The organism is Synechococcus sp. Nb3U1 (assembly GCF_021533835.1).
Taxonomy (GTDB): Bacteria; Cyanobacteriota; Cyanobacteriia; order Thermostichales; family Thermostichaceae; genus Thermostichus.
The window spans coordinates 938,108-995,778 of the sequence record NZ_JAKFYQ010000001.1 but is presented as its reverse complement, the minus strand read 5'-3'; the positions used below and the strand labels follow the sequence as shown (position 1 = coordinate 995,778).

51 protein-coding genes, 2 tRNA genes and 1 pseudogene (2 of these 54 running past the window's edge) are annotated in these 57,671 nt (G+C 55.0%); 26 read left to right on the top strand and 28 right to left on the bottom strand.

The window, feature by feature from the left end; all coding sequences use genetic code 11:
• From L1047_RS04535 to L1047_RS04520, 4 genes are all read left to right on the top strand, one after another.
• Nucleotides 1-585 carry the 3' portion of a response regulator gene (locus L1047_RS04535; RefSeq protein WP_235277648.1) on the top strand. 18 nt of this gene lie to the left of the window's left edge, so 585 of the gene's 603 nt are visible here — the last part of the coding sequence; its start codon lies beyond the left edge, outside the window; the stop codon is at nt 583-585.
• Between the two features lie 225 nt (nt 586-810).
• The gene (locus L1047_RS04530) at nt 811-1,191 is read left to right on the top strand and encodes a hypothetical protein (protein WP_235277647.1); all 381 of its coding nucleotides are present in this window, start codon (nt 811-813) and stop codon (nt 1,189-1,191) included.
• A 53-nt stretch (nt 1,192-1,244) separates the two neighbouring features.
• Entirely contained in the window at nt 1,245-2,513 is a 1,269-nt protein-coding gene (locus L1047_RS04525) for a D-alanyl-D-alanine carboxypeptidase (RefSeq protein ID WP_235277646.1), read from the top strand.
• A gap of 282 nt (nt 2,514-2,795) precedes the next feature.
• Nucleotides 2,796-3,764, top strand: coding sequence for a tyrosine-type recombinase/integrase (locus L1047_RS04520; RefSeq protein WP_235277645.1), 969 nt, complete (start codon nt 2,796-2,798; stop codon nt 3,762-3,764).
• Nucleotides 3,765-3,979: 215 nt separating this feature from the next.
• On the opposite strand, the gene L1047_RS04515 is transcribed toward L1047_RS04520, so the two are convergent.
• The 3 genes from L1047_RS04515 to lysA form a co-directional block, all read right to left on the bottom strand.
• Nucleotides 3,980-4,726 carry an isoprenyl transferase gene (locus L1047_RS04515; protein WP_235277644.1) on the bottom strand — a complete coding sequence of 249 codons (747 nt, stop codon included), beginning with the start codon at nt 4,724-4,726 and terminating at the stop codon, nt 3,980-3,982.
• Nucleotides 4,727-4,731: 5 nt separating this feature from the next.
• Nucleotides 4,732-5,652 carry a diadenylate cyclase CdaA gene (gene cdaA, locus L1047_RS04510; protein ID WP_235277642.1) on the bottom strand — a complete coding sequence of 307 codons (921 nt, stop codon included), beginning with the start codon at nt 5,650-5,652 and terminating at the stop codon, nt 4,732-4,734.
• A 158-nt stretch (nt 5,653-5,810) separates the two neighbouring features.
• Nucleotides 5,811-7,190: a diaminopimelate decarboxylase gene (gene lysA, locus L1047_RS04505; protein WP_235277640.1), complete on the bottom strand. Its 1,380-nt coding sequence runs from the start codon at nt 7,188-7,190 to the stop codon at nt 5,811-5,813.
• A 151-nt stretch (nt 7,191-7,341) separates the two neighbouring features.
• Between lysA and L1047_RS04500 the strand changes: the two genes are divergently transcribed.
• The 6 genes from L1047_RS04500 (at nt 7,342) to L1047_RS04475 (ending at nt 9,972) form a co-directional block, all read left to right on the top strand.
• A tRNA-Tyr gene (locus L1047_RS04500) sits at nt 7,342-7,427 on the top strand.
• Between the two features lie 8 nt (nt 7,428-7,435).
• Nucleotides 7,436-7,507: transfer RNA gene (locus L1047_RS04495), tRNA-Thr, on the top strand.
• A gap of 76 nt (nt 7,508-7,583) precedes the next feature.
• Nucleotides 7,584-8,273, top strand: coding sequence for a hypothetical protein (locus L1047_RS04490; protein ID WP_235277638.1), 690 nt, complete (start codon nt 7,584-7,586; stop codon nt 8,271-8,273).
• 79 nt (nt 8,274-8,352) lie between these two features.
• Nucleotides 8,353-8,808, top strand: coding sequence for an FKBP-type peptidyl-prolyl cis-trans isomerase (locus L1047_RS04485; RefSeq protein ID WP_235277636.1), 456 nt, complete (start codon nt 8,353-8,355; stop codon nt 8,806-8,808).
• A gap of 116 nt (nt 8,809-8,924) precedes the next feature.
• Nucleotides 8,925-9,506: a 5-formyltetrahydrofolate cyclo-ligase gene (locus L1047_RS04480; protein WP_235277634.1), complete on the top strand. Its 582-nt coding sequence runs from the start codon at nt 8,925-8,927 to the stop codon at nt 9,504-9,506.
• Nucleotides 9,507-9,537: 31 nt separating this feature from the next.
• On the top strand, nt 9,538-9,972 hold the full coding sequence (locus L1047_RS04475) for an FxLYD domain-containing protein (RefSeq protein WP_235277632.1): 435 nt from the start codon (nt 9,538-9,540) through the stop codon (nt 9,970-9,972).
• Nucleotides 9,973-10,034: 62 nt separating this feature from the next.
• On the opposite strand, the gene L1047_RS04470 is transcribed toward L1047_RS04475, so the two are convergent.
• Nucleotides 10,035-11,306: an amidohydrolase family protein gene (locus tag L1047_RS04470; protein WP_235277630.1), complete on the bottom strand. Its 1,272-nt coding sequence runs from the start codon at nt 11,304-11,306 to the stop codon at nt 10,035-10,037.
• 85 nt (nt 11,307-11,391) lie between these two features.
• Nucleotides 11,392-14,172 (bottom strand): molybdopterin-dependent oxidoreductase, encoded by a 2,781-nt coding sequence (locus tag L1047_RS04465; protein ID WP_235277629.1) that lies wholly within the window; start codon nt 14,170-14,172, stop codon nt 11,392-11,394.
• Nucleotides 14,173-14,488: 316 nt separating this feature from the next.
• Between L1047_RS04465 and L1047_RS04460 the strand changes: the two genes are divergently transcribed.
• Nucleotides 14,489-14,986, top strand: coding sequence for an Hsp20/alpha crystallin family protein (locus L1047_RS04460; protein ID WP_235277628.1), 498 nt, complete (start codon nt 14,489-14,491; stop codon nt 14,984-14,986).
• A gap of 137 nt (nt 14,987-15,123) precedes the next feature.
• Here the strand turns inward: L1047_RS04460 and L1047_RS04455 are convergent, their stop codons facing one another.
• Together L1047_RS04455 and L1047_RS04450 are read right to left on the bottom strand one after the other, a co-directional pair.
• Nucleotides 15,124-16,512, bottom strand: a complete 1,389-nt coding sequence (locus L1047_RS04455; protein WP_235277627.1) for an FAD-binding oxidoreductase — start codon at nt 16,510-16,512, stop codon at nt 15,124-15,126.
• Between the two features lie 83 nt (nt 16,513-16,595).
• Nucleotides 16,596-17,051, bottom strand: a complete 456-nt coding sequence (locus tag L1047_RS04450) for a type IV pilin protein (RefSeq protein WP_235277626.1) — start codon at nt 17,049-17,051, stop codon at nt 16,596-16,598.
• 876 nt (nt 17,052-17,927) lie between these two features.
• Here L1047_RS04450 and L1047_RS04445 point away from each other — a divergent pair.
• The 3 genes from L1047_RS04445 to phnE all read left to right on the top strand — a co-directional run bounded on the left by L1047_RS04445 (nt 17,928) and on the right by phnE (nt 20,420).
• Entirely contained in the window at nt 17,928-18,791 is an 864-nt protein-coding gene (locus L1047_RS04445; protein WP_235277625.1) for a phosphate/phosphite/phosphonate ABC transporter substrate-binding protein, read from the top strand.
• Between the two features lie 61 nt (nt 18,792-18,852).
• Entirely contained in the window at nt 18,853-19,626 is a 774-nt protein-coding gene (phnC, locus tag L1047_RS04440; protein ID WP_235277624.1) for a phosphonate ABC transporter ATP-binding protein, read from the top strand.
• The gene (phnE, locus tag L1047_RS04435) at nt 19,626-20,420 is read left to right on the top strand and encodes a phosphonate ABC transporter, permease protein PhnE (protein ID WP_235277623.1); all 795 of its coding nucleotides are present in this window, start codon (nt 19,626-19,628) and stop codon (nt 20,418-20,420) included. Before phnC ends, phnE begins: the two co-directional genes overlap by 1 nt.
• A gap of 31 nt (nt 20,421-20,451) precedes the next feature.
• Here the strand turns inward: phnE and ispE are convergent, their stop codons facing one another.
• The 9 genes from ispE to L1047_RS04390 form a co-directional block, all read right to left on the bottom strand.
• On the bottom strand, nt 20,452-21,387 hold the full coding sequence (gene ispE, locus L1047_RS04430; protein ID WP_235277622.1) for a 4-(cytidine 5'-diphospho)-2-C-methyl-D-erythritol kinase: 936 nt from the start codon (nt 21,385-21,387) through the stop codon (nt 20,452-20,454).
• Nucleotides 21,388-21,551: 164 nt separating this feature from the next.
• Nucleotides 21,552-22,004, bottom strand: a complete 453-nt coding sequence (locus L1047_RS04425; protein ID WP_235277621.1) for a hypothetical protein — start codon at nt 22,002-22,004, stop codon at nt 21,552-21,554.
• A gap of 115 nt (nt 22,005-22,119) precedes the next feature.
• A complete protein-coding gene (locus tag L1047_RS04420; RefSeq protein ID WP_235277620.1) occupies nt 22,120-24,156 on the bottom strand; it encodes an FHA domain-containing protein in 2,037 nt (678 codons plus the stop codon).
• Nucleotides 24,157-24,232: 76 nt separating this feature from the next.
• A complete protein-coding gene (locus L1047_RS04415) occupies nt 24,233-25,048 on the bottom strand; it encodes an FHA domain-containing protein (protein ID WP_235277619.1) in 816 nt (271 codons plus the stop codon).
• A gap of 234 nt (nt 25,049-25,282) precedes the next feature.
• On the bottom strand, nt 25,283-26,479 hold the full coding sequence (locus L1047_RS04410; RefSeq protein ID WP_235277618.1) for a cupin domain-containing protein: 1,197 nt from the start codon (nt 26,477-26,479) through the stop codon (nt 25,283-25,285).
• 4 nt (nt 26,480-26,483) lie between these two features.
• On the bottom strand, nt 26,484-27,938 hold the full coding sequence (locus tag L1047_RS04405) for an MBL fold metallo-hydrolase (protein WP_235277616.1): 1,455 nt from the start codon (nt 27,936-27,938) through the stop codon (nt 26,484-26,486).
• 56 nt (nt 27,939-27,994) lie between these two features.
• The gene (locus L1047_RS04400; protein ID WP_235277614.1) at nt 27,995-29,107 is read right to left on the bottom strand and encodes a quinone oxidoreductase family protein; all 1,113 of its coding nucleotides are present in this window, start codon (nt 29,105-29,107) and stop codon (nt 27,995-27,997) included.
• The gene (locus L1047_RS04395) at nt 29,104-30,969 is read right to left on the bottom strand and encodes a hypothetical protein (protein ID WP_235277612.1); all 1,866 of its coding nucleotides are present in this window, start codon (nt 30,967-30,969) and stop codon (nt 29,104-29,106) included. The genes L1047_RS04400 and L1047_RS04395 overlap by 4 nt, the downstream gene beginning before the upstream one ends.
• A 45-nt stretch (nt 30,970-31,014) precedes the next feature.
• Complete coding sequence (locus L1047_RS04390; RefSeq protein ID WP_235277611.1) at nt 31,015-32,871, bottom strand: 2OG-Fe(II) oxygenase; 1,857 nt, start codon at nt 32,869-32,871, stop codon at nt 31,015-31,017.
• 493 nt (nt 32,872-33,364) lie between these two features.
• Between L1047_RS04390 and L1047_RS04385 the strand changes: the two genes are divergently transcribed.
• Nucleotides 33,365-34,432, top strand: a complete 1,068-nt coding sequence (locus tag L1047_RS04385) for a VOC family protein (protein WP_235277609.1) — start codon at nt 33,365-33,367, stop codon at nt 34,430-34,432.
• A 44-nt stretch (nt 34,433-34,476) separates the two neighbouring features.
• Here the strand turns inward: L1047_RS04385 and L1047_RS04380 are convergent, their stop codons facing one another.
• Together L1047_RS04380 and L1047_RS04375 are read right to left on the bottom strand one after the other, a co-directional pair.
• Complete coding sequence (locus L1047_RS04380) at nt 34,477-34,842, bottom strand: response regulator (RefSeq protein WP_235277608.1); 366 nt, start codon at nt 34,840-34,842, stop codon at nt 34,477-34,479.
• Nucleotides 34,843-35,084: 242 nt separating this feature from the next.
• Nucleotides 35,085-36,017 carry an NAD(P)H-dependent glycerol-3-phosphate dehydrogenase gene (locus tag L1047_RS04375; RefSeq protein ID WP_235278860.1) on the bottom strand — a complete coding sequence of 311 codons (933 nt, stop codon included), beginning with the start codon at nt 36,015-36,017 and terminating at the stop codon, nt 35,085-35,087.
• A 125-nt stretch (nt 36,018-36,142) separates the two neighbouring features.
• Between L1047_RS04375 and L1047_RS04370 the strand changes: the two genes are divergently transcribed.
• Together L1047_RS04370 and gcvH are read left to right on the top strand one after the other, a co-directional pair.
• A complete protein-coding gene (locus L1047_RS04370; protein ID WP_328286027.1) occupies nt 36,143-37,072 on the top strand; it encodes an alpha/beta fold hydrolase in 930 nt (309 codons plus the stop codon).
• 74 nt (nt 37,073-37,146) lie between these two features.
• Complete coding sequence (gene gcvH, locus L1047_RS04365; RefSeq protein WP_235277607.1) at nt 37,147-37,536, top strand: glycine cleavage system protein GcvH; 390 nt, start codon at nt 37,147-37,149, stop codon at nt 37,534-37,536.
• Between the two features lie 15 nt (nt 37,537-37,551).
• Here gcvH and L1047_RS04360 read toward each other — a convergent pair whose 3' ends face one another.
• The 5 genes from L1047_RS04360 to L1047_RS04340 form a co-directional block, all read right to left on the bottom strand.
• A complete protein-coding gene (locus L1047_RS04360; protein WP_235277606.1) occupies nt 37,552-38,958 on the bottom strand; it encodes an FAD-binding oxidoreductase in 1,407 nt (468 codons plus the stop codon).
• A gap of 86 nt (nt 38,959-39,044) precedes the next feature.
• Complete coding sequence (locus L1047_RS04355) at nt 39,045-40,370, bottom strand: UbiH/UbiF/VisC/COQ6 family ubiquinone biosynthesis hydroxylase (protein ID WP_235277605.1); 1,326 nt, start codon at nt 40,368-40,370, stop codon at nt 39,045-39,047.
• An 87-nt stretch (nt 40,371-40,457) separates the two neighbouring features.
• On the bottom strand, nt 40,458-41,309 hold the full coding sequence (gene ylqF / locus L1047_RS04350; protein WP_235277604.1) for a ribosome biogenesis GTPase YlqF: 852 nt from the start codon (nt 41,307-41,309) through the stop codon (nt 40,458-40,460).
• A gap of 177 nt (nt 41,310-41,486) precedes the next feature.
• Nucleotides 41,487-42,485 carry a heme o synthase gene (locus L1047_RS04345; RefSeq protein ID WP_235277603.1) on the bottom strand — a complete coding sequence of 333 codons (999 nt, stop codon included), beginning with the start codon at nt 42,483-42,485 and terminating at the stop codon, nt 41,487-41,489.
• A gap of 5 nt (nt 42,486-42,490) precedes the next feature.
• On the bottom strand, nt 42,491-43,402 hold the full coding sequence (locus L1047_RS04340; protein ID WP_235278858.1) for a COX15/CtaA family protein: 912 nt from the start codon (nt 43,400-43,402) through the stop codon (nt 42,491-42,493).
• Between the two features lie 511 nt (nt 43,403-43,913).
• On the opposite strand from L1047_RS04340, the gene L1047_RS04335 reads away from it, so the two are divergent.
• The 3 genes from L1047_RS04335 (at nt 43,914) to L1047_RS04325 (ending at nt 47,336) form a co-directional block, all read left to right on the top strand.
• On the top strand, nt 43,914-44,879 hold the full coding sequence (locus L1047_RS04335; RefSeq protein ID WP_235277601.1) for a cytochrome c oxidase subunit II: 966 nt from the start codon (nt 43,914-43,916) through the stop codon (nt 44,877-44,879).
• Between the two features lie 84 nt (nt 44,880-44,963).
• Nucleotides 44,964-46,670, top strand: a complete 1,707-nt coding sequence (ctaD, locus tag L1047_RS04330; RefSeq protein ID WP_443081678.1) for a cytochrome c oxidase subunit I — start codon at nt 44,964-44,966, stop codon at nt 46,668-46,670.
• Nucleotides 46,671-46,724: 54 nt separating this feature from the next.
• Entirely contained in the window at nt 46,725-47,336 is a 612-nt protein-coding gene (locus L1047_RS04325; protein ID WP_235277599.1) for a cytochrome c oxidase subunit 3, read from the top strand.
• Here L1047_RS04325 and L1047_RS04320 read toward each other — a convergent pair.
• A pseudogene (locus L1047_RS04320) lies at nt 47,333-47,524 on the bottom strand (hypothetical protein); the annotation flags it as partial. The gene L1047_RS04325 and the pseudogene L1047_RS04320 sit on opposite strands and share 4 nt — an antisense overlap.
• Nucleotides 47,525-47,572: 48 nt before the next feature.
• Nucleotides 47,573-47,701, bottom strand: coding sequence for a hypothetical protein (locus tag L1047_RS16485; protein ID WP_268836133.1), 129 nt, complete (start codon nt 47,699-47,701; stop codon nt 47,573-47,575).
• A gap of 354 nt (nt 47,702-48,055) precedes the next feature.
• On the opposite strand from L1047_RS16485, the gene L1047_RS04315 reads away from it, so the two are divergent.
• From L1047_RS04315 to L1047_RS04295, 5 genes are all read left to right on the top strand, one after another.
• Nucleotides 48,056-49,297, top strand: a complete 1,242-nt coding sequence (locus L1047_RS04315) for a hybrid sensor histidine kinase/response regulator (protein WP_235277598.1) — start codon at nt 48,056-48,058, stop codon at nt 49,295-49,297.
• A 282-nt stretch (nt 49,298-49,579) separates the two neighbouring features.
• A complete protein-coding gene (locus tag L1047_RS04310) occupies nt 49,580-49,918 on the top strand; it encodes a hypothetical protein (RefSeq protein WP_235277597.1) in 339 nt (112 codons plus the stop codon).
• Nucleotides 49,919-49,971: 53 nt separating this feature from the next.
• On the top strand, nt 49,972-50,313 hold the full coding sequence (locus tag L1047_RS04305) for a histidine triad nucleotide-binding protein (protein WP_235277595.1): 342 nt from the start codon (nt 49,972-49,974) through the stop codon (nt 50,311-50,313).
• Nucleotides 50,314-50,400: 87 nt separating this feature from the next.
• Complete coding sequence (locus L1047_RS04300) at nt 50,401-51,051, top strand: precorrin-8X methylmutase (protein ID WP_235277593.1); 651 nt, start codon at nt 50,401-50,403, stop codon at nt 51,049-51,051.
• A gap of 286 nt (nt 51,052-51,337) precedes the next feature.
• Complete coding sequence (locus tag L1047_RS04295) at nt 51,338-51,769, top strand: hypothetical protein (RefSeq protein ID WP_235277592.1); 432 nt, start codon at nt 51,338-51,340, stop codon at nt 51,767-51,769.
• A gap of 50 nt (nt 51,770-51,819) precedes the next feature.
• On the opposite strand, the gene L1047_RS04290 is transcribed toward L1047_RS04295, so the two are convergent.
• From L1047_RS04290 to L1047_RS04280, 3 genes are all read right to left on the bottom strand, one after another.
• On the bottom strand, nt 51,820-53,556 hold the full coding sequence (locus tag L1047_RS04290) for a diflavin flavoprotein (protein ID WP_235277591.1): 1,737 nt from the start codon (nt 53,554-53,556) through the stop codon (nt 51,820-51,822).
• Nucleotides 53,557-53,651: 95 nt separating this feature from the next.
• Nucleotides 53,652-55,403 carry a GTPase HflX gene (gene hflX, locus L1047_RS04285; RefSeq protein WP_235277590.1) on the bottom strand — a complete coding sequence of 584 codons (1,752 nt, stop codon included), beginning with the start codon at nt 55,401-55,403 and terminating at the stop codon, nt 53,652-53,654.
• Between the two features lie 100 nt (nt 55,404-55,503).
• The gene (locus tag L1047_RS04280; RefSeq protein ID WP_235277589.1) at nt 55,504-56,358 is read right to left on the bottom strand and encodes a pentapeptide repeat-containing protein; all 855 of its coding nucleotides are present in this window, start codon (nt 56,356-56,358) and stop codon (nt 55,504-55,506) included.
• Between the two features lie 518 nt (nt 56,359-56,876).
• On the opposite strand from L1047_RS04280, the gene L1047_RS04275 reads away from it, so the two are divergent.
• Nucleotides 56,877-57,671, top strand: partial view of a glycoside hydrolase 100 family protein gene (locus tag L1047_RS04275; RefSeq protein ID WP_235277588.1) — the 5' portion only. 726 nt of this gene lie beyond the right edge of the window; the window shows 795 of its 1,521 coding nt (coding positions 1-795); the start codon lies at nt 56,877-56,879; the stop codon falls past the right edge of the window.

Here is a 57,671-nt window from a genome sequence, read left to right as displayed (position 1 = left end):
GTGGCTCAGGGTCAGTCTCTACAGGTGCAACTGTGGAAGTTGGTGCTGGAGTCTCAACGGCACTCAGTACTGCTGACTTCCCCGCACATGAATCTGTTGGAGGTGGCCAAGGTTCAGCCTTTGGATCTGATGGTGGTGGATATGACGACGGGGTTATTTAACCCTTATGCTTTTTGCCGGGATTGCCACAGCCAGTTGCCCGATACCCCTGTCATTTTGACCCACCATGCTCGTCGCCACATTGAGCCAGCAGAACGACGGTGGGCAATTTATCAAGGGGCGGCAGAAGTCATTCCGGGTTTGGCGGCAGCAAGCGACATTCTCGATTCGCTGGATCGCATATATAAAGCAGCGAAGTGGTCTTTGCCCATCGATACGGATGCTCTCTACACGGTACTAGAACAAGCGGGGTTGATGCCTGGGGAGCCGAATCCTGTACCTTCTCCTACTGCACCCCCGCAGACGGCTATTCAAACACCCACTGCTCCACCGCAATCGGTAAAGTCGGAAGAACCCACAGAGGCCAAATCTTCTGCTCCTCAAGTGAAATATCGTCTGATGTACCGGGGTCGGCCCGTCAATTGAGGTGGATACTTTTAATAGGTTTTGATGTAATGGACTTTCAGTGGATAGGGTGTGCAGCATGGGTGCGGTAAACCGGATCCCTGGCGAGTGGGGGATAAGCTAGCCTACAGATGGTAATGGTGTATCGGATTGTTTCTGGGTGAGGCTGGGCTAACATACTCAGGGAAAGACTTGAAATATCCTGGCAGCATGGGTGTGCGTAGATTCTGAGGAAGGGAAGTCAAGATGCGGTTTGATCAGCCCAAGACCTATTCCATCTCCCTGAACGGTTGGGGGTTCTGGCTGGGATCCCTGGCGGGAGCGGCTTTGTTAACTAGCTTAGGCTTGGGTTGGTTGGTGACTGGCTTGGTGGCTTTGCTACTGTTGTTGTTGTCTTTGCCCATTTTGGTTCTGCTGGCTTTTCGTTGGTGGGCACGTCGCTGGATTACAACGGATCACTGCCCGGTGTGCGGGTCAGAGTCTCAAGCGGTGGAAGGTACTCGTTTTCTTTGCCCAGATTGTGGAGAGCCCCTGTTTGTGGCGGATGGACATTTTTACCGGCAAACACCGCCAGGAACCATCGAAGTGGAACCTTTGGAAGATAGCGGCTGGGAATTGACGAGTTAGTCAGGGATCCCTGGCCTAGGTCTGGTAAGACACAATTTTTTGAGGCTACTCCGGTGAATCGGCATAGGTGGGGCTGGCTCAACAGGCGGCTTATTTCGGTGTGGGTAGGACTATGCGCGGCTGGGATCCTTTTGGGTCTGTTTTGGAGTTTGCCTGCCTCTCATGCGGCTGCGCCGGGAGCCCTGCAACCTCAGGTGGAGCGCTACCTAGCTCAGTTGGCTCAGCGAGGGTTTCCCCAAACGGCGCAGGGGGTTTGGCTACAGACAGGCGACCAGGTATTGGCTCAACATCAAGGATCTATCCCCTTACCGGCGGCTTCCTTAACCAAGGTGGCGACGACACTGGCCAGTTTGTATCAACTGGGCCCGGAACATCGTTTTGTCACTCTTTTTGGCACCTCTGGCTCTGTGGAGAATGGCGTGTTGCAGGGGGATTTGTGGGTGCTGGGGGGTGAGGATCCCCTGTTTGTGTGGGAAGAAGCGATTGCAGTTGGAAATGTGCTCAATGCCCAAGGGATCGGTCAGGTCACAGGGGATCTAGTGATTGCTGGGCGATTTTACATGAACTTTTTCCCGCAAGCGGAACGTTCTGGAGCCTTGTTGCGGCAGGGATTGAATGGGCAGCGTTGGTCGGCAGAGGCAGAGGCTCAATTTCAAACTTTACCGCCCGGCACCCCCAGACCTGAGGTAGATATTTTGGGTTCGGTTCGGTTCGTAGACGGGATCCCAAGCGGATGGCAAGCACTGGTCAGGCATGAATCTGCGCCGCTACTCCATGTGCTCAAGCTGATGAACCTCTACAGCAATAACTTGATGGCGGATATGCTGGCGGATGCAGTGGGGGGTGCAGAACGGGTAGCACAAATAAGTCGGTCGTTGACAGGGATCCCGGCTGAAGAGTTGCAACTGATCAATGGCTCGGGGTTAGGGGTTGAGAACCGTATTTCTCCACATGGAAATGTAGCTTTGTTTCGGGCCATCCAATCTTTGTTGCAAGAGAAACATTTATCTTTGGCCGATGTCTTTGCGATCGTGGGGCAGGATGTAGGGGTACTAGAGCGGCGACTTTTGCCTGCAATTTTAATTGCCAAATCCGGGACATTGAATGCGGTGAGTACACTGGCCGGTGTGTTGCCGACCGAACAGGGGGACATTTGGTTTGCCTTGATGAATGGGGGCACCGATTTGGTGGGTTTTCGCACACAGCAGGGCCAATTTTTAAGCCAGCTTCAGGATCAACAGGGATCCCCAAGTGCTTTACCTGCGCGGTGGATCCCTAAACAAGTGGCAACTCAGTCACAAACAGAATGGATAGGGGAATAGGTGGGCTCTCCCGGGATCGTGCCCGAAGCGCCCGAAACAGAGTGGAGTAAACACATTACCCAAAGGGTTGCTGTCGCGCTAGCGTTGCGTAGCCACATGGACACCCTGATGGGAAGGCGAGGCTATGAGATCCTTGCCCTGTCAGACTTTTCCCTGAACAAGCCAAAGGCATGGTTAGGACAAGAGGTATACTTTATACTTTCCTGAATGGATGAGAATACAGCCTTTTCCGACTTCACACAGGCCCTTGAACTAGGCAAGATGGGGTATCTCGGAGGTTTCATGATGAAGGATCCAACATCAGCTCCAGATCAGCCCCTGCACCCCAGCCTCAGCCAGTTGGTGGCCCAGTTTTTGCAGGAGCGAGAGCGAGATTTGGCCCAAGCTAGTCGCCGCACCTACCGCATTGCTCTGGAACAATTTGCCAAAATCTGCCCCGTCCCTTTGGCGCAGATTCAGCCTGTACATGTCCAGACCTTTTTGAATGGGTTGAAGGGCCGCCCGTTTCAGAGCCGTTCCGGACAGTGGATCCACCCGCCTGCTTCTCCTGCTACCTACAACCTGAAGCGGCTGGCGTTGCAACAGTTTTTCGAATGGGCCAACGGACGCGGCTATTTCCAGAATCCTCCGCCCACCCAGGCCATTCGCGCGGCTCGCCTACCTACCCGCCTACCCCGAGATTTGGATCGATTGCTGCTGCAACGGGTGTTAGAACGTGCCCAAGGCCATTCGCTGCGTTATGCAGCCTTGATCCGCCTGATGCTAGAGTGCGGATTGCGAGCCCAGGAACTGCTGGATCTGACCATCCAAGACTTTCAGATTAGCCCCGAGGGATCCCTGTTGGAGGTGCGATGCGGGAAAGGCAGTAAACCCCGGGCCGTGGCAGTAGGGGATCCCCTGTCTGAACTATTGCAAAACTACCTGAACCTGGAACGGGGCCTGTATGCGCCAACGGATCCCTTGTTTATTTCTCAATCTCGCTGCTTGGCCTACCAGGGCAAACCCCTCACCTACGATGGCCTGCGCCACATTGTTCTAAAGCTTACAGAACCCGAACCAGGCCAGCAAACCCCCCACCAATTTCGCCACAGCTTTGCCACCTTGCTTTTGGATCGCGGTGTAGCCCCAGAACACATTCAGCACCTACTCGGCCATACCACGGCGGCTATGACCATGCGCTACACCCAGAGGGCCAACCTGCGGGCGGCCATCGCCCGTTCCCGCGAAGTGTTGGATCAAGGATTGGTTTAGGGATAGGGATCCCTCGCCTCTTCAACCCCCGCTCGGCAGGGATCTGCTCCAGTTGTCCGGAGGGCAAGCGTTGTTGCAGTTCGGATCCCTATTGTCTTTCTTGGCCCCACCGTTCCACCTTGCACCAAGGATTAGAAGCCAGTTTGATTCGGCAAAAAACGATCAATGCCTTTCAATGCCTTGGGCTAAGTTTGGGGTGGGGGATTCCCTGGGATCTATTTACCAAACCGCCGCTGCCGAGACTGATAGCTGAGCAAGGCATCGTGAAAGGCAGCGCGGTCAAAATCGGGCCAGAGGATTGGGGTAAAGTACTGCTCGGTGTAGGCCATCTGCCAGAGCAGGAAGTTGCTAATGCGCATTTCACCGCTGGTGCGAATCAACAGATCAGGATCCGAAAGGCCAGTGGTGTAAAGAAATTGGGAAAACAGAGCTTCATCGATCTGATCCGGTTGCAACAGCCCTTGCTGAACCAACGTGGCAATAGAACGGCAGGCTTGGAGGATCTCCTGTCTACCGCCGTAGTTGAGGGCCACCGTCAGACAAATGCCCTTATTGTGGCGAGTGCTCTCCACGGCGTGCAAAATGGTGTCTTGCAAGGACGTGGGTAATGCCGACAACTGTCCGGCAAACTGAATACGCACCCCCTGCTGCACCATTTCCTGTAATTCTCGCCAAAGCACCTGCTCGAACAAGGTCATGAGAAAATCCACCTCTTCATGGGCACGGCCCCAGTTTTCGGTGGAAAAAGCGTAAGCCGTTAAAGCAGGGATCCCCCAATCATCGCAGCAGCGCAGCAACTCCTTCAGGGCCGACACCCCTCGCTGATGACCGATGCTGCGGGGTAATCCTCGCTTTTGTGCCCAACGCCCATTACCATCCATGACCACCGCCACATGGTGAGGCAGCAACTGGCGATCCAGATCGGCGGGCAACTGTAGAAGATGGGCAGATGAAAGGGTCATGCGGATTATTCTTTGGGAAGGGTTTTTTCGGGTTTGCGAGGCAACTTGACCAGATCCCGTAGGGATCCCCGCCAGCGTTTTAGTCCATTGTGAAACCAGGGATGTGCCCACAATCCTTGCAACGGTAACTCCCGTTTGGTATCGCGGCTACCCCGCAATCGTTTTGCCAGCAGCTCCTGCAATTTGGTACTGGCCAGGGGGCGTTCTAGACGTCCTCCTTCTGCTAGAGAGATGGATCCTGTCTCCTCTGAGACCACAATACACAAGCAATTGGTTTGCTCTGTGATCCCCATCGCTGCACGGTGCCGTGTTCCCAACTGCCGGGAGGCCACCCGCTCCGACACGGGTAGGATCACCCCCGCCATTCGGATCCGATTCTGATAGATGACCACTGCCCCATCGTGGAGCGAGGTTGTGGTTTGAAAAATGGTCTGCAAAATCTCCCGCGATACCCGCGCCTGGAGTAGCACCCCTTTGTCGATAAATACCCGGGAATCAATCGGTTGATCCGGCTCAATCACAATCAATGCTCCCGTCCGGTTTTGAGAGAGTTCCCGCACCGCCTGCACCACTTCCTCCAGCAAGTCCTCCTCGGGTTCGTCCTCATAGTCTCCCGCGTTGCCTGGCCACTCAATGCGGATCGCCTTGGCCAACTGCTCCAAAAGCCGCCGGAACTCCGGTTGAAACAGCACTCCCATCGCCACAGCTGTGCCAACTAACAACCGATCCAAGATCAGATTGACCAGCGGCAGAGAGGTGGTGACCAGAAATAACACCAACAACAGGATAAATCCCCGTACCAGCACCCCAGCACGGCTTTCACGGGTGTAATAGAGAGCCAGCGCCAACAACAAGACTGCTAGGGCCCAGTCTAAGAGGCTGAGAAAGTTAAATTGCTGTAGCCAAGCCCATATGGCCGCCAGCATGGCGAAAAACCCCGTTCACGCTCCTCTCATTGCGGAACCTCTGCCTGCCCCATCCCAGAACCTTCAGACCTGCGGCCCCCTGACCAGCCTACCACTCACCCCCACCAGACTCACGCCCCCTCGGCCCTTAGACGCTCAATTGCGGCCCTCCTTTCCCTTCAGCGCAGCAACCGCTCCGGCAGAAGGTCTTGACGGATGAGATCTGCATACGTTTCCCGTTGCAGAATCAGTTGCGCCTGTCCTTCATGCACCAATACTGCCGCCGCGCGAGGAAAGCGGTTGTAATTGGAGGCCATGCTGTAGTTGTAGGCCCCTGTCGCCAACACCACTAATACCTCTCCTGCCACCGGATGGGGTAACAGAATATCCTTCAACAGCAAATCCCCTGATTCGCAATGCTTACCCGCCACGGTTACAGGTTGGGTAGGCTCAGCTTCCGGTCGATTGGCCAGTAGCGCCGTGTAGCGGGCTTGATAGGTAATGGGGCGCGGGTTGTCGGACATACCGCCGTCGATGGTGATGTAGGTGCGTCCTTCCGGTAGGTCATCGCTGGCCGGGATCCCTTTTTGGCCGCCTAAAGTGTAGGCGGTAACAGCAGCTGGCCCAATCAGAGAACGCCCCGGCTCACAGAGCAACTTGGGCAGAGGGATCCCGGCCAATCCAAACCCCTGTTGAACGGCAGTAGCCACAGTTTCCACCCAGGCAGGAATCGAGGGGGGATCATCCGACTCCACATAGCGGATCCCGAGGCCTCCACCCACATTCAGTTCTTGTAACGGCAACCCTTTGTTCAGCCCTTGCCGCCAGATTTGGGCCAATACCCCCACTAGATCCCGATGACCCTGCAGATCAAAAATTTGGGATCCGATATGGGCGTGGAGCCCGACACAACGTAACTGGGGATGCTGGCCTAAGAACTCGAATACCTGGGGCAGTTGAAACTGCCCAATGCCAAACTTGCTGTCGGTTTGTCCGGTGCGGATATATTCGTGGGTATGCACGTCGATGCCTGGGTTGATCCGCAGTAGCAACCGAGCCGGCTGGTCTGGAGTAGCCAGGGCTGCTAGTTGCTCCAGCTCAAACAAACTATCCGCAACCAAGGTGCAGCCCACCTCAAGGGCCATTTTCAGTTCATCCACCGACTTGGCATTGCCATGCAAGTAGAGATCTTCCCCCTTGGATCCCGCTTGCAGGGCTGTGTACATCTCCCCACCAGAGGCTACATCCAACCCTAGCCCTTCCTGCAAAGCCAACGCACAAATCGCCAAACAATTCCAGGCTTTCGTGGCATACAAAACCTGGGATCCGCCCCTATAGCACTGGGCCAGGGTATCTCGGTAAAGCTGACAGGCCCGCCGCAGCGTCCATTCGTCCAAAATATACAGAGGGGATCCGAACTGTTGCACCAACTCCACCACATCACACCCCCCGATTTCCAGATGTCCCTGATTGTTGGTACGGCTAGTCAAGGGGCCTAAAGACTGATTGGGAGAGACCAATGGGGCCGTTTGGGTGGAGCTGTCGAGGGTAGAAACCATAGGAGGGAAACGAAGACTGCCTTTCACCATATCAAGTTTCTCTGGCCAGTTTCTCTGGGGGGATGACCAGACTTGAAAAAAGAGGGGTTTTACCCAATCAGCTCTCGATCAGTTCCAACACTTTCTGCTAACATGGGAAGCCTGCATGAATGGGTCGATGCCCGAGGGGTTAAAGGGGGCGGACTGTAAATCCGCTGGCTTACGCCTACGTTGGTTCAAATCCAACTCGGCCCACCATTCCAGTTGCCCACGTGGCTCAGTGGTAGAGCACCCCCTTGGTAAGGGGGAGGTCACGAGTTCAATCCTCGTCGTGGGCTTACAAGCTTAAATACAGGCTGAAGGAGCTGGGATCCTATACTGGATTAAAGAAGCCCTGTGGATGGATGCGTGCTGATGCTGACCCCGCCCGGAATGATGTTGCCCTTGATCCCGCTGGAGATCTTGCTCTCCACTAAGGGATTGATGTTTTTGTTGCTCTCGGCTTACGGCGGGGCGATGTGGACTTTTTTAAGTGGAGCACCCCGGGTACACACGATCATCGTGCCGGATCTGGAGCAGGCCAGGGGCTTTTACGAGAAGGTGCTGAAGTTGCCGGAGGCAGAACTGCCGCTGCAATACTATTATGGCTACGAGCAGAGCATGGTGAGTTCCAGTCTGGGATCTGTCTATTTTCCAGGGGATATTGGTCTTAGCCCTCGCTTCGATTCCAGGTCTCGCCCGACGACCACTCCTCCCCAGGTGGATATGCCTGGCCTTTGGTATCAACTCTCCGACAATGCACAATTGCATGTGATCCCGGGGGTTACGGAGACCTCTACCTCTACGCCTGCGGCTTCTGCTACTGCCTATGGTGCTTATGGAAGCAGCTCCTACGGCAAGGGATACTCTGGTTCTTCCTCTACTGCTACAGGCGGCGGAGTGCGCTATCGTCACACTAGCCATGAGCGGGAATCATTGAAAGCTCTCTTGAAGCGGATCAACAAGCAAGGGATCCGCAACAGCGTTCGTTCCGAGAAGCCATTTGTGTTTTGGGTGCGGGATGAACAGGGACAGATCATCGAATTTGCTGAGATGAAGGGTTAATGGGCCGACGGGATCCCTTAGGATCCTATGGAGATACCCATACAACTGGAAAATCACTGGGGCTTTGGGGTGCTGTTTTATGAAACGGATGCTGGTATTGGTGTTGGGCTTGCTGCTGTTGTTGGGATGGGGCAACCCGGTTATGGCCTTTTCGCGGGCCCAGGATAATCCAGTTGTGAACGTGCAGTCGAGCGATTTCATCACAACCGATTCGGGGTTGCAATACTACGACATCACCCAAGGCAGTGGGCCTTCCCCTGAGCCGGGACAAACCGTGGTGGTGAACTACGTGGGCAAACTACAGGATGGCACGGTGTTCGATAGCTCCTACCAACGCAATCAGCCCTTCGCCTTCACCTATGGAGTGGGCCAAGTGATCCCCGGTTGGGAAGAAGGTCTGGCCACCATGCAGGTGGGGGGCAAACGTCAGTTGCGTATTCCGCCCGAGTTGGCCTATGGCAGCCGTGGGGCTGGTGGGGTGATCCCACCCAATGCCACCCTCGATTTTGAAGTGGAACTCCTGGGCATTCAGTAGACTGGGTAGCTCCCAGTAGATCGATCAAATCGATCAAGTAGATCATCAGCTAGGATCAATAGATAGAAATAGCTAGATAGAGCTAGCGGGACTGGGCAGGGATCCCTTCTTTGGCCGTGCAATCCAAGCTTCCAATCGAGCATCCGGTTTTGGAGAAAACCCAGCTCAGACAGCACTTTCGCCAAGTTCGTCACGGGCTAGATAGGATCCTGCTTAGCGAGCAAATTTGTGCTCATTTAGCCCATAACCCGCGCCTTCTGGCCGCGAAAACAATCCTCGCTTATGTGGCTTTTGGCTCGGAGGTGAATTTGGGATCCCTCTTTGAAGCGTTACCGGAGAAGCACTGGGGGATCCCCCGATGTTTGCCGCAGCGGCAGATGCAGTGGCACCGCTACAGACCCGAAGCGCTAGTTCGTAATCACTTTGGTCTACCCGAACCTGCCCCTAGCAGTGAAGTGCTCGATCCTGATGCTGCCGATCTGATTCTTGTGCCGGCGCTCGCCTGTGACCTGTTGGGAGGGCGGTTGGGTTACGGTGGGGGCTATTACGACCGCTTTTTGCAGAACCGGCTCACCCCGAAGTGGGGCATTGTGCCGCAAGCCTGTCTGCTGGGGGATCCCTTGCCCCAAGATGACTGGGATCAACGCCTAGACGGGATCCAAACCGAGAACGGATTTTACTGGACAGGGATCCCCTAGACTAGGGAGGGTGGGCATTCAAGGAAAAACGATGAGCCAATTTTGGAACCGGGCCAAACAGGTAATGCTCGGCTGCTGTACTGTACTAGCCTTTTTGCTGATGGGTTTTGGGGCGACTTCTCTGCAACTGAAGAATCTCCACATTACCCCCTGCCCTGATACCGCCGAATATTCGAATATGGTCACCAGCACCGCCAACCCGATGGCGGCCAAGTGTTTATTCATCGAAGGCACGGTGGTGAACCGTTCCAAAAATACCTTGGTTAATGCCGATGTCTTCGGTCGTCTTTACGATGCCAACGGCAACGATGTCATGCCCGAACGTACCCGTTTGGGAGCCATCGAAGAAGTGCCTCCCGGCGAAACCCCCTTCTCGATTCGGATTTCGGTGCCGGTGACCAACCCGCTGCCCTTGACGATGGAGCAATTCAAAGCCAGTGGCTTTAGTGGTACAGTACGACGTTGAGTCTTTGGGTTAGGTTCTGCTGGAGCACTGTAGATATGGCAGGGTTATCCTGGCGGGGATCCCTAGCGGCGGGTGAAGTCCACTTCGGTAGGGCGACCGGGCAAATTGAGCTGACTGACTACGGGCGGGGTTTGGGCAATCAGTTGGCCGCGCCGGAACACGTACAAACAGGCCGGTTTGAGGCGAAGGGCTTCCACGGGATCCGCTGCCTGCAGCACTACGAAGTCCGCATGACAGCCCGGTTCTAAACCATACCCCTCCAGACCGAGAATGCGAGCAGGATTTTCAGTGATGGCCAAAAAGCATTGGCGCATCTGCTCATAGCCAGTGAGTTGGGCGGCATGGATCCCCATGTGGGCCACTTCCAGCATGTTGCCGCTCCCAAGGGGATACCAGGGATCCATCACACAATCATGGCCAAAGGCCACCGTTAGCCCTGCCGTCATCAGTTCCGGCACCCGCGTGAGGCCCCGCCGCTTCGGGTAGGTATCGTGGCGACCTTGGATCACCATGTTGATCAGCGGGTTGGAGATCACCCCCAGCTCCGCCTCCGCCATGAGCGGGATCAACTTGCTGACGTAGTAGTTGTCCATCGAGTGCATAGAGGTGAGATGGGATCCGGCCACCCGTCCCTGCAAGCCCAGCCGCTGGGTTTCGTAGGCCAAGGTTTCCACATGGCGCGATAGCGGATCATCCGTCTCATCACAGTGCAGATCCACCCGCAGGCCCCGCTCAGCAGCGATCTCACATAAGGCGCGCACCGAAGCCGACCCATCCGCCATCGTCCGCTCAAAATGGGGGATCCCGCCCACCACATCCACCCCTAAGTCGAGGGCTTTCTCCAGCAGATCCACAGCGCCCGGCGAGCGATAGTAACCATCCTGCGGAAAAGCCACCAACTGCAAATCCAGGTAAGGGGCAACTTTGTGTTTGACCTCCAATAGAGCCCGCACCGCCAATAGGCTGGGATCACACACATCCACATGGGTGCGAATTGCCAGAATGCCCCGTGCCACCGCCCAGTCGCAATAGACCAAGGCTCTTTCCATCACCGCCTCTGGAGTGAGCAGCGGTTTTAACTCTCCCCAGAGGGCGATCCCTTCTAGCAGGGTGCCCGATTGGTTTACCCGTGGGATCCCGTAGCTGAGGGTGGCATCCATATGGAAGTGGGCATCCACAAACGGGGGCGATACCAACCGACCGCTGACATCGATCTCCTGTGGGGCGGTAGCTTGTAGGTTCGCTTCCAGGGCAACGATCCGGCCTGCTTCAATGGCAATATCCAACCCCTTGCGGCCATCCGGCAAATTGGCCCGGCGCAAAATCAGATCCATAAATCCTCCTACGGAGCACACTGTCAAGGAGCACACGATCGAGATCCCTCCCCAGACCACTCTCCACAGCATCATAGGATCCCTCTCAGGGCTTGTCCTGTTCTCCCAGCGCAGACCAAACCCGTTCCGGGGTAAGGGGCAGTTGGCGAAAACGGATCCCCGTGGCCTGAAAGACGGCGTTGGCGATGGCCGGGGCGGTGCAGTTGGTGGTGATTTCCCCCACTCCTTTGGCGCCAAAAGGGCCATAGGGATCCGCCTGTTGAATCAGGTGAACTTCCATCGGGGGCACATCCTTGGCAGTGGGGATGCGGTAGTAGCGAAAGCCAGGGTTGAGGATCTGGCCCTGTTCGTCTTGAATCAAGGCTTCAGAAAGGGCGTAGCCGATGCCCATGGCAGTACCACCCGTGACTTGCCCATGACAGATGCGCGGGTTAATCGCCGTACCCAGGTCAATGGCCTGCACAGTTTTGAGCAGCTCAATCTGCCCAGTTTCCCTATCCACCGCCACTTCTACCCCTGCTACTGCAAAAGTGAGGGAAGATTCATCGGCAGCATGGTGCAGTTCTACTTCAATCGGAGCCGGTGTGCCTTGGGCCAACTCCTGCAGGGTCAGGGATCCCTGGGGGGTGGAAAAAATCCCCTCAGCAAAGCTCACTTGGCCAGGATCCGTCTGTAACCTTTGGGCAGCAGCCTGGATCAGCTTATCCCGCAGGACTTGGGCGGCCCGTTGACTGGCTTGGCCGGAAATGAACAGAGTAGCAGAGGCATAGGATCCGGCATCAAAAGGGGTTTGCCCGGTATCAGCGGCGATCAGATCGATCTGAGTCAACGGGATCCCCAACACTTGGGCAGCAATTTGGCGCAGGGTGGTATCGGATCCGGTGCCTACATCCACAGCGCCGCTAAGCATCAGGATCCGGCCCGTCGGCTGCAAACTCAGCTTAATGCCAGCGATGTGAATCTTGGAAAGGCCACTCCCCTGCATGGAAAGGGCAATGCCCCGGCCATAATGACGGGATCCCTCGCGAGCAGGTAGAGGTGTAGAAAAAGCGGTTTGGATTTTCTCAAAGCACTCCTTAAGCCCATAGCTGCCAATCAGGTTGAAGTGGGAGTCCTTCAGGTCAGCCTCCTGCTGATCCCGATAGCCCAAGGTCAAAGCATCTCCAGGGCGAATCACATTTTTTAGGCGCAACTCGATTGGATTCAATTCCAACTTGTGGGCGATCTCATCCATCTGGGATTCCATGGCGAAGGTGCCCTGGGTGGCCCCATAACCTCGAAAGGCCCCCCCCGGCATGGAGTTGGTATAGACGGCAAAGCCTTCAAAACGTTTGTGGGGGCAGCGGTACAGCCCCAGGGGCACATAGCCCGCCAGAAACACCACCGTTTGGCTGTGGTTGCCATAGGCTCCGGCATTGCCATAGGTGGTGATCTCCTGGGCCGTTAGCGTTCCATCTGCTTTCACACCGGTTTTGACGCGGATCTGCATGGCATGGCGGCTATTGGTGGTGGTGAATTCCTCAAGGCGAGTGAGTTCCCATTGCACCGGGCGGCCTGTCTTTAGGGTGGCTAGGGCACAGAGGGGTTCGGTGAGAATTTCCTGTTTGTTGCCGAAGCCACCACCAATTTTGCCCTTGATCACCCGGATCCGCTGGCGGGGGATCCCGCAAATTTCGGAGAGCACCCGCTGGCAATGAAAAGGAACCTGGGTGCTGGAGCGCACCACCAATTGCTCAAAGGATTCCCCCCCTTCTGGGTGAACTGGCTCCAGCCAACTGGTGCTGACATGGGGCTCTAGATGAGCGTGCTGCACGGCAGGCAGGTGATAGGTATTCTCCAAGATCAGATCCGCTGCGGCAAACCCCTGTTCGGGATCCCCCGTTTGCAAGCAAACATAACCAGCTAAGTTGCGGCTGGCATCGTAAATTTGCCGGGCCTCTGGTTCGTCGTGAATGCAAGGGGATCCCGGTTGCATCGCTGCTAGGGGATCCAGCACATGGGGCAAGATTTCATACTCCACCTGGATCAACTGGCAGGCTTGCTCGGCAATCGCCACCGATTCGGCCACCACTGCCGCCACCGCATCGCCGACAAAGCGTACTTTCTCATCCAGCACAAAGCGATCCAACGGATCCGGCACCGGCTCAGCATGTCCGGCGGTACTGTAGATCTGGCGAGGAACATCCTTGTGGGTGAGAACAGCCACCACACCGGGCAAGGCTTGGGCTTGGGTGGTGTCTATGGCTCGGATGCGGGCATGGGCATGGGGAGAGCGCAGCACCCGTAAATGCAGCAACCCGGCAGGGGTGAAATCGCTCGTATAGGCCGCTTGACCGGAGACAATCTCGGGGCCATCCTGCTTGGGAACATTGCGCCCTACACTCTCTAAATCGGATTCGGGAAGATCAGCCGGGATCCCTTGAATGCTCTCCAGAATCGCTTGGTAACCGGTGCAGCGACAGAGATTCCCCCGCAACAGATCCCGCAACTGCGCCTCAGACGGGATCCTTTGTTCACAGAGCTTGCGGGCACTCAGGATCATCCCCGGCGTACAAAAGCCGCACTGAAACCCTTGCCCCGCCAAAAACCGGGCCTGCATCGGATCCCATTCCCCGTCCTTGGCCAACCCTTCGATGGTGGTGATCCGCTGGCCATTCAAACGGGCCGCCGGATAGAGGCAACTGTGGATGGGATCCCCCTCCAGCAGCACAGTGCAAGCCCCGCAATCCCCCGACTCACAGGCGCGGTGTACCCCCATCCATCCCAGCCCCCGCAACAGACTGAGCAAGCTGGATCCGGGCAAAATCGATTGGCAATAGGATTGGCCGTTAACTTGAAGGTGAATCGAAACAGGGGTGGAGTGCATGGTGGAGAAGGAGGGGCAAAAAGCCTGTGAGTGAAGAGTGAATTAACGGGGTCAATTTGGGTTTTATTCAGTTTTATTCATCTTTGCGGATCCCATTTCCACATCTACGACATTCCGTTCAGCTGCCAATGTTTTCGATGAACATTTGAGTAGGTGATGGGATCCTCCCCTCGCCGGATCGGTTTGCCCTCCCTACTCATCAGGGACTTTTTTCCACGATCAAAACAGGTTTTTCCTGGATCTGGATGCGGGCCAACATCTTTCTCCCCCACCTAGATCCTCATCACCATTCACCACAGCTACCCTAGGAGCCACCATGGCACACCTTCATTTCACCCCCATTCTCGAAATGGGATCCCTGCAACGAGATCTCAACCGCCTGCTGGAATGGCCCACCGTTCACGCCAGCGGGCCGGAGGCTTTGCGCCCCAGCGCCACTGTTCCCACTGCCCCTCTGCAAGTTTGGGAAAGTGCCGAAGCCTACACGATTCATCTGCTGATCCCCGGCGCGGATCGGGAAAGCTTCAATATCGAAGCAGCCCCCCATCAGCTCTTGATCAGCGGCGAGATCAAACTGAGCGGCCCTGCAGGTGCCGAACTGCGTTACCAAGAGGTAGAAGCCAAGCCTTTTCAGCGCAGCCTGAAGCTGGCCCGTCGTATCCAGCCGGAAAAAGTATCTGCTATCTACAATGATGGCATCCTCAGCCTCACCCTGCCCAAGGCGGAAACGGCACGCGTGGTCAAGGTGCAACTGGGTACCCCAGGGGAAGCCCCTGAACCCGAAACGCTATCGGTCGAAGGCCAGTCTGCCTGATGGCACTGCGCACCTTGCTCCGCAAGGTCGTTCATTTTTGAGGAGTTCGGGGAGCTATCAGTCCCGCGCTGTCAAGCTTGCCGCTGGCGGCAAGTCCTAGAGTCTTAGCCTACTGTAGGCATAGTGTCGGGAAGATGTCACGCCTTCCAGCCGGTTACCTCCAGCTCCAAGCCAGCTTTGCTAGCAGAATCCTTGGGGCTGGCGGTGCTCAGTTTGCCCGGGTTGAGCAGGTTGTAGGGATCCATGCGCTGCTTAAAAGCTTGCTCTTCGGGATCCACGGTTTTGAAGCCACTTTCTTCAATCAAGTAGGTATGGCTGTTGCGCACATGTACCCCCTCCGCCTCCATATCCCGAATTACCTGGATCATGTGTTCATTGCTGACGAAGTTAAAGATCGGGGATCCCTGCGCCATCACCCCCCGGCCATCCATGCGCTTCATTTCTAGGCAAAGGGGCCCCAGGCTTTGAAAACGCCGCCAAACCCGTTCAATCGAACCGATTAAGTCATGGGGTGGGAAAAGCCCCAGCGCATAGGACAGAGCAATGCCGGCTTTGATCGCATAGAGGCCCGTGTGACCCCAGGTGTACTCGTAGAGGGGGCCAAACTCTCCCAAGCCAGCCGCTTTGCAGTAGGTGATCTGCCCACGGTGATCCTCTGCCAGCCAGCGCAGTGCCTCTTCATTTTCTGCGGCCACCAGGGTCAATACTGTGGTGCGATGGGCGAGAATATAGGCTGCCAACGGTTTGAAATAGCTGGGCACCGGCCATTCACAGAGGGAAATCACCTTTTTGGCAATACCATCCGCCTGCCCTAAGGCCACAGCAAACCGTGCCCCATCCATAAAGTCTTCAAAGCAGAGAATGACCTCCAACCACTCCTGCGCCGGGGCAAGGGGCAGTTCCACCTCCAGGATGATGCCGTTGGTACCGTAGGCATGGTGAACCCAGTTGACTTGGCGGCCACGAATCTCGTGGATCTGGGGCTCTTCCTCCACACTTAACACCTTCAAGCCGAGAATGTTGCCGGGATCCCGCAAAATACCGTAGGTGACAGCCCCAATCCCGGCATGGCCGCCCCCCACAAACCCACCAACGGTAGCGGTACGTAAGGTGGAAGGATGAATGCGCAACTCTCCTCCCGCTGCTTTGGCCGCGGTATCCAAAGATTCCAAAATGGCTCCGGCCTCCGCCCGCACCCGCCGTCCTTTCACCCACAACACCCGCTTGAGGGCGGTCATATCCAGGATGACCCCGCCAAACAATGGGATCGCCTGACCAAAATTGCCGGTTCCGGCCCCACGGGGAAGTAGGGGGATCCGATGGCGAGCACAGGCAGCCACCACCCGGATCACCTCTGCTTGGCTGCGGGGGGTGACGACCACTTCCGCCGATTTACCCTGCAAATCTTGTTTGAGGATGGGGCTAAAACTCAGGGTCATATCACGACTTTTGGCCCGCACTTGGCTGAGGTTGGTTGAGTACGGGATCCCTTCTAGGTCGCCCAGTAGTGCAGTGATATCGTGCATGAATCCGGGATCCTCTTGAACAGACAAGGCCTATTCTTTCCTGATGAGGATCTACGGACTGGTATTCGTTAATACCAACTGGCCTATTGGTAGGTGTTGCAGGAGTTGCGCAGGTCGTAGCCCGAGAGCAAAACTTCTTGGCGGCGATCCCCAAGACCGATGTCACAGCGCAAGGGATCCCCAGTACTGACCACATAAACACGTGCCTCGGTCATCCAACGAATACCCGTCAGGTTGAGATTGGGAGGAACCACTTGGGGAGGGTGATAATTAGGGGCCTGCCAGGGATCTTGCAAATAGCGATCCCCATGAATGCCACCGAATTCAATATCGGTGTAGTCAGATGGATAGACCGTAAAATCCATACGGTAAATTTCTGACCCGCGGCTAATCGCGGTCAAAGCCGTTTGAGCTTCGGCAACTTTGGAGCGACGAATGTGGGTGAGTAGGCTGGGAATGGCTACGGCACTGAGGATGCCAACGATGACGATCACCACCAATAGCTCAATTAAAGTCATGCCCCGAGAGTTCACAACCATTTGCAGGAGGAGCACTCTCTTGAAGCGTAATTCATAAAATAAAGTTTTTTCCATGACTGGATCAGCTCCCAATACCAGACAGAACCTGCTCAATCCCCTCTACGGCTTAGAGTACCCCCTCAAGAATCTCAAACTATCAGCCAAACTGCGTAAATGGGTCAGCTCAGAATGGATTTTGCCAGAGGGGCAAGTTCGGAGGTCAGTGCGTGAGAAGGGCAAAGCGATTTGAATTCAAAAAGAAATCAAGATGGTTCATGGAGAACTTTTCGTTTTCACTCCCGGTTGCGGCAATGCGGATAGCAAAAAACCACAGTTTTTTTCAGAGCTCCGCAGAGCGGGACGGAGTCCTTTATCTACTACAGCTCATGCAAGCTAATCTCCTCTCCAACAGAGATTTTGATCTGCCCTGGAATCTCTCTTCTGTAAGATCGGGAAAAACTACAGGGCACATCAAAAAGTCCAGGTCTTAAAGACCTGATCAGGTCTTATTGAGAATGGCAATGATAGAACGGGGATTCTAGCCTTAATCTGGCTTGTAACAAGGCAATTAGAAGTGCCCCATAGGTGTTTGATGGAGGTGGAAACTCCACTCAGATTCCCCTCCCAGCACCCTTGAGATCCACTTCCTGGATCCCTGTCTGAGTCCTTGTCTGCTGAGTGATCTTTTGGGCTTTCTCACCGTTAAGGACTGGGTGGGAACAAGTGGGAAGCCCCAGGCGACTATAGGGTGGCGGCAGAATCTGCCGGATGTGTTGGGGAACACACGGGTTTTGAGCGGTTCTCGTTTACCCTTTTGGATGGGTGTGATATACCTGCTGGGGCCGCTGAGCTGACGATTCCTCAACCCTCGTTCACCCCTCAATAGGAGTAACAACTGTGATCAAGCAAGCTCTTTCCTACGGTCTCGGCCTGAGTCTTATCCTGGCCAGTAGCCAAGCCTTTGCTCAATCAACTCCGGATAAGTTGGTACTGGGCATGGTGCCTTCCCGTGAGGCCGAAAGGATTGTCGATAGCCTCGATCCATTTGCCGAATTGCTGAGCGAAAAGATCGGGATCCCGGTGGAAACCTTCGTATCTACAGACTACACCGGCTTGGTGGAAGCAGTGGGTACCAACCGAGTCGATATTGGTCTGTTCGGCCCTGCGGCTCTGGTGGAAGCAGTGGATCGCTATGGTGCCAAAGTAATCCTGGCCTCAGTGCGGCGGGGATCCACCACTTATCGTTCTCAGTTCAACATTCCCTGTGGCGGCGAGATTGATAGCTTTGATGACTTGAAGGGCAAAACCATTGCCTTTGTCGATCCGAGTTCTGCCTCGGGCTACCAGTTTCCCTTCGTGTTTTTAAGGGATGAGCACAACATCGATGCCAATGTGGATATGAAGCCGATCTTCGTAGGTGCTCACGATGCCTCTGTCTTGGCAGTTTACAACGGCGATGTGGATGTGTCGGCGTCTTTTGAGGATGCTCGTACCACCATCGCCAACGATCACCCCGATGTGAACGAGAAGGTGTGTGTGTTGGGCTACACCTCTGATATTCCCAACGATGGTACGGTGGTGCGCGCTGGCTTGCCGGAGGGTCTGTCTGAGCAGATCGCCACGGCGATGATCGAGATTGCTGAGACGGAAGAGGGCAAAAAACTAACGGAAGCTCTGTTCAACGTGACTGGCTTTGCTCCCATCGACTCCTCTGCTTACGACATTGTGCGGGAAGTCTCCCGTACCTTCCGCCGCAATTAAGAGTACCCTCAAAGGGATCCTCACGGGGATCCCGACTGTTTCCTAGCCCTTCCCTAGCAGTATGATCAGCTTCGATGGCGTAGAAGTGACCTATCCGAATGGGTATCAAGCTCTCAAGGGAATCAGCCTTGATATTCCAAAAGGGCAATTTGTGGTCATCGTCGGCCTGTCGGGGGCGGGCAAATCTACTCTGATTCGCACCATCAACAACCTAGTGGTGCCCTCCAAAGGGGAAGTGCGGGTGGGGGGCCGCTCCATCACGCGAGCGCGGGGGGCCGAGCTGCGCAAAATGCGGGCTGGGATCGGCATGATCTTCCAAACCTACAACTTGGTGAAACGCACCACGGTGCTGCGCAATGTGTTGTCGGGGCGGTTGGGTAGCGCCAATCCTCTGGCCAGTTTGCTGGGGATCTTTTCCAAGTCGGATCTGCTCATGGCCCATGCCTGTTTGCAGCGGGTGGGGATCCCGGAAAAAGCCTATGTGCGGGCAGATGCGCTCTCGGGAGGGCAACAACAACGGGTGGGGATTGCCCGTGCCCTGGCCCAGCAGCCACAGGTGATGCTGGCAGATGAACCCGTGGCCAGCTTGGATCCACCGACAGCCAATGCCGTCATGGCAGATCTGAAGCGGATTACCCGTGAAGATGGCATTACAACGCTGGTGAATTTACACTTCATCGACATGGCCCGCGACTATGCCGATCGGATCATCGGGATGCGGGCGGGGGAGGTGGTGTTCGATGGTACGCCCGCCGAAGCGAGCGATCAAGTCTTCACCGAGATCTATGGCCGCTCTATTGACAAGGAAAAAGATTTACTAGGGCAGGCCATCTGATGACGGGATCCCCTCCAACCCTACCCCAACCCCCATTGTTGCCCCGCCTGATTGGCATTGGATCCTGGACGATTTTTCTGGCTTTGTTTTTGGTTTCTGCCCATTTCACCAACTTCTCCCTACAGACACTGGCTCAAGGGATCCCAGACTTTTTCGCCTTTTTTGGCAAGATGTGGCCCCTCGATTGGCGGGCTCTGCCGGAAATTTGGCAACCGCTTTTGGAGACGCTACAAATCGCCTATTTGGGGACTTTATTCGGTGGGATCCTGGCCATTCCTTTCATTTTTCTGGGATCCCGAAATACGACTGCAAATCCAGTGGTGATGTGGGGGGTAAGAGGCTTTTTAACCTTGGTGCGCAGTGTGCCGGATTTACTCTATGCCGCCATTTGCGTCGGGATCCTCTCCTTTGGGCCGTTGCCGGGGGTGGTGGCGATCGTCATTTTTACCGCTTCGGTACTGGCCAAGCTGGGTAGCGAAACCGTCGAAGCCATCGATCCTGGCCCTTTGGAGGCTTTGCAAGCGGTGGGTGCTGGGCGCATTCAGCAGATCATCTACGGTGTGGTGCCGCAAATTGCCGCCACCATGGCCTCTTACGTACTGTACATTTTCGAGATCAACGTGCGGGCCTCCACCGTTCTGGGGTTTGTGGGTGCGGGTGGCATCGGTCAACTGCTGCGCACCTACCTGAGTTTTTTCGACTACCGCGGCACTGCTGTCTTGATTTTGATCGTATTTGGGGTGGTGCTGCTGATCGATGCGGTCTCCAGCTATGCCCGTTCCAAATTGATCTAGATTGATCTAGCCCATGGATCTGGCCCACGCTCTAGCTGAGGCTAAGGCTTTGGGGATCCGGCTCCAGGAGGATGCCGGTGGGAGCTGATTGAGTCACCCAAAAATCCACATCCTGAAACTGTCGCCGCAAGGTGTCCCGCGTTTGAGAGGCTTGTTCCAAGCTGGGCATGATCCCAAAGACTGTTGGCCCTGATCCGGACATCAGGGATCCAAGGGCCCCCGCTGAGCGCAGGGCACTTCGTAATTCCCCCACAAGGGTATATGTGGCCAGCACAGGTTTTTCTAGGTCATTGCGCAAACTGTTCGCCAAAGCTTGCGGATCCTGACGGTCAAAGGCCACCAACACCTGGGGCAGGCTAGAAACCGTGTCATAGGGCTGAGAACCCGAGGTGCTATCCTCTTGCAGTGACCGGAAGGCCTGGTAGGCCCAGGCGGTGGAAACTCCCAAATGTCTGGGTTTGGCCAGCAACAAAGGGATCCCCTCCCAATCCGCCAGCGGTTCTAGAATTTCTCCTCGCCCGGTGGCCAGTTGGGTTCCCCCCTGCACACAAAAGGGAATATCGGATCCCAGCCGAGAGGCTAAGCTCTGCAAATCTCCCACCGTTAGGCCCAATCCCCACAGTTGGTTCATCCCCACCAACACCGCCGCCGCATTGGCCGAGCCGCCAGCTAAGCCGGCTGCCACCGGAATGTGCTTTTCGATGTGAATCTCGACCCCAGCCGAGGAGTGGCATTCTTTTTGCAACAGCTCAGCCGCTTTGTAGGCAAGGTTGTTGACATCTGTCGGTACTTCGGGGTGATCACACCTGAGGTGGATCCCGTGATGGCGGCGTTTCAACTGCACCCGATCCGCCAGGTGAATGCTCTGCAGCACCATCGCTACCTCTGAATACCCATCCGGACGGGATCCAAGAATTTCCAGGTAGAGATTGATTTTGGCGCGAGCAATCAGAGTACAGGCTTGCATGGGGTGAGGCACCGCGCAGGTAAGGGGTTTGGGATTAACGAGTCATCGCTCCCCTCAGCCTGCATACATCAACTCAGACACAGACTTGTCCATGGAGCAATTCCAGCCTGATTCTAACGGCAATGGATCCCCTGCTGACGGGATCCCCTTTTCACCTGCCGAGCCTAGCCACGGGAATACGGCCATTTGCCCAACCACTCCCCACCCCGAAACCGCCAACGGGGAAACAAAATGCGCATCACCACCCAAGCACTGAGATAGATGCAAACCCAGACCACACTGTAATGGAAAATGAAATCCCCCAGATAAAACCGTTGAGTTGGAATATAGGGCAGGCCCATGAATGTGAGCACAGTACCCAAAAACAAGCCTTCCCAAATGCCAGCCAAAAGCTGGAGGATCCCCGGCCAATCGTGATCCCACATCCACCCCAGCAGGTAGTTGTAAACCACATCCCAAATGCAGCCGAACAGACCCACGTAGAGCAGCACCCAAAAATAGATAAAGCTGCCTCCGTGTCCAGTTAGCCCGAAATAGAAGGGTAAAGTCACCAAAACCCCAACAGTGGATAACAGAAAAACACGGGTTTGCCAACGGCCAATTAGAGTTGGAGTCATGTCTCCCTCCATCGATAGGCTTCAAGGTTCCAATCCATAGCACCTATAGGATAAAACCTATAGAATAAAAATTGAACAGGATCCAGAAATCCAGGAAATAGAAGAATAAATAGAATTAAGAAGGGCTAATGTTCAAAGCCCATTTGCACCATTGCCACAGGGATCCAATTCCCTCCAAGGTTTTCATGCCCGGTGCTCGTACCCGCACCAAATGCTCTGCCGAACGATGAGCACAGTATTGCAAGCCCAAAAAGGTATCCACCGGCGCGTAGGGGCCACCCAAGGTAATAATCCCGGCAGCATACATCCGCCCATCCCGATTGCGCATTTCCACCAGCTCAAAATCATTAGAGACGTGCAGTCGCCCGTGGGGGTTGAGGGGCAGATTGTAGCGAGTGATCAGATCGTTTAGCAGAGGATTGGTCATGGGATCCGAAACCAAACCGGTGCAGTCGATGACAAAATCCGCCTCAACTTTCATTTGCGTGTTGTTGTGGGTACCCTGAATGTAGGTGATCGGCTTGCCCTTATCGCTGAGCACCACCGATTCCACCTTGCCAAACACGATCGAATACCAACCCTCCCGTAACCCTTGCCGAACCGTCCGCCGCCATTTGCGTCGACTGGCCGTTGTAGTGCCCCCCCACACTTCTAGCAACTCCCGTCGCTCCAGCGGGGTAGCAGCCTCCAACTTGGCGCGCAGATCTCCCCCCCAAGTGCCCTTGGGCCAGTTGTAGGGTTGAAACTCCCAATGGTTATCCACCGCCCGTTTGGCCCGTCCAAAGCGATTGCCGCTTTTTGGGGAACGACTCAAGTGCACCACCGAGATGCGAGGGTTAATTTTACGAGCCTCATAGATCCGATCCATCACCTGTGAGGCGACGATACCAAACCCCCGAATCAAAATGGTACCGCCATGTTTTTCCAGATATTCGTAGATGTGCGGATGAGGTTCGTAGCCGTGCACCACCGATTTGAGATCCCCTGTTTGTTCTCGAAACTCTTGTAGGTCATTGAGCAACTTGATGGCAGGATAGCCAGTTGCCAAATGTAAGTACTTGGCCACCATAAAACGGTGATCCGTATGGCCAGGTCGGGTTGCGGAATAGGCCACCACATATCGACCATCTTCGGTTTTGCGGATGGCGCGAATATGGCCGTAGCGCAGCATTTGATCCCAGCTAATTCGGGCCGCTTCTCGATCCATGGAGGCAAAAACATCCCCAGCCCGTGGTGTATAGGTGTCGGCCAAGAGGGGCTCGCTAAAGACCTGCCACAAAAAGCCCAAAGCCTCCAAAACACGACCCGAAAAAAAGGAACGCCAAGCGTCCCGCAGGGCATAACCCGGCCAACCCCAAATGTTGTCAGGACAGGAATCCGACCCAGAACGAATGCGTTTCCAACGGGGAATTTGGCAATTGTTCAGCAGCCGATCGTACCGTTCGTAGGGTTTTTTGGCGATGCTAATCACCCGAATCTGTTCCGGTTTGACCCCGTGAATGCGAAGGGTATCTACCCACACGAAGCTACCCATGCCGCCACCTAAGGCTAGGTACTCCACCTCTTCTACAGGCAATCCTGTGGCTTGAAGCGCACTGAGGGAAATTTGCTCCGCCTGAAAGAGATGTGGGGGTGGAAACTCACCAGCAGAACGGGAATCGGCGGGCTGCTCTGGGGCAAAAACAATTGTGGAGGGCGGGGGAATTTCGATGTTGGTGCGGGTGTTTGGGTGAATCAGATCCGTTGGCGGTTCTAGCAAGAGAGTACGAGTTCCTCGGTGGGCACTGGTTAAGAGTGTCACGCCGGGATCCTCATCCTCAGATGGCACCAAACTGACGGTGATGCTGTAGGGGCCAAACTGCACCACTTCTCCCCCTTTGAGCACCTGGCGTGCCTGCCGGATTTTTTCGCCGTTGATGCGGCTGCCGTTGGCACTGCGATCTTCGTAGATCACCTGTCCATCTTCGCTACGATAGATGAGGGCGTGGTAGCGAGAAATTTCTTGACTGGTGAATACAGCTCGGGATACTTCTTTCCCCTGCCATTCACTGGGCAATTGGGTGAGATCCCGCCCGAAAGCAAAAGGTAATGGAAAGATCGGTTCCTGTTGTTCCTCTGTAATGGGATCTTCCCAGCTCAGTTGAATTTGCATCCTTCTACTCCCGATTCAAAGTTTTACATTTTCTCTTGACCGAAGGAATTCCTGGCTCAACCGAAACTTTTTGTCTTTACTTGGAGCGATTTGGGGGATCTGAGGCATCAGAAATGTCGTTACCATCGGGATCCCGATATTTTTTCGATTTTTCCAGTAATTTCTGGAAGAAGTCGGCTTTTAGAATCGAGTTCACTTGCTTTTCCCGTTTGCTCTCGTCGATTTGAATATCCAGTCGGGAAATGAGTGGAGATCCCTGCTGCGGGGGTAAAGCACTGGGGGTGGATTCAACCTTGGGTTTTACCTGTGAAGCCGGAGTTTTTGGGGCTTTGGCAGGTTCTGGAGGGGGGATCACCAACGAGGCGCTCAATACCAAATGTCCACAGTAGGGGCAATTTTGGCCCTGATATTCCGGCGGTAGGTAGTGCGGGTTTTGCAGACGGCTACACTTGACTTTGAGGGCATCTAAAGAGCCTCGGCTCAGGGTAACACCCCGATCTTTTATCACCGCTTCTATAGATTTCACCTTTAAAACCATACGGCCTAGCTGGATTTGGCTGTCGGGTGCAATGGAAAGTTCTTCTTGGATCACTTTTTGGCCATTCACCCAAATTGGATTGGGTTGCTTGGGTGGCAGACGATCTCGAGTTAGGTTGCGGATGTGAAAACTCAAACTTTTGGGATCAAAATAAAGTCCGGCATGGACGCCAGAAACAGAGCGAGCCTGGTCATTGAGCACCACATCACAATTGGGATCCCGTCCGATGGTGACCAGTTGGGACATATCGGAAGAGAGAGTTTGCGAGCGGCGCTGAGGGTGCTCCGCAGCCTGTGTAGCCGGATCGGCTTCTGTCCATTCCAACGTCAGTTGATACACGATTTCGTCCTCCATGCTTGATTGCCCCCGCGCCCTGTTCTCAGCCCCAGTCTATCGGATGACCTGTTCGGGAGAGGAGAAGGTATCTTTTTTGTCAATGTTGTCATTGACCTTTTGGCTGAACTCAATTTACGGGCTTGGAAAACGATTTGCTTTGATCCGGATCACCAGAAGTGAGTTTTAATGATCACCGCTGTGTCTTTATGGCTTGAGATTGAACCTGCGTACAGATTTTGTATTGGCTAAACCTTAAACCGAGGAGTCCGCATGGACACGCAGCAACCCACCCCGAATCAGTCGCTGAACCAGAGTGATCTTGGCCTCATCTGAGAGGGATTCGGGTAGATCTGAGACTTGGAATGGGCTGATGGCGGCAGCTATGTACTGGAAAGCGGGTTCCAAATGGGCTTGCCCCTTGATGGTGTTACCAGGGAACTGAATGGAGACCGAAAACCCTTGCGAGAGAATGCGACAGGGCATGCCCACTCGTTTGGCTACCCAGGTGTCGATCTGTACCTGATCCAAGTGGGGAATGAGGGCGAAATGGTGATCCGGTTGGACGATGGCCTGACGAATAAATTGATCCATCAGCAGCGATAGCCCCGCTTCTACATCGGTTTGAAGAGCCAGCCGCTGACAGAGTTCCCGAAAGTGTTCCTCCAATTGATCGGGGGGCAGCCGGAAAAACCCTGGCGGCAAGGCCTTCCGTAAAGATTCCTCCTGTAAACTCAGGGCCGTCAAAGCGGAGGTGAGTAAATCCAGCCACTGAAAGGGATAAACCCCTAGGGTGAGATGTAGGGATGGCTGGGTCTGGGTTTCTGCCTCGTGGACAAATCCACGCGGAATGTAGAGCAGATCTCCTGCTTGTAGGTACACCTCCTTGAGGGGGGATCCCAACCGCTCAGAAGGAATGACCGGTTGAAAACTGTTAAGGAGCGGCACAGGCTGCGGGGGTGGATACAGGTACCATTGCTTGGATCCCTCCACTTGAAGGACAAACACGTCATGGGTATCGTAGTGAGGGAAAAGCGCCTTCGATCCCTGCGGTGAAAAATATAAGTTCGCAACAATGCGATGGCATAGAAATGCTTGTAGGTTGCAACAGAATAAGGCTAAAGAAGCATTAAATTGTTGCAAGCCATTGATAATAACGGTGTAACCTTCTGTGAATACTTTATAGATTTGATTGAGATGGATCTCACCTGTGGGCTTAAGATATCGCTCCGGCAAGAGTTCCTGCTGCTCACGAACCACTTTGATTTCAGGGGGCTTAACCCGAGAAAAACGTAGGATATCTTCTAAGGCCCCAACCGAGAATAAATGCTGAAAATAGCCGGGATCCCGTCCAGAAACCCACAGCGGTCGCCGCTCCCAATGATCGTTGAGAAAGGTTTCTAAAGGGATCGGATCAAGGAGATAGTCGAGAGAGGGTTTGTTGCTAGCCATAGGTTCACCCCGCTACTTTTTTCTTGCGTACTCTGATCAAAGATTTGCCCAAACTCATCATGTAGCTATCATCACTGCTTTCAGAGTGGGTCGCTTTTACAAAATCTGGGGATTGTAAAATTCGATCTAGATCTTGGTGGATATTGTTTTCGGCAACATAAGCGCTCGATAACTTCAGGCTCAAGGGATCCAACAATATCGCCGCATCTGGCTTGAGAGTGCCCATAGGATGCACTCGATAAACCTTGTTAAAGGTGCGATATTCTCCACTACAGGTGACATAATCCCAATCGCGGATGCGGTGCAGCAAACTGTAGAACATTGAAGCCGTGATAAAGACGAAAAAATTGGCCAATGGATTGCGCCCAGATTGAATCTGAATCGGTTCTTGCCCAAAGTTGATGAACCAGTACTGTGGCCCTGAGGGAAACTGCACTTGTAACTGATAGATCACCTGCCAACGCCACATGTCGCTGAACAAGATCGTTTGTTGGATTTGCAGGAAGGCTGGCCATTCCTGTTCGATTTCTTGACGAATTTCTTGCAGCATTAAAGATTCGTCGTAGCCCTCTGGGTTGGGATCCCGCCAATCGAATCCCGCCAGTACCGGCGCAAAATCCAGGAGGTAGCGGTCATCGACTAAGGTGCGGGCGAAGGGACAGGCTTGAGGGTGGTGAGTAGCTTGGCCAGCTTCTAACTCAACAAGATCCCCAGGGTTCATTTCGATTATTTGAGTCTTGGGTAAAACCTGAGCCAAGTCGTAACACAAGCGCTCACGGGTGGTCGGAAACACCGTCTGATTTTGCCAAGCCGAACTGCCGATATACTTAAAGCCCTGTGCCCCTGGGGCAAAAGTTTTGGGATGGATCAGATCATAAATGCTGAGCAATTGACCGTACAGTTCTGTTGGAAATGTTAAAGGCTTGTTGTATTGCTGATCCCCCTCCATGCTGATGTGCCAGGTGCCGAGCATAAAATCGATGGAGGGATAGGTTTCCAACACTTTGCGAATGGTGGGCGGAGCAAACAAAGTATCAACGGTATTCCAGAAAACCCCAGAGGGATCCGAAACAAGCAGCCCAAATTCGGGCACTCGCACTTCCGAACGCGTCGTCAATAAAGTGGTTTTACCCAATACAACCTTTGAGAAATCTTGTAGAGCATAGATTTTTGAATATCCCATCTGTCGGAGGCAGTTGCGCAGGAGTTTGTCGGGGGGGATCAACACATCCACATGCTTGGGTAGGTAGGCCAGCGAGCGCAGATCAAAGTGATCCAGATGACGATGGGAAATCACCAAAACATCATATTCCGGGATTCGATCCACATCGATCTCGCGGGTGGGGCAACTGGCATTCAACCCCTCACAAAAGGGATCCCACAGCACCGGATCCATGAGCATGCGACAATCGGCAGCCTCAATAAATAGGGTGGCGTGTCCAAGTAGATGAATATGCATTCCCAAGAATCCTCACGTGAAAAGCCCATGAATAGCAAACCAGTTTGGTAAAAACGTTAGGAATAGGTCAAAACCACTTTCCCAAACCGATCAGAACTGCAGTAGGTTCGCTCAAAAAAGGAAGCCGCCTGATCTTCTGTAAACACAGAGTCCACCACCACCTTCAGCCGTGCCGATGCATAGTCTTGCAAAGCTCGTTCCAGATCCTCCACCAGGCCGATGCAGTTGCCGATGAGGGAATAGTTATTGAGCATCACATGTGTCAGGATCTCTCGACAGGACAGGCCAGAGTATTCAAAATCGCGCCCCAGCAGGTTCAAGTATTGGTCGTAGAAACCGCAGGTAATGTAACGCCCCCAGGCCGCCATGAGCGGTACCACCTTGCCCATGTAGAGATCAAAATAGGGATCAATCACGGCATCAAACCCACCGATAGTTTGGCTAAAGTTCCTGATCTCTTCCCAGGAGTTGACATCCGATCCGGGTAAAACCAACACCTGCTCGACTCCTAACGCCTGAATCTGTTCGGCAAATCGATCTGAGGTGGTGAGGGCGAAAACCCGCACCGGATGTAGCTGTAGGGCATTGATGGCAAAAAGCGAGGTATTGGAACGGGCTGCCGTCACCAACACTTTTGCCCCGGGAGATAATTGCAAGCGCCGGATCATGCTGTAGGTGGTTTGCGCCCCAATGCTGAAGGCGGCGGCTACAGCGTCGGACATCATGTCTGGGATCCGGATCAGCTTGGCCCGATGCAGCACCCGATATTCTTTGGAACCCCGGTTGGTGGGGATCCCTGGTGGCAAACCCGGTACACCCGAATCGGGGTAGCTGTTGTTGCCGATCACCCGATCCCCCGGTCGCAGATCCATCACTGCGGATCCCACCTCGATCACCTCCGCCACAAACTCCGAGCCAATCGAGGCAAAACGAGAAGGGGGCGATTGCAGCGTATGCATGAGCAACAGTGCTTTGTCCCGGTAGTTGCAGGAAAAAGCGCGCACCCGAATCAAGACGGAGTGGACTTCTGCCTGAGGGTCAAATTTCGGGGGATCCGAGTGAATCAACCCACAATACACGGTCACCCCTTCGACCGTGAGTTCCTGAACATAGCTGGGGGGCTGGATCAGCGCTTGGACATTGCGGCCACAGATGGCGATGGTTTTCATAGGGCTCCGTCCCGCTGACGCGATAAGTGGGCTCCTGAAGCAACCAATCCCAGTCGTGCTGAGCTAACATAGGGGGGCAGAGCACAGCGGGCGATGTATTCGGTTGGATCGGCGCAGCGATAGCGGGGATGGGGATCTGCAGGAGTTGAGGGATCCATCCGTTCACCGTCGGTGGGCTGGGCAAGAGCCAAGACGGCCAGAGCAGTGCCGATCATACGATGTTGATCCCAGTACAGGGAAATGCCGTGGTACTCATCGGCTACGGAGCGCACCAATTTCAGGGCGGGAGAGTCCCCCTTGGCCGGGATCCGATTCAACAGCAGGCGATAGGGCAAAGGCGGTGACTCCTGGGGATCCAACCGCAAACTGGAGTAGAAGGGTGCGGAAACGGGCCAGTAACCCTGTGGGTTCATCCAATCCACCAAGCGCAGCTGAGCCATGCGTACCCGCCGATCCCGCACTCCCAAGGCCGTCAAGCTGAGGATCCCTAGAGCCGTGGAGAGAGCTGGATCAAAGGTGCCAAAGCTGTAGTCCGGTTGCTGGCTAGCCAACAATTCTGCCTGCAATTGCTCCCGTAACAGAGCAGCTTCTGGGGTCGGATCCTCTGCCAGAGCCAGAGCCAAGGCCCAGTCCACTAGATACGGGTTGGCAAAATACAGCCCTGAGCGCTCCCCAAAATGGGTCTGCAAATAGGAAAGAGAAGTGTTCTCAAGATCCCACTGCCGTTGCCAAGCCCGTACCAAACAGGTGGTAGCAAAATCCGCCTGACACCAATGGCGACAATCCTCTTCCAGCAACATTTGATGCTGCTTCGCAGCTTGTGTAAGCGTATCCTGTTCGCGGCTGGATCTCCACTGTTGCGGAACATAGCCCCCATCCGGGTCGGCAAATCGCTCTAGGGCCTCTGCTCCAGCCCGATCCGAATAGCCCAACATCACCAAGGCTGAATCGGTGGCCGTAATCAAGCGACCGGAATGAAACGCCCACAGATCCTCCTTGCGCCGCTCTTGTAAATGAGCTTGCAAAGGGCCGGAAAACTCGGGATTGGTTGTCTTCAGGGCACGTAGCAAGAAACCCAGGGGCACCAAATCCCCATAATCAAAAGGACGATCCGGCAAAGGGGGCTGGCAACGCATTGACAAAGGCACTTCCGGCTGTTGCACCACCCGCACAGCCAATGCCTGCACTGCCTGGGATCCCTGTCGTTGTCCCCAACCCATGCGACGAGTCGTAGCCTCCAACAAACCGGCTTCCAAAATCGGATCAATCTGCCCATGTTGTAAGAAAAACTGGTTGCAATGGGTGGTGCGCTCGAAGTGGGAGAGGATGCCGGTGTGGATGTGGACGGGCAGGCGATTACGGAAATGGGCCACATAGCCCTTGGGATGGGGATCCCCACCCAGATACTCTACCCCCACCGCTCGCAGCAGCTCGTAATGCTCTTGGCTGGGGGCTTGGTCAAAAATGGCCTGAGCTTGGCCCACCCCTTGTGCAAGCCGCAGGTGCAGCAGCACCGGGGCATAAGGGAGCTGTTCTCCCAGACCGAGGCAATCGGCTTCATCGACAGGCACCCAGGCCAGCCGCTCGGCAAACTGCTCCCCCAGACTCAGCGGGATCCCAGACAGGGAAGTCGGCGCACCGGTTTCAGCTTCCCGTAATGGCCCGACGGCTTGAGGGGCCAGGAGCCTCCCTTCGCTGCTGAGGATGACATGACTAAAGGGATCCAAATCCAGATCTTCCGGCAGAAAGTACATGGCCCGCACCACCTCATCGGAAGCCAGTTGCCGCACCGCTGCGAGGTCAAAGAGCACCATCCATTCCAGATCGGCAGGCAGTTGGCGGAGGATTTGGCTGATTTGCATCGGATCCCTCAAAAGTGGTGAAACAGGCTACAAACTCAAACGAACCTAGCGGTAAACCCAGCCATTAAAGGTAAAGCGACTGTCGGCAAAGACTCGGGAGGGGCAGCGAACGCGACGTACCTCATGCCAAAGCTGGCTGGGAAAAAAGACAATGCTGTTGTGGCGAGGTTGGATAGGGGTGTAGAGATGTGGCTGGAGCAAGGTTAAACCTCTATCCGCGCCCACTTTGGCAGCGGCCCCGGGATAGACCCGCAGTTCCCCTCCCAAGAAAGGCTGCGGTTGCCGGGAAAAATAGTAGACAAAAGTAAGGGTACGGCGGGCCGTGACTTCGCTGCCATTGTCGTTGTGCAACTTAAAGTAGTGGCCGTGATTGTGGGCGGTGAGTTGTACTTCGATGTGGGCAGGCTCAAAGAGATCCATCCCCAATTCCGCCAAGGCTTGGGGCAAAGCGGCTCGTACCGCCTGCCGGATCTGGTTTTCCACTTTGGGCTGAATCGTTTCCAAAACCCAAGAGAAGCGGTAGTTGCGATCCTCTTGAGACTGTTCGTCTTCAGTGCCGTAGGTTTGGCCTTGGCTGGGTTCAAAAGCTGCCTCTTGCTCCAGGCTGTAGGTCAAAAGCTGCTCTGCTTCGGTCGCCGAGAAAAAATTATAAATTTGGAAAGGGGGCGTGAATCCAGGGGTTGGGGAAGCCGGTTGCCGTTCGCCTTTAGAAGTAGCTTTAGAAGTAGAAAGTATTGCCTGGGATCCTTGGCTCGTAAGGGTTTTGCGGGCAGCACTGAGGTTGAGAACCTGCTGACTGACAGCCAAGTAAGCTTTGGCCTCCAGGACTTGTTCCCCTCGGTAGACCACCTTGATGTGGTGCAAACCGCGATAAAACACGCTCTCACAATCGGGCCCCAACAATTGGGATAACTTTTGTAAAGGGTGCGGCCACGTTTCAGGATAGTGGCGTTCTCGTACATAGCCGGGATAACGCAGCAGTGCCTCTCGTTTCTGGGGGAGACAGAGACCTAGGGCCACCAAACTGTCCAGAAAATGGCTCCAACGGGGATCCCGCGCCGGTTGGCCAATTAAGTAGCACTCTAAGCCCAGCTTTGGCCCAATGGATCCCTCCACGTCCAAATCCAGGTCAATCCGATCGACTGTTGGCTCCAGTTGATTTAGCAACTGCTCTAAGCCCGCCAAAGATCCGGGCCAACCGATGGTATCCAGATAAGTGAGGATTTGATCGGGGTCAATATCGCGTATACACAGGCGTACCCAATCGTTGCGGCGAGCCAACATCAACCCGACCTGAAATACATAGGCCCCAATGGGCAGAGCTTGTAGACAGCGCAACACCGTCGCTTGCACGGAGGTGGGCAGAGCTTCTCCTCGGAGTAGGGTCAGGGGTTCGTTAAGGAGCCAATGGTGAATTTCGTCCCCCTCGACGGGGTTCCCGTAAATGGGCAACGAGCCGATAAAACAGCTGGGCAAAGGCGTGGAAACAGGCCCCGACCGCTCCACATCAAACTCCAGCCATATGTTGTGAACCCGCTCTGACAAGAGGGATCCCGCTGACTGCCAATGTTGACCCAATTGATGGATCCGCTGCCAAATCGGCTCCGATTGCAACAGGCTGGCCCCATACTCTGCGGAAGCCAAGGTATTACGGCCCGCTTCTTTAGCATCCAGACAGATCAGAAAATCTCCCGCTGCCTCAGGGATCCCCAACCGACATTCAAAGCCAAAAAAGTTGGTCAAAGAAGCAGGGAGCAATTGGGCGATCGCTTGGATCCCTTGCCAAGACTCTGCATCCAATAGTTCAACCGGAACTGAAGGCTGAATCACCTGCAAATGTTCGCTGAGGGGATATCGCGGCCGGCGATCTGCCTTAACTACAGGGATGCTGGTGCTGACCATAAACGCTCCTGACCTCTTTTTCCCCACTCAGCCCTACGGCTTTTCTCGATATCCATCTCCAGATCCTGTTCAGGGAAGGCGAAATCCGTGCGGAGCTGGGATCCCTGCACCCCCTCTACGGGGGACGAGCGAATGAGCTGGCATCAGCTCAGACTCATGGCCGGAAGGAAGAGAGTCATAACCGTGCATTGACTGGCAGTAGATCTAACATGGCGAGTGCGGGTTTTTCTCAATCTCTTTGTTTGAATTAACAAATTCTTGAGGTAGGAGTGTGTCAACCCTAACTATGGTTCTTTCTGGCACGAAAGGATCTCAGGGGGTATAAGGTCTCAGGGCCTTTCCTGGATCTTTTTGTATCCCTGCCCTTTTCAGCAGGGATACAGCTGTTGCGGCGGTTTCCCGGAACAATGCTTGTGTTCCTCTCTCCCATTGCAAGCCTATCCTGAGGAAGAGAAGGCAACTGTGCCTAGTGGAGAGATCAGGTGTGGCGGCGATGAACCAATCCGTAAGTGGGATCCAAGGGATCCATCACCTGCACTTTTATCTCTGGGATCTGCCCTACTGGCGGGAGCAGTTTTGTCGGGTTTGGGGGTTTCAAATTGAGCGACAAGCCCCCCACACGCTTGATCTGTGCCAGGGATCAATTCGCTTACGCCTTTCTCAGCCTGCCCATGTTGGGGATGAGGTGGATCGCTATTTGCAGCAGCATTCTCCCGGCATTGTGGATGTGGCCTTGGCGATGGATAGGCAGGATGGGGCAGACTTGGCGGAGCTTCTGCGCGGACGGGGTGCAGCGCTAGATTGGAGCACGGACGAAACAGAAAGTCCCTCACCGGGTTTGTGTCTGCTCACTCCCTATGGAATCAGGCATTCTTTGATCCCAGGGTCAGTTCCAGCCCATCCGCATCCCTCGCGGTTGTTTTCCCACCTCGATCATGTGGTGTTGAATGTCGAGCAGGGATCCCTGCAGGCGGCGGCAGATTGGTACAGTCAGGTGCTGGGCTGGGAGCGCCTTTACCGTTACAGCGTTGGCACCGATCACTCCGGGTTAGAAAGTTGGGTGGTAGGAGATCCGCAAGTCGGGATCCAGTTGGCCATCAATGAGCCTACGTCCGCGACCTCGCAAATTCAAGAATTTTTGGATGCTTATCCAGGCCCCGGCATACAACATGTAGCGCTACATAGCCCTGATATTCTCCGTAGTTTGCGTCAGCTACGTCAGGGTGGGGTGGAATTTTTGCGGGTGCCCGAAGGATATTACTCGATGCTCCAAGGGGAGCTGTACCCCGATTTGCAGGAGATTACCGGGATCCATTGGCCAGATTTGCAAGAACAGGGGATCCTACTGGATTCTACGTTGCCTGCTGCTGATCCTCACTCTGCGCCGCTGTTGCTGCAAACCTTCACCCAACCTTTGTTTGAAAAGCCAACTTTTTTCTTTGAGATCATCCAACGGCTGGGGGGAGCCACCGGATTTGGCGAAGGCAATTTTCAGGCTCTGTTTGAAGCCCTAGAACAGCAACAACTACAGCGGCAGCAACAAACGCTTGCCCCACACTGATCTCAGCTAGATGTGCTCAGAGTCCTTAAGGCTAAACCAAAAGACTAAACCAAATGAGCCGCAATGGTTCCCAACAAATGAGTTTGTTCAATCGGCTTCGTTAGGTAAGCACTAGAACCCAGGCGCAGTCCCTGTTCGATGTCTTCGCAGCTGGTTTTGGAGGAGAGAAACACAAAAGGAATGTGGGCAGTGGCCCGATCCCGCCTCAGGGCATCGAGTACCCCATAGCCGTTCAGCTTGGGCATCACCACATCGCACAACACCAGATCAGGTAGCAGAGAGCGCACCAAGCTCAATCCTTCTTCGCCATCGGTGGCAGCAATGGTATCGTATCCGGCCCGTCGCAACAGCTTTTGCAGATAGGTGCGGATCGGCTGTTCGTCTTCGATCACCAAAATTCGTTTAGACATAAGCAGAAGGTGAACTACCCCTTGCAAAAAAACAAAATGGAACTCGCGGTCAGGCCGTCTACACAGCTCTTTTAACCCTGCTAAAGCAAGGGATCCAAGCCGATAGTGAAAGTATAGGGAAATCTCTGGGGTGGAAACCTCCGCCAAATTGCTCACTTGCGGGATCCCACGAGTCGCGAATGCGCGGAATCTACTCGCATACCCGTGCATCTACGGATGAGTACGTCACTCTATTCCGAACTCTATTCCGATTTAAGTTGCCGTTCCATGAGTCGGGCCAGGGCGGCTGGGGGGGTAGTCTGCCCCTGCAACAACAACTGCACCTCTTGGGTGATGGGCACCGGGATCCCGTGCTGGGCGGCAATCTTCAGCAAAACGGGGGTGGTGTGGATCCCTTCGGCGGTACCCTCGATATCGGCCAACACCTGCCCTAGGGGTTTCCCTTGCCCCAACCCGTGACCAACGCGGTAGTTGCGGCTGAGGGGGCTATGACAGGTGGCCAGCAAATCTCCCAACCCCGAGAGGCCATTAAAGGTTTCGGGCCGTGCCCCCAACCGGGATCCCACCCGGATCATCTCCGCCAACCCCCGAGTTACCAGGGCCGAGCGAGCATTGGTACCCAGCTGCAGCCCATCACATACCCCCACAGCAATGGCAATCACATTTTTCAGGGTGCCCCCCAACTCCACCCCGATCGGATCGCTGCTGGTGTAGAGGCGAAAGCGTTCCGAAGAAAGGGCCTGTTGCACCTGTGTGGCGGCCCAGGGATCCCAGCTGGCAACCACGGCGGCAGCAGGCAGGCCCTGGCGGATTTCCACCGAGAGATTGGGCCCAGATAGCACCACCACCGCTTGTTCGGGGAAAGTGGCCCGCCAAATTTGTGTTGGGGTCAGCAGCTCCAGTGGATCCAATCCCTTGGTGGCTGAGACCAAAATGGCTTGGGAAGGGATCCCGATTTCTCGCACCGCCTCTGCCAACGGGCGTACCCCCGCCATCGACACCGCCGAAACGATCACCTCTGCCCCCGGCAAAACGGCCAGTAAATTTGGAGATCGGCGCCGATCCCAGACACGCACTCGATGTCCTTGAGCCTGAGCCAGCATAGCCAGTGTGCTTCCCCAAGCCCCCGCCCCTAAAATGGCGATGGTATGAGTTGATGCTGCCAGCCGTTCCATAGTGTTATCCTTCACCAGTGTTATCCTTCACCGCATACTTCTAGAAAGCAAGTAGAAAGCAAGCGACCGGCCCACAAGTCCAGCAAAACAACGGCAAAGGTTAGTATGGGTGGATACCCAATCATGTGTTCAGACTCAGAGCAGACGACATGGTGGAAGCAGGGATCCTGCGCCTCCCTTCTGACGTGACGGCCAAAATGGGGAGTTGGCAGCACGGTTATGCCGTTACCAACGGCATTCAACTGCACTATGTCACCCAAGGGGAAGGGGAGTTGGTGATCTTGCTGCACGGGTTCCCCGAGTTTTGGTATTCCTGGCGGCACCAAATCCCGGTCTTAGCACAGCGATTCCGTGTCGTGGTGCCCGATATGCGCGGTTACAACGACTCCGACAAGCCCGACCACGGCTACGACCTGGATACCCTCACCCAAGATATCCGCGGCCTGCTCACCTACTTTGGGGCGAAAACCGCCTCTGTAGTCGCCCACGATTGGGGGGGCGCCATCGCCTGGCACTGGGCACAGTTTTTCCCAGAGCAAATCCGCAAGTTAGCAGTTCTCAACTCTCCCCATCCGGCCTGTTTTCGGCGGGAGTTTCTCAGCAACCTAGATCAAGTGCGGCGCAGTTGGTACATGCTCTTTTTTCAGTTGCCCTGGCTGCCGGAGTGGCTACTGCAACGGGATCTGGCCGATTGGGTGCGGAGAATCTTCCAAGAGACGTCCGTGCGCAAAAGTGCCTTTACCCGTCACGATCTGCAGCTCTATCAGGAGGCTCTAGCCAAACCCAAAGTGCTCACCTCCGCCCTCAACTATTACCGGCAGCTCTTTAATCTGCCGACGTTGCAGAACCTATTTTTGGAGCCGATGCGGCAGATCCTCGCCCCTACCCTGTTGATTTGGGGGGAAGAAGACTTTGCCCTCAGCCGGGAACTGACCGAAGGCATGGACTCGTTTTTCCCCAGCGGCATTCGCAAAGAATACATCCCCGAGTGTGGGCACTGGGCCCAGCAGGAGGCTCCACAAACCGTGAATCGCCTGTTGATGGAATTTCTTTGAAACCTCCGTGAGATAGGCGTGGAACCTCTTTCCGTCTAGAATGATTCACTGAATCCTGAATCGGGAGAACCCGCATGGCCTTGGAATATCCATCCCATCTACGCTACGTGGATAGCCATGAGTACATCCGCGTCGAGGATGATATTGCTGTCATTGGCATCACCGCCTACGCCGTCGATCAGTTGGGCGATATCGTTTTTGTGGGCCTGCCAGAAGAGGGAGCCGCGCTAGAGAAAGGCGAGAGTTTTGGCTCGGTGGAGTCGGTGAAGGCTGTAGAGGATCTCTATGCCCCTCTTTCAGGGGAAGTGGTGGCGGTGAACACTGCAGTGGTGGATAGCCCAGAAAGTATTGCCGACGATCCCTACGGGGATGGCTGGTTGCTCAAGGTGCGCATTGCCAATCCTGAAGATCTCGATGAAATGATCAGCGCCGAGGCCTATGCCAGCTTGGTCGAAGGATCCTGAACGCCGTTCCTGTCGCTAAGAGGTGGTTTGTTGGGCTTGCCAGTCGATCCAAGCTTTTAATTTGCCGGGGTTGAGCAAGCCCAAGGGATCCGTGCGTTTTTTCAGTTCCAGTTGTTCATTGCGGTTGCTGGCATCTTTTTTCTGGAGGCTATCGAGGGTGAAGTCGTGGCAATCGTGCACATGCACCCCTTGCTCCCGATGGATTTGCATGATCTCCCGCAGGCGAGCTTCGGAGCTGTAGCGCACCAACTGGCCCCCGAGGGCGGTGACCTTGCCGTTCAGGCGTAGGTACTCGACGTGGATCATCATCTCTGGATTCAAGGTTTGGTAGAGATACTTCATCGCTTTCAAGTCGGGATCCGCCGGAAAGAGGCAATCGATATAGGTGAGGCTGGGATCCGCCGTGCGGGCGTGCAAAGTGGTGTGGTTGTAGCCGTATTCCATCAGGGTGATGCCCTTGCCGGCCTCAGCAGCGGGCTTGGTATAGGTGATCTGGCCCCCCCACTCCTTGACCAAATCCGCCAGCGGCTCCAAGGAGTTTTCGGCAATCAGCAGCAGGGCCGCATGGGATCCCTCGGGCAAATAGGACTTAAGGGCAACAAAGTAACTGGGGATGGGCCAGGCATGCAGGCTGATCATCCGCTTGACGATGCCATCCGACTCTCCCAGCCGCTGACAGAAGCGAGCCGACTGCAGGAAGTCCTCAAAAACCACGATGCACTCCGCCCAGGGATAGGCCATCCCCAGCGGCATTTCCATCTCGGTGATGATGCCGTTGACCCCCCAAGCGTGGCTGACCTGATGCACAGCTTCCCCGCGTAGCTCCAAGATTTGCGGCTCTGCTTCCATGGTCACCACCCGCAGGCCGAGGATATTGCCCCGCTCCCGCAGTACCCCGTAGATGATAGATCCAATGCCGCCAAACCCGCCGGAGATAAACCCCCCCACTGTGGCCGTCCGAAACGTAGAAGGAGCCATGCGCACTTCCCAGCCAGTTTTGCGGGCTTCTTTTTCCATGGCCATCAGCTTGGCCCCCGGTTGCACCCGCATGATTCCCCCTTTTGTCCAGAGGATCAACTGCATCCGGGTCATATCCAGCAGCACACCGCCTTCTAAAGGCACGGCTTGTCCGTAGTTGCCCGTACCGGCGCCACGGGGGGTGAGCGGGATCCGATGACGGACACAGGCTTGGATGATGCGAATCACCTCGGCCTCACAGGTGGGAAAATAGGCAATATCCGCCCGCTTGCCGGCCAGTTTATTGCTCAAGACCGGGCTGAAGGTGTGCCAGTCGATGGAGAGCTTGCTCAACTGCTGCGGATCGGTGGTGGACGGGATCCCTTCTAGCTCCTCCCTCAGGGCGGCCAGAGCCGTAGAGCGCTCAGAGGGCTTGAAGTCTGCGGGACAAAGTCCTGTAGTCATAGAATCCCACCGTGAATGTCAGTTTTTGGTTGCAAAGTATGCAGTGATGCCACAGTAGGGGATCCCTGGCCGCACTTTTGTAACTTTCAAAACAGGATGGATGAGACAGGGGTGGGCAGGGGCTCGTTGTGGAGAGGGAGATCCTGCAGTTGGGGCTGTTGGGGGCGGATCCCCATTGCCTGGCGCATCAAGGCCGGTTTCAGCAGCGGCAAAGCCTCCAGGCCCCACAATCCTAAGCAGCGCAAGATCAATAAAGGCCAACTCTGGTTGGAAAAGAGGCGATTGGCAACATCAGTTCCGAAAAGGACCAGTGCGTTTTCCGGGCGACGACAGCGTTCGTAGGCTTGTAATAAAGTCGGATGGCCGGGATCCCTGCCTGCAGTTTTCGCCTCGATCACCAGGGCGGCCAAAGCAGCCACATCCCGCATGCCCAAGTTCACCCCTTGCCCCCCGACCGGATGAGTGGTGTGAGCGGCATCCCCAATCAAGGCTAGTCGGGATCCGATATAGGTTTGGGCATGGGCCCGCTGCGGTTCGTAACACGCCCTGGGGGAAGCCGCTAGCAAAGCCCCCAACTGGGAGCCAAAGGAAGGCTGAATGGCCTGTAAAAACTCCGCCTCCGACAGGCTCATCAATCGGTCTCGGTCTGACTGTCGGGCTGTCCACACCACACAACTACGGTGGGGATCGGGGGTAGGCAAAATGGCAAAGGGGCCACTGGGCTGAAAGCGTTCGTAGGCCACCTGTCGGTGAGGCAACTCGTGGGTAAGGGTGGAAACAATGCACACCTGCCCATAGCCCCAACGGGAGAGCGGGATCCCGGCCCATTCTCGTAACCGGGAACGGGCACCATCTGCTCCCACCAGCAGTGCCGTTCGCAAGCCGCCGGACAAGCCTTTCCCAGACAGTTCCACCCGAATGTGATCCGGCTCAGAGCAAAGCCCTTGCACCTGGGCTGGGCTAAAAACCGTTACCGAAGGGCACTCCCGGATCCGCTGCAATAGGGCTTTTTGGGTGATCTGGTTCTCCACGATGTAACCCAGAGCCGGTGCTTGGATGGTTTCACGGCGCAACTGAGCCAGCCAGGGGCTCTCCCCATCCGAAACCTGGATGCGGTAAATGGGAGAAACCCCCCAAGACTGCATCCGGGGCCATACCCCAATCCGTTCTAAGATGCGTGCTGTTCCCAAGGCCAAAGCGCTGGCTCGTCCATCCGGCCCTATTCCCTGGTTCAGATCGCGGTTCTCGATCAACCCGACGCGGATCCCGGCTTGTCCCAAAGCAACTGCCAGTGTGGATCCCACCATACCCGCCCCAACAATCACCACCTCAAAATCCAATGGATTAACCTCCGGCTCGCTGACTCTAGGGAGAGGGGCAAAGGATAGGGCAGGGGCGTGCAAAGAGATCATGAGGGATCACAGCAACTATGCTCAATTCCTATTCTAGAGTTGTTCCCTAAAGCAGACAGATCGCCAGAACAGAGACCCAAGCTCCTTTCAGGAGTCAGGTGGGAGTTCCAAAGCCAGCGGCCCCAGTAACCCCTTGCGATAGTCGTTGAGGATTTGCCGCGCTGCCCGTTCGGGATCCCCTTGATATTGCCGCTCTGCCAACTCATGCACGGCAACTTCTCCCATCGGGATCAATCCTGACCAACCGTAGCGCTTTTGCAAAATCACCTCAGCATCAGGGTGAACCGCCCGCACTTGATCCAAAAAACGAGCTGCCACCAATTCCGGTGTGTAGGCGGCCTCACCGATATCATCACAGATAGCCAGCTTGGTTGCGGCCTCTTGATCAGGCAACAGGGGCGGAATGATCCCCGGCGAATCCAGCAAATCCAGATCACCTCCCAACCGCACCCAGCGCAGTTGCCGTGTGACCCCCGGTCGGGCCGCACTCTCCGCCACCCGCCGCCCCAGCAGCCGATTCAACAGGGCGGATTTGCCCACATTGGGAAAGCCCACCACCACCGCCCGAATCGCTCGAGGCCGCATCCCCCGCTGCCGGCGGCGTGCATTCACCGATTGCCCCAGCTGTAAGATCGCCTGTTTGAGACGATTCACCCCTTCTCCCGACTGGCCGTTGGTGAGATAAACCGGGATCCCTTGCCCGACAAACCAATCCTGCCAAGCCTTCAGGGTGGAGGGATCCACACAATCCATCTTGTTCAAGACCAAGACTCGCGGCTTTTCCCCCAACCAGCCCCCTAACTCTGGATGGCGACTGGCCCACGGAATCCGCGCATCCAACACCTCAATCACCACATCCACCCGTTGCAACTGGTCTCGCAACTGGCTGATCGCCTTGGCAATGTGCCCGGGATACCACTGGATGGCCGGAGAACTCATGCCGTCAGACTTCTAAAAGTGAACATACAGCCTTTTCCAGCGATACATACTACAGCTGATGCAGACCAACCCTTTATCCGACAAGAATTTCTTCTTTACCTTGTGTCTCCATGAAGTCAGAAAAGGTTGTAAAGGTGAACCCTAAAGAGCCAACTGTTGGACTAGCTCCACCCACATTCAGCTCAGGGATCCAATCCAGGTGGTGTAAATCCCTTGTAGGGATGCTGTGGCTTGCCCCCAAAAGGTATGGGTCAACGACCAGCTATCCAAACCCATGGCTCCACACAACAACAGTAAATACAAGTTGGCAAACATAAACAGCGAGCCAGCCCGATCCCGATTCTGGGGCTCCTGAAGCAACTGCACCGCTCTCCAAACCAAGAGGGATCCCAACAGCAGGGCAGCCCCCAGGTAAAAAGATCCGAGCACATGCAATGGGTAAACCAAAGAGAGGCTCACCGGCAAAATCAAGAGCGTGTAGAGCAAAATCTGAACTGCCGTGGAACGTTCCCCTGCCACCACCGGCAACATTGGCACCCCAGCGCGGGTATAGTCCTCTTGTTTCAAAATGGCTAAGGCCCAAAAGTGGGGCGGTGTCCACAAAAAGATGATGGCAAACATCACCCAAGCCGCCCAGCTCAGTTCACCGGTGGCTGCCGCCCAGCCCACCAAAGGGGGTATTGCCCCCGCTGCACCCCCAATGACAATGTTCTGCGTGCTGGAACGCTTCAACCAATGGGTGTAAACCCCCACGTACACCAGGATCCCAGCCATGGCCAAACTGGCAGCCAGCAGGTTGGTAAAAAGAGCCAGCAGCCCAAAGGAAGCCAAAGCCAGGATCCCAGCAAAAATCAGCGCATCGCGAACTTGAATGCGACCGGAGGGCAAAGGGCGGTGGCGGGTACGCTCCATCACCTGATCGATATCCGAGTCGTACACCATATTGATGGCATTGGCAGCCGCAGCTGCCATTCCTCCTCCCAAGAGGGTGATGGCAAACTTCACCGGGTCGGTGTTACCCGCCATCCACATCGCCCCCGCCGTGGTCATTAACAACAGAGCGATGATTTTCGGTTTAATTAACTGGCTGTAGCTGCGAAAAACCTGAGATACCGTCTGGTGATGGCAAGTCTGGAAAGGGATCCGCGTCGATTGATCTTGGAAAACATCCTGCATGGAACTCACTCGCTGGTAATTTCTGCTGTCACGGCCACCCGCTTCCGGCTCACCGGAGAAAGTCTCTCTTCGTCAGCACTGTGTTGCATCCGCCAAGCCAGCACTGTAAACCCCACCAGACAGCCCAGTAAAGCTGCCCCGAACATCTGGTGGGCTACGGTCAAAGGCTCCACCTGCAAACGGAAACGGTAGGTGAGAATGCCGATCCCCACTTGGGCTAGCAAAATCGTTGTAGTGGAGTGGCCGAAAACCTTCAGGATCTTCGGGATCCGTTTGCGCATCAGCCCAGTACCCACCGCAACCACCAACACCGCAATCGTGGCCGGGGCCACCCCCAGTAAGTGGCTGTTCATCACCCCGCACAGGTCTCCCGAAGCAAAGCACTGATGCAAAGCCCATTGGGAAGCCACCAACGCCCCCAGGATGCTCTGGCCATACACCAACAGCACTGCCCCCAAGCCAAGCCAAGGTAAATACCCCACCGATCCCCGCTCTCTAGGTTCTTCAGCAGTAGGATCAGCAGGAGAAAGGGATCCAAAACTGGGCAATGCCAACAGCCCTAAGGTAAGGAGCGTGGCAAAAAACAATAGGCCTGTGCCCAAATGAGCCGTGACAATGTCGAAACGCAACAGCTCGGTGACCGTCAGCCCGCCTAGGATCCCTTGCACCAAAATCAACCCAAACGCAAAACTGAGGCCCCAGGGCAGCCACGTGGGCAAAGACCGATGCTTTAGCCAAGCAAACCCCATCAACGTCAACGTCGCCACCCCCACCCCGGCAGCCACCATGCGGTGGAACCATTCCAGAAATACCTGCAAGTTCATCTGTTGGCTGGGCACAATTTCCCCATAGCAGAGAGGCCAATCGGGACAGGACAAGCCGGCATTCATGACACGGGTGGCACTGCCCAAGCCCATCAACAGCCAGGTGGTCGCTGCCAACCCCAGCAGAACCCGACCCAGCTTGAGGGTGAGCTGACTGGAACCCCAAGATGAAGCCAAGGGATCCCGGTCAGTATCCGCAGATTCCGAAGATAGAGGTTGGGAAATCAATGAATCCATCACGCTTAAATACTTAGATAAAGATTGCTTTTCAAAGATCGCTAAGCCCAAAAAACAGCCTGTGCCAATGCTTAGAGCGATTTCATTAAGGACAACCGGAGATTCCGAATTCAGCATTGTGTCCCTGTAACGAATCCTAAAAGCGGTTTTGCGGGGAGCGAAGGCTTTTTAAGAATTTCTTTGAGCTGCTCTACTACAAGCCCCTCGGGTTTTGGTATCTTCCTATCCCCAATCCTGAAGAGATCCATAAGCCTGTCCAATCCTCCACAGCCCCTGTGAACTAAATGGAAGAGTCGCGCCCAAGCAGGCTAGGCTCCGTTGGGGAGCTTGCTAAGGTGGACATACTTTGCATTGGGGAAGAGCAGTTGTGAGCGCGCTCAACAATATTATTTTGGTCGCAGTCGGGATCCTCCTGACCATCACCAGCATCTGGTACGGGCAAAACCATCATCTTCTTCCCGAATCGGCCGCCGATTCCGCCCCCCTGTTCGATAGCCTCTTTAACAGCACCATCACCATTGCTACCGGCATTTTTCTGATCGTGCAGGGGGTACTGCTCTATAGTGCTATTCGCTACCGCAAACGGCGGGGTGACGAGGGAGACGGGGATCCCAACCACGGCAACGTGCTGCTGGAGATTGTCTGGACAGCGGTACCGGCCATTATCATCCTCTGGTTGGGGGTGGCCAGCCTAGATGTGTATCAAGCCATCAACGGCGGTGTGGATGTTGGGGGACATGCCCACTCTGGGATGGCCATGGCGATGGAAGAAGCTACCTACGAGGCGGAAGATCCCAGCTATGCCTACACGCCTGTAGTGGTTTCCGGTGGAGAGGTGGGCCAGCCCGATTTGGTTGTGCAGGTTCAGGGCATGCAATATGCTTGGGTGTTTACCTATCCCGAGTCGGGGTTGGTAGCGAGTGAGTTGCACCTTCCCCTCAACAAACGGGTTCGCCTGGATATGACGGCCCTGGATGTGAACCATGCCTTCTGGGTGCCCCAGTTTCGCCTCAAGCAGGATGTCATCCCTGGCCGAGAAACCCACCTAGAGTTTGTGCCCAGTGAGTTGGGCGAGTATCCGATTGTCTGTGCCGAGTTGTGCGGTCCTTATCACGGGGTTATGGGCGGGCAACTGTTTGTGGATACTCCGGAAGCTTTCGACAGTTGGCAGGAAGAACAGATCTTAGCTGCTCGTCCTGACGGTAGCGCCCTGGCACTTGCCCCAGAGGCTCAATCCAAGTCCGCCTTTGCCAAGGCGCAGCAGCAACGGCTGGGGATCCCAGCCGATATCCGAGCCCTGCACCAACATTTCGGAGCTCAGTCTTCTGGCTAGGTAGAACCGCCGCTAATGAATTGTTTTTGATCGAGGGATCCCTGCTCCCGCTTTTGGTCTCCGCCCTTTAGGAGCGTGCTTGCAATGACCCAGCTACAAGAAAATCCGAACCTCGCTTCCACTCCCCTAGCCAAGATGGAGTTGCCCTCTGAACCTTGGTGGCGCTTTTTTACCTTCTCCACCGACCATAAGGTGATCGGGATCCAATATTTGGTCACCACCTTCTTCTTCTACTTGGTGGGAGGGGCGTTGGCGACAGCAGTACGGGCTGAACTGGCGACCCCAGAGGCCGACTTTTTGGGGTTTGAGCGCTACAACGGCGCCTTTACCGTCCATGCCACGATCATGATCTTTTTGTGGATTGTGCCGGCTTTGGTGGGGGGCTTTGGCAACTACCTGGTGCCCCTGATGATCGGGGCGCGGGATATGGCCTTTCCCAAGTTGAATGCGGTGGCCTTTTGGATGATTCCGCCCACAGGGATCCTGCTTTTGGTGAGCTTGCTCACGGAGGCTCCGGCGGCAGGGTGGACTTCTTATCCCCCCTTGAGCTTGATCAGCGGCAAAGTGGGTGAGGAGCTGTGGATCCTGAGCATTTTGTTGGGGGGAACCTCTTCGATTTTGGCGGGGGTGAATTTCTTCGTCACCATCCTCAAGATGCGGATGCCGGGGATGAAGCTGGAAGATATGCCCCTCTTTTGTTGGGCCATGCTCGCCACTTCGGTTTTAACGCTCATTGCCACTCCTGTTTTGGCTGGAGCTTTGATCCTGCTCAGCTTTGACCTCTTGGCCGGAACCGCCTTTTTTAACCCCAGTGGTGGCGGGGATCCGGTGGTGTACCAGCACATGTTCTGGTTCTACTCCCATCCGGCGGTTTACATCATGATCCTGCCCGTCTTTGGCATGATCTCCGAGATTTTGCCAGTGCACGCCCGCAAGCCGATTTTTGCCTACAAAGCCATTGCCTACTCCAGTTTGGCCATCTGCTTTTTGGGGCTGATCGTTTGGGCGCACCACATGTTCACCAGTGGCACCCCCGATTGGATGCGGGTGTTTTTCATGATTGCTACCATGGCCATTGCTGTGCCGACGGGCATTAAGGTGTTTAGCTGGTTGGCCACCTTGTGGGGGGGTAAGATTCGCCTCAACTCCGCCATGTTGTTTGGCATGGGTTTTGTCTCCATGTTTGTGATCGGCGGCTTGAGCGGCATCATTCTTTCTTCCGTGCCGCTAGATGTGCATGTTCACGACACCTACTTTGTGGTGGCTCACCTGCACTACGTGTTGTTTGGCGGCAGCGTGTTTGGCATTTATGCCGGCCTCTACCACTGGTTCCCGAAGATGACGGGGCGGATGATGAACGAATTCTGGGGACGGGTACATTTTGTCCTCACCTTTGTTGGCTTCAACATCTGCTTTTTGCCCATGCACAAGCTGGGCCTGATGGGGATGCCGCGCCGTGTTGCTCAGTACGACCCGCAATTTGCTGACCTGAACTGGATTAGCTCGGTGGGGGCTTTTATTCTCGCCATTTCCACTCTGCCCTTCCTGTTCAATGCCATCTATTCTTGGGTGGCGGGTCGTAAGGCTGGAGATAACCCCTGGGAAGCTCTGAGCCTGGAGTGGATGACCACCTCTCCCCCACCCCACCAAAACTTCTACGGGGATCCGATTTTGCTGACAGGCCCCTACGACTATGGTCTCCACAGTAAAGAAACCCTCGACTACTTCGCCGCCCAGCTACAAACCCTGCGGGAACTGGCGCTGATAGAAGCGGAGTCTTCCCACTCTTAGGGTCTTTTTGGGTTTTGACAACTGCACGCTTTAATCGAGAAGGGGTAGATAACTATGCAAGGATCCCTCGCTCCTGACACGCTGGTGGTCGGACAGACTCAGGCCCACGCTACCCATGCTGAGCAACCTGATCATCGTGTATTCGGCATTTTGGTGTTTTTGGTGGCAGAGGCCTGTCTGTTTTTGGGGCTGTTCATTGCCTATTTGGCCTTTAGCCTCAACTCCCCAGTATGGCCACCGGAAGGCACCCCCGAGCGGGAATTGCTCTTGCCCGGCATCAATACCCTGATTTTGATTTCGAGCAGCTTTGTGATTCACAAGGCTGAGCCCGCTATCAAGGCCAATGATGTCAAGGGTCTGCGGCTGTGGTTTGCCCTCACGGCTCTGATGGGAGCGATTTTCTTAGCGGGGCAAATTTATGAGTACAGCAACCTAGAGTTTGGCCTCACCACCAACTTGTTTGCCAGCACCTTCTACGTCTTGACCGGGTTTCACGGTTTGCACGTAGCGGCAGGGCTGTTGTTTATTCTGGCGGTGTTGTGGCGCTCTCTCAAGCCCGGCCACTACAGTGCTGAGCATCACTTTGGTGTCGAGGCTGCCGAGTTGTACTGGCACTTTGTCGATGTGGTTTGGATCGTGCTGTTTATCTTGCTCTACTTGCTCTAGCGGCGGCTTGCCTCGACTTCTCTGTGAGCCTTGAGGAAAGCAGCCAGCTTGTGGCGCATGAGGATGCTCGGCTTGTCGCTGGACATGTGTTGTTCGGCTTTGATATTCAACGGTACATCCGGGTCGGTTCCTTCCAAACCGTGGTAGAGGCAGCGAATATGGCCATCGACGACAATCCCCTTGGAAAGCCGAGCGGAGCGGTGACAGCAGCGATCTTCGGCAACGGCTGGGTTCCCCTAGCCATCCAGCCACACCACTAAAGGCTGATCCATGAGGGTGAAGGATTTCAGCCCGTCTTGTAGGTCTGCCATGGGTAAGATAGGATACCAAAACCGTTTCAGAACAGGCTGCTGAGTGGCGAGCATGACAAACTCCAGAAAATGAGTACCGATCAACCGCAAGGAGATCCACAGGGGGATCTCTGTTAATCGGCAAATGATAGGCAAGTAGTTCGGGATAAATGCAGCTCAACGCCTTTTGGGCAAACTAGTTAGGGGATATCCTTGAAGATACTCTTACTCACATTCCGTAGTTGAGGACACAGTGTGGTCAAATTCCGTAAAAAGTCAAGGTTGGATCTCTAGCCGGCCCGAACAAAGATGGTGAAGCATCCAGAAAGAGGTTCATAATCGTTACAGCAGGGGTTCTGGCAGCCTGAGAGATGGCCGATTTGCCCGGATCCCCAGTAGATTCCCCAGAGACCGATGCGAGCAAAGCTGATGAGAAAACCCGCGATTGTCTGTGTGGATGACGAACGCTCCGTATTGGCTAGCCTGCGAGATCAATTGCGCCACTGCTTGGGGGCAGACTACCAAATTGAACTGGCGGAAAGTGGCGATGAGGCTTTTGAGATTCTGGACGAACTGAACAAACAGGGATCCCCAATTCCGATCATCATTTCTGACCAGATCATGCCGGGGATGAAGGGGGATGAGCTGCTGATCAAGGTGCATACTCTTTTCCCAGAGACGATCAAGATCATGTTGACAGGGCAAGCCAATGTAGATGATGTGGGCAATGCGGTCAATCGGGCTCGCCTCTACCGCTACATTTCCAAGCCCTGGCATGATATCGATCTTTGTCTGACGGTGAAAGAAGCCTTGCGCAGCTACGACCTGGATCGGGAGCTGACCCTTAAAAACCAGGCTCTGCAAGAGCTAAATGCCTCTTTGGAAGCCAAAGTGCGAGAACGCTCCGCCCAGTTGGAAGAACGTAACCGTCTTCTGGAGGATCAAAACCAGCAGATCGAGCAACTGAGTTTGCTCAAAGACCAGCTGATCAGTACCGTTTCTCATGATTTGCGTAACCCAATCGGCTCCATTTTGGGAGTTTCCCGCCTGTTGTTGTCTTTAGAAGATCTGCGCAAAGACCCAGAACAGATGACTGGATTGATTCAACAAATCCATCGCTCCGCCGAACGAATGTTCAAGTTGGTGAACGATTTGCTGGATCTCTCCCGCATTGAACAGGGAATGCCCCCACAGTGGGAAGTTGTCAACCTGGGGGAATTGCTTAGCCAACAACTGGAGAGCTTCCAGCCCAGTTTTCAGAGCAAATCCCTAGCGGTTGTTTTTGAGCCCCCAGCGGCTGATCTGACCCTCATTGCCGATGCCACCGGGTTGAGTCAGGTGTTCTCCAACTTAATTTCCAACGCGATCAAGTACACCCCTCAACAGGGATCCATCACGGTCTCTATCCAGACGCAAGCGAATCGAGTCGCCATCCAAATTGCCGATACGGGCATTGGTATTCCGCCGGAATTTTTGCCCCTTTTGTTTACCAAGTTTTACCGGGTGGATAACCCCACCCATCGGGCCGAGGACGGAACGGGCCTGGGTTTAGCGATTGTGAAGAGTATTGTTGACCAGCATCAAGGACAAATTGAGGTGGAAAGCGAAGTGGGCAAGGGTAGTCTTTTTCGAGTTGTTCTGCCATTGGATTCCACATCCAATTCTCTCTAGGGACTTTCCCTTCTGCTACTGTTCAGAGGCAAACCAACCGTGGATCCCACGTTGGGAGTAGCAGGCCACCTTCTTGACTGCTAGCAAATATAGTTTCTATCTGCTAATTTTTTAGGACTTGGCAGCTTGTCGAAGTTGAGTATAATCAGTGCCTAATATACGGGTTGACTACGGTTGGAGAGGGATCCCAATTGAGGTCGATCCGAATGGTGCTGGAATAGTGCTGAATGAACTTTTGTTGGATCTCTACTTTCAAAAGGACACTTCTATTGGGTTGATCAAATGCTTTACACCTTTGAGATTATTGGCATTGCCACTGCCCTGCATTTCTTTTGCCAGCAACAGGAACTGGCGCAACGGCCTTGTGGGGTGGAATACCTGGGCACAAGCCCCTGCACCCTCGATGCGTTGTTGGGATGCCTGGAGGAGGTGCCAGCCCGTCGGGGTTGGGATTTGGATCCATTAATCGAGACGGTGATCCGCTTTTGGTGTGATAATCCTGACCTAGTGGGATTGTGGCGCTCCCGCCTACGAGATGCCGGAGAAGATAGCCTTTTGGTCTCACGGGTGGGGAACATCCAATCGTTGCAGCAGGAGTTTGAGTGGCTGCTCGAGCACTAGAGGCCTTTAACAGGTAGGCTGAGGGTAGAACCTCTCTGCTACCGCTACGGCCCATGAGCGACACTGTTTTTGGCAAGATCATCCGCAAGGAGATCCCCGCCCAAATTGTTTATGAAGATGATACGGTTCTCGCCTTCAAAGATATTGCCCCGCAGGCCCCCGTTCATATTTTGGTGATCCCGAAGCAGCCCATTTCGGGTATTTCCCAGGCTAAGCCAGAACACGAACAGTTGTTGGGTCATCTGCTGTTGACAGCTCAACGGGTGGCCGCCGAGGCGGGTTTGCAGAACGGCTATCGGCTGGTGATGAATGAAGGAACAGACGGCAGGCAAACGGTCTTTCATTTGCACCTGCACGTTCTGGGTGGGCGTTCGTTGAGTTGGCCTCCTGGCTAGGTTGGTCATTAGGTTCGCCGTCCAGTCTCGGCCTCTCCGGGTACAATGCTGCCATTGAGGATAGCCAGCAGGCGAGGTCTAGAACCGATGGAGTGGCATGTGACCGATGCAGAAAGCCTGATGATCATCGATCAGGAGGTCGGCAAGCACGAGCTTTCCCCTGCTGAATACGAAGTGGTTCGTCGTGTTATTTATGCTACTGCAGATTTTGAGTATCTGAAGTTAATCCGTTTCTCTAATGAAGCCCTACAGGCGGGGGCAGCCGCCCTGGCGGCCCGTACCACTATTGTGGTGGATGAGCCGATGGTACAAGTTGGCATAGCCTTGGCCATTCAAAATACCTTTTCCAACCCCATCTACTGCAGCAGCGAAGCCGTTACCCGTCCGCAAAAGGATAAGACCCGCTCCGCTTGGGGGCTAGAAACCCTGGCCCAACGCTATCCTGAGGCAATTTTCGTGATTGGCCAATCCCAGACGGCCCTTTCCAGCTTGGTGCGGCTGATTTTGGAGCGAGAGGTGGCCCCTGCTTTGGTCATCGCCACGCCTGCCGGTTTTGTCGATGTGGTGCAGGCCAAGCAGGATCTGGCGGATTCGATGGTGCCCCACATTCGTACCGAGGGTCGCAAGGGTGGCCCAGCCGTGGCCGCAGCGGTATTGGATAGTCTCCTGGATCTGGCCTGGCATGCCTACGTGCGGGCGAGTGGGGCCGAGCACCCTAGCAAATCGGCTACTTTGTAGAGCTTTGTAGAACACCGTCAACAACCCGTACTCCCGTTCGGGATCCCTTGGGGTGGGGGTAAAGCGTGGATTGCTTTCGCTCCAACGTAAGGTTTGGGGCGAAGATTTTTGCTTCAATAGGTTCATGATTTTTGGAAGCCTTCCGCTCACCTCTGGCACACTCACCTTCCTCCAGTGATCTCTGTCACTTGTTCCTCCTTCTGGCATCGACAAGATAGAGGTGCGCTGTATCCAATGCGTTTTTGAGAAGTTGCTCCAGCCCCTCCGTGGTTTTAGAGGTTTACCCATGAAACATCCGGTTCTCTTCTGCTGTGGCAGCTGTATCCTTGGCCTAACGCTGGCGCAAGGCGTTTGGGGGCAAACTCAATACGGCTCGCTATTCTTCCAAAACCCTAACGGGAAAGCCCCCAGCGTTCATGCCTTTCCCTACCCGGTGGCGACGGCTCGGGGATCCTCACGGTTGGAACCTACTTCCATTGCGTCCATGGCTCCGACCCCGAGCAGCCCATATCAGCACTGGCAACAGGTACACGCTCCGCAACCCAGAGCCGGAGGGTTACAAGAGGCCATCTACAGCCCAACCAGACAGGGATCCAATTGGATTGAGGCACTTCTAGAGGATCTGCCCTTTGAGCTGGAGCAGGGTGGGATCAGTTTGGGCCAAAACAGTCCCTTTTTTCTCCGGCCTGATGGTTTGGTGTATCGGCGATCCTATTGAGGGACGGTGGAAGCAACCCTGTGGGATGGGATGTTCGGGATCAGTCGGGATCAATAGTGATTGCCCACTTTGCGGTGATGAATAGCGGTTAGAGCATCAAGGCTGGAGACTCGGCCCTTTTCCAAGGTGCTGTAAACGATCCAGTGATCGCTGGTTTCCATACGGCTCACCACCCGGCATTCCAAATAGGCCAAGGCATCAGCCAAAATCGGGGATCCATTGGCAGCCGGGTAGGTTTTGACTCCGGCGAAGCGGTCGGCCCCCGGTGGGAAGCGCTTCAGGAAGTGCCGCATCAACGACTGATAGTTGCCCTCCTGCAACACATTCAAAACAAAGGTATCCCCCACTTGCATGAAGGATTCGATGGCCCGATCCTTGGCAACGGCAAGGGTGATCCCGGGCGGCTCACTACTGGCTTGGGCCACCCAAGAGGCCAACATGGCGCTATGGGCTTGCCCCTTTTGGGCGGTGATGATGTACAGGCCATTGCTGATCCGGCCCAAGGCCCGATCCAGATCGGCATCGAGGGCTTTCATTTGCTGAATGCTGCGATCTCGAGTTAGCCACTGGCCTAGGTCGGTACCTGCTTCTTCACACAATTGTAGGAGCGCCTCGCTGGGGGGCTGCTTAAGCAAAATTGGGGCGAAGGCTTCTTTGGCACCTATCTCCTGTAAGGTGTTGCGACAGAGATAGACCGACTCATCGTCTTCTCCCCCCGATTCAAACAGGCCAAAGCTCTGTTTGCTGTGGGTGGCTGCCAGTAGGGTTTTGAGCAACACTTGGGTTGCCGCCGCATCCGGCCCCGATTGAGGTGGCATTCCTAGCACTACACCCACAGCCAGGCTCATCAGCTCTCGCACCTCATGGGCATCCACCAGCCGCAGATCTACCAGTTCAGCTTGGGTGCCGGTTTTTAGGATCCCACGGGCAATGGCTTGGGCTAAAGATTCTGCTTGGCCATATCCCGACAGATAAAACACCGCCACCATCCGTTCGGCTTTGGCCTGCTCTAGGCTCCAGGTGCGGTACTGCTCCACCCAGTCGGTCAGGTGGTGCCGCAGTAGAGGGCCATGGCCCGTGGCAATGGCAGCAATAGGGGGTAGGGCTTCCATGCGTTTCAGGGCCGACAACACCGAACGGGCATTGGGCCCCATCAGACAGTCGTAGTAGAGCTTGTAGTCTGACTGCAATAGGCGAGGATGTTCATCCCAAGCAAAGTCGTCGCAGTAGTGCATCCCGAACACATCGCAGGTGTAGAGAATCTGGGTGCCGTGGTCGTAGGTGAGGATGGTGTCTGGCCAGTGCAGGTTGGGGGCGGAAACAAACTCCAAAACATGCCCTTTACCTAAGTCCAAACGGTCGCCATTTTTCACCAGTTGCCGCTCGAAGGGCCGATGCACCAGGTCTTCCAAAAATTGCACCGCCACCTTGGAGGCAACCACCGTGATTTGGGGGGCAAGCTCCAACAGATCCTTGACCAGCCCACTGTGATCCGGCTCGGTATGGCTGACTACTAAGTAATTGATCTCGGCAGGGTTGAGGATCCCTTGCACAAGATCCAGATACAACTGGCGAAACTTTTCGTGGGAAGTGTCGATCAGAGCCACCTTTTCGCCCCGAATCAGAAAGGAGTTGTAGGTGGTGCCGTTTTCCAGGGCAAACTCTATATCAAAGCGATCTCGATCCCAGTCCTGCGAACGAATTGCCAGGGTATCTGGCCCAATCGGTAGGGTTTGTAGGGTGAGGTGTGACTGGGCTGGACGAGGTGCAACTGCTGTGACGGCCATATTTTCCCCCTCTCGCGTACAGCCAGGTAACGATTTCGTTCTCAATGTAACCGAATGTTATAACGCTTATACTTTATAGTGCTTATGTTTTTCATTTAGGAGCTCCAGGGATCCCCTGTTTCCTCCCAGTCGGAGCTATTTGGACACAGGGCAGAGGCAAACTCCGTCAGGGTATGCCGCAGTTGATCCAGGTTTTGGCCAGTGGTGGAAGAGACAAACAGGGCTTTCGGATAGAGCAGCCGCACATCCTCCATCCACTCGGGATCCACCCGGTCAATTTTGTTGAACACCAGTTGTCGGGGGCCAGTGGCAAGAGGCATTTGATCCAGCAATTTCTCCACAGCCTCGATCTGCCCTTCCCAGTTGGGATGGGAGAGATCCACCACGTGCAGCAGGGCATCGGCTTCGGTGACCTCCTCGAGGGTGGCCTGAAAGGCATCCACCAGTTGGTCGGGCAATTCGGTTAAAAACCCCACTGTATCGGTGAGCAGCACTACTTGATAATCGGGTAACTCTAGGCGCCGAGTGGTGGGATCCAAGGTGGCGAACAATTGGTCTGCCGCATAAACCTCAGAATGGGTGAGGGTATTGAGCAGGGTGGATTTTCCAGCATTGGTGTAGCCGACAATGGCCACCACCGGAATTTGGGATCCCTCCCGTCGTTGCCGCAGCCGCTGCCGATGGTTGCGTAGCTCCTGGACTTGCTGGCGAAGTTTGCTGATGCGCCGTTGAATGGCCCGTCGCTCCATTTCCAGTTGGGTTTCCCCAGGCCCACGGGTGCCGATGCCGCCTCCCAAGCGGGACATGGTCCGTCCTCGACCGGCCAAGCGGGGCAGCAAATACTCCAGTTGCGCCAGCTCCACCTGCAATTTCCCGGCCCGGGTTCTGGCCCGTTGCGCGAAAATATCCAGAATCACCTCGCTGCGGTCTACCACCCGCACTCCTACCGCCGCCTCTAGGCTACGCACTTGGCTGGGGGTGAGTTCTCGGTCGAAGACCACCAGGTTGGCTCCCAAATCCTGCACCAGTAAGGCCAATTCCTGCACCTTACCGGAGCCGATCACCGTAGCAGAGCTGGGGCCCTCCCGTTTTTGCCACAGACTTTGCAGCACCTGCCCACCGGCACTTTCCACCAAGCGGCCCAACTCGGCTAAAACATCCATCAGGTCTTCATTGCTTTGTCCAGACTCCTGCAACCCCACCAAAATCGCCCGATCCTGATCCAGATCCACCTGGCGGGCGGTGAATTGACGACGAAACTGATCCTCCAAATCCGCCACCAACTCTTGTAGATCTTGTTCCGCCAGAATCCCCAGGGGCAGGGGATCCGAAACCGACCAACGGCTCTCTCCGTCCGGCAGCAGATGGGCCAGATAGGCTCGTTCGATAAAGCCGATAGCCGTTCCCCCCCGCCGTAGGTGCCCGCTGGATTTAGAGACTGAGAGGGTGATCAGGGCATCCAGCCGCTGCAGAGCCATGGCGGTGAGCGCCTTTTGCCCCGGCCCTTCCGAGCCCGTTTGGGTGGTGATGCAGCGGATCCCCGACAGTCGCTCTGCCCCTTGGCGGGGCAATTCCCAGGCCGGGATTTGGGTCTCAAAGGGGGATCCCACCCCAACTCGAATGACTTGGCCGCGCCGGTTCAGGTAGACGCTGATCGGTTGATAGTCCAACTCTTGGCAGATGGAGCCCAGCCGTTGGGCGAACTCGACCGTCACCAGATTACTGGGGGGCAAGCGCAGTTGGTAAAGCCGTTGCAGTTGCTTTTGCTGGTAGGGCTTTAACCCTTTACCGTGGACATTGGCGAAGCGTTGGCTAGGTTGGTTGGAAGCGGTGCTAACCCTGGGCATAGGGGCGGCGAGAAACCCAAAAAAGAACTTTTATCCACCATACACGCCGGAGCTTGTGGATTCGGGAAATGCAAAGCGTCGGATCTGGGTCGGGATCCCTTTACTCAGGCTGGCGAGGACTGAGGCTGGTTCCCCGCAGGATGGCAGAGTCCAACTTCACCTCCGTCAGGTTGGTTTTGTGCAGATTGGCGCCGCTGAAGTTGGCATTGTCGCAATTGCTCCAGCGCAGATCGGCCTCGGTTAGGTTAGCTTCCGTCAGTTCTGCCCAATCCAATTTAGCCCCCCGCAAACAGGCTAGACCTAGCTGCGTATTCATCAGGTTGGCCCGAAACAAATTGGCTCCAGTCAGGTTGGCTGCGGTGAGGTTGGCCCGCAGCAGCTGGGCATCCCGTAGGTTGGCCCCGATTAAATTGGCGCGGCTCAAATCAGCATCCGAGAGGTTGGCTTGTATCAACTCTGCCTGTTCCAGATCAGCCCCTTGCAATCGGGCAAAGGCCAATTTCACCTGGTTCAAAATGGCGCGAGAGAGGCTGGCCTCACTTAAGTTGGCCTCGACCAAGTTGGCTTCCGCTAGGTTCACTCCATTCAAATAGGCTTTGTGTAGGTTGGCCCCGCTCAGACTGACAGCATGTAAGTTGGAACGGCCCAAATTGGCTTCGGTGAGTAGAGATTGACTCAGATCGGAGCGCCACAAATTGGCCCCACTTAGGTCGATGTGATCCAAATTGGCCGCCGATAAATCTGCACCGGTAATTTTTGCCCCACTAAGGCAAGCGCCCGACAATTCCACCTGATGAAGACAAGCTCCATTCAAATCGGTGCCGACCAGAATAGCCCCATTCAGATTCGCCCCTGTCAAATTGGCCTGGGTGAGCCGCTCCCCACTCAAATCGACACCGCGAAAGTCTCGTTCGCCAGAATCGTAACGAAGCAGAAGTTCTTTTGCATTCACCATCCCTACCTCTCAATCTGAGCTTTCAAATCATTTGTCATGGATGAAATTAAAGAGCTTTGTCTACAGACAAGCACTCCTTACAGACTTTTCTAGCGCTATTCTGATACAGCAGACTTAGGTCAATCCCTTGTTCCATAAGGTTGTTTACTTAGCTCAAGAGCCTGGGTGAAGTTGAAAAAGGCTGCATCTGTGATGGTGCTAATACAAATTAAAAATAAAAATTAAAAGTCGATGTCAAGACAGATCGATGATCGCCAATCAAAATCATCGTTTTTTACCATTTTTTGTCATTAAAATTAGGTCTAATTTTTTGATTTTTTGATTTTATCTTGTTTCTTGGCAGAAAAACTCAGATTCGCAACCCGTTTTCTCATTAGTTTATATATGTTTATGGTTTGAACGGGAGGAACTGCGGTTTCGGCCCCCTCGGGGTCAGTCAGGGATCCGGATCCCGTGCTTTTTCTTCGGGGCTGGGGTGGGTCGGTAAGAATAGAACTCGGCCCCCATAAAACACTGGTATGCTCCCCGAAGCCGAGATCATCCGCGTTGCCCGCGATCTGCTCTACAACCGTGCCATGGTTTATTACCAAGACAAGCCGATCGGCACCTTGGCGGCGATCCCTCAGAAAACCCATGCCTACGTGGAAGGCCAGCTCAAGGTGGTGGGATCCAGCCCCGACCTCAACTATCACGAGGTGTTCATCCGGGACAACGTACCGGTGATGGTGTTTTTCCTGCTGGATGGACGAGCAGACATCATGCGCCGATTTTTGGATACTTGTCTCAGTTTGCAGAGCACACATCCCCAAACGGCAGGCACCTTCCCCAGCAGTTTTACGGTAGATGGAGATCGCTTACTAGGGGACTATGGCCAGCGGGCGATTGGACGGGTAATTTCGGTGGATGCCACGCTTTGGTGGCCGATATTGGCCTATGTGTACGTGCAACGCAGCCAAGATGAGGATTGGGCCCGGCAGCCCCAGGTGCAAAATGGCTTGCAACGCTTTTTGGATTTAATTTTGCATCCAGGGTTCCGAGAGGCACCGACACTGCATGTGCCGGATGGAGCCTTTATGATCGATCGTCCGATGGATGTGTGGGGCTGTCCGCTGGAGATTCAGGTGTTGCTCTACGGGGCTCTGTTGAGCACGGCAGCCCTAATCCAGTTGGATTTGAACACCAAAGAGCGCTGTGGAGGGGATCCCTTTGCCCAAAAGCAAGTCTGGCAAACTAAGCAGGTGGTAAACTGGGCCAGACGCCTGCGGCGCTATTTACTGAAATATTATTGGGTCAATACCCATACAGTGCAGGTG

Bases quoted from the DNA above. Each gene is read 5' to 3' on its own strand.
- L1047_RS04530 (WP_235277647.1), top strand. From the start codon at position 811: ATGCGGTTTGATCAGCCCAAGACCTATTCCATCTCCCTGAACGGTTGG.
- L1047_RS04520 (WP_235277645.1), top strand. From the start codon at position 2,796: ATGATGAAGGATCCAACATCAGCTCCAGATCAGCCCCTGCACCCCAGC.
- L1047_RS04515 (WP_235277644.1), bottom strand. From the start codon at position 4,726: ATGACCCTTTCATCTGCCCATCTTCTACAGTTGCCCGCCGATCTGGAT.
- cdaA (WP_235277642.1), bottom strand. From the start codon at position 5,652: ATGCTGGCGGCCATATGGGCTTGGCTACAGCAATTTAACTTTCTCAGC.
- lysA (WP_235277640.1), bottom strand. From the start codon at position 7,190: ATGGTTTCTACCCTCGACAGCTCCACCCAAACGGCCCCATTGGTCTCT.
- L1047_RS04490 (WP_235277638.1), top strand. From the start codon at position 7,584: ATGCTGACCCCGCCCGGAATGATGTTGCCCTTGATCCCGCTGGAGATC.
- L1047_RS04485 (WP_235277636.1), top strand. From the start codon at position 8,353: ATGAAACGGATGCTGGTATTGGTGTTGGGCTTGCTGCTGTTGTTGGGA.
- L1047_RS04475 (WP_235277632.1), top strand. From the start codon at position 9,538: ATGAGCCAATTTTGGAACCGGGCCAAACAGGTAATGCTCGGCTGCTGT.
- L1047_RS04470 (WP_235277630.1), bottom strand. From the start codon at position 11,306: ATGGATCTGATTTTGCGCCGGGCCAATTTGCCGGATGGCCGCAAGGGG.
- L1047_RS04465 (WP_235277629.1), bottom strand. From the start codon at position 14,172: ATGCACTCCACCCCTGTTTCGATTCACCTTCAAGTTAACGGCCAATCC.
- L1047_RS04460 (WP_235277628.1), top strand. From the start codon at position 14,489: ATGGCACACCTTCATTTCACCCCCATTCTCGAAATGGGATCCCTGCAA.
- L1047_RS04455 (WP_235277627.1), bottom strand. From the start codon at position 16,512: ATGCACGATATCACTGCACTACTGGGCGACCTAGAAGGGATCCCGTAC.
- L1047_RS04450 (WP_235277626.1), bottom strand. From the start codon at position 17,051: ATGGTTGTGAACTCTCGGGGCATGACTTTAATTGAGCTATTGGTGGTG.
- phnC (WP_235277624.1), top strand. From the start codon at position 18,853: ATGATCAGCTTCGATGGCGTAGAAGTGACCTATCCGAATGGGTATCAA.
- phnE (WP_235277623.1), top strand. From the start codon at position 19,626: ATGACGGGATCCCCTCCAACCCTACCCCAACCCCCATTGTTGCCCCGC.
- ispE (WP_235277622.1), bottom strand. From the start codon at position 21,387: ATGCAAGCCTGTACTCTGATTGCTCGCGCCAAAATCAATCTCTACCTG.
- L1047_RS04425 (WP_235277621.1), bottom strand. From the start codon at position 22,004: ATGACTCCAACTCTAATTGGCCGTTGGCAAACCCGTGTTTTTCTGTTA.
- L1047_RS04420 (WP_235277620.1), bottom strand. From the start codon at position 24,156: ATGCAAATTCAACTGAGCTGGGAAGATCCCATTACAGAGGAACAACAG.
- L1047_RS04415 (WP_235277619.1), bottom strand. From the start codon at position 25,048: ATGGAGGACGAAATCGTGTATCAACTGACGTTGGAATGGACAGAAGCC.
- L1047_RS04410 (WP_235277618.1), bottom strand. From the start codon at position 26,479: ATGGCTAGCAACAAACCCTCTCTCGACTATCTCCTTGATCCGATCCCT.
- L1047_RS04405 (WP_235277616.1), bottom strand. From the start codon at position 27,938: ATGCATATTCATCTACTTGGACACGCCACCCTATTTATTGAGGCTGCC.
- L1047_RS04400 (WP_235277614.1), bottom strand. From the start codon at position 29,107: ATGAAAACCATCGCCATCTGTGGCCGCAATGTCCAAGCGCTGATCCAG.
- L1047_RS04395 (WP_235277612.1), bottom strand. From the start codon at position 30,969: ATGCAAATCAGCCAAATCCTCCGCCAACTGCCTGCCGATCTGGAATGG.
- L1047_RS04390 (WP_235277611.1), bottom strand. From the start codon at position 32,871: ATGGTCAGCACCAGCATCCCTGTAGTTAAGGCAGATCGCCGGCCGCGA.
- L1047_RS04385 (WP_235277609.1), top strand. From the start codon at position 33,365: ATGAACCAATCCGTAAGTGGGATCCAAGGGATCCATCACCTGCACTTT.
- L1047_RS04380 (WP_235277608.1), bottom strand. From the start codon at position 34,842: ATGTCTAAACGAATTTTGGTGATCGAAGACGAACAGCCGATCCGCACC.
- L1047_RS04375 (WP_235278860.1), bottom strand. From the start codon at position 36,017: ATGGAACGGCTGGCAGCATCAACTCATACCATCGCCATTTTAGGGGCG.
- gcvH (WP_235277607.1), top strand. From the start codon at position 37,147: ATGGCCTTGGAATATCCATCCCATCTACGCTACGTGGATAGCCATGAG.
- L1047_RS04360 (WP_235277606.1), bottom strand. From the start codon at position 38,958: ATGACTACAGGACTTTGTCCCGCAGACTTCAAGCCCTCTGAGCGCTCT.
- L1047_RS04355 (WP_235277605.1), bottom strand. From the start codon at position 40,370: ATGATCTCTTTGCACGCCCCTGCCCTATCCTTTGCCCCTCTCCCTAGA.
- ylqF (WP_235277604.1), bottom strand. From the start codon at position 41,309: ATGAGTTCTCCGGCCATCCAGTGGTATCCCGGGCACATTGCCAAGGCG.
- L1047_RS04345 (WP_235277603.1), bottom strand. From the start codon at position 42,485: ATGCAGGATGTTTTCCAAGATCAATCGACGCGGATCCCTTTCCAGACT.
- L1047_RS04340 (WP_235278858.1), bottom strand. From the start codon at position 43,402: ATGGGCTTGGGCAGTGCCACCCGTGTCATGAATGCCGGCTTGTCCTGT.
- ctaD (WP_443081678.1), top strand. From the start codon at position 44,964: ATGACCCAGCTACAAGAAAATCCGAACCTCGCTTCCACTCCCCTAGCC.
- L1047_RS04325 (WP_235277599.1), top strand. From the start codon at position 46,725: ATGCAAGGATCCCTCGCTCCTGACACGCTGGTGGTCGGACAGACTCAG.
- L1047_RS16485 (WP_268836133.1), bottom strand. From the start codon at position 47,701: ATGCTCGCCACTCAGCAGCCTGTTCTGAAACGGTTTTGGTATCCTATC.
- L1047_RS04315 (WP_235277598.1), top strand. From the start codon at position 48,056: ATGAGAAAACCCGCGATTGTCTGTGTGGATGACGAACGCTCCGTATTG.
- L1047_RS04310 (WP_235277597.1), top strand. From the start codon at position 49,580: ATGCTTTACACCTTTGAGATTATTGGCATTGCCACTGCCCTGCATTTC.
- L1047_RS04305 (WP_235277595.1), top strand. From the start codon at position 49,972: ATGAGCGACACTGTTTTTGGCAAGATCATCCGCAAGGAGATCCCCGCC.
- L1047_RS04300 (WP_235277593.1), top strand. From the start codon at position 50,401: ATGGAGTGGCATGTGACCGATGCAGAAAGCCTGATGATCATCGATCAG.
- L1047_RS04295 (WP_235277592.1), top strand. From the start codon at position 51,338: ATGAAACATCCGGTTCTCTTCTGCTGTGGCAGCTGTATCCTTGGCCTA.
- L1047_RS04290 (WP_235277591.1), bottom strand. From the start codon at position 53,556: ATGGCCGTCACAGCAGTTGCACCTCGTCCAGCCCAGTCACACCTCACC.
- hflX (WP_235277590.1), bottom strand. From the start codon at position 55,403: ATGCCCAGGGTTAGCACCGCTTCCAACCAACCTAGCCAACGCTTCGCC.
- L1047_RS04280 (WP_235277589.1), bottom strand. From the start codon at position 56,358: ATGGTGAATGCAAAAGAACTTCTGCTTCGTTACGATTCTGGCGAACGA.